General features: G+C 52.1%; 44 protein-coding genes and 1 riboswitch. Of the genes, 15 read left to right on the top strand and 29 right to left on the bottom strand.

The window, feature by feature from the left end; translation table 11 throughout:
* Positions 1-280: 280 nt before the first annotated feature.
* Positions 281-763, top strand: a complete 483-nt coding sequence (locus tag BZG14_RS06110; RefSeq protein WP_077608243.1) for an RNA recognition motif domain-containing protein — start codon at positions 281-283, stop codon at positions 761-763.
* Here BZG14_RS06110 and murI read toward each other — a convergent pair.
* Positions 717-1,538 carry a glutamate racemase gene (gene murI, locus BZG14_RS06115; protein WP_077608244.1) on the bottom strand — a complete coding sequence of 274 codons (822 nt, stop codon included), beginning with the start codon at positions 1,536-1,538 and terminating at the stop codon, positions 717-719. The genes BZG14_RS06110 and murI overlap by 47 nt on opposite strands.
* A gap of 80 nt (positions 1,539-1,618) precedes the next feature.
* A complete protein-coding gene (locus BZG14_RS06120) occupies positions 1,619-3,421 on the bottom strand; it encodes a TonB-dependent receptor domain-containing protein (RefSeq protein WP_077608245.1) in 1,803 nt (600 codons plus the stop codon).
* Positions 3,422-3,454: 33 nt separating this feature from the next.
* A riboswitch (cobalamin riboswitch) is annotated at positions 3,455-3,683 on the bottom strand.
* Positions 3,684-3,809: 126 nt separating this feature from the next.
* On the opposite strand from BZG14_RS06120, the gene trmA reads away from it, so the two are divergent.
* Positions 3,810-4,916: a tRNA (uridine(54)-C5)-methyltransferase TrmA gene (gene trmA / locus BZG14_RS06125; protein WP_077608246.1), complete on the top strand. Its 1,107-nt coding sequence runs from the start codon at positions 3,810-3,812 to the stop codon at positions 4,914-4,916.
* A 119-nt stretch (positions 4,917-5,035) separates the two neighbouring features.
* On the opposite strand, the gene darG is transcribed toward trmA, so the two are convergent.
* The 4 genes from darG to fabR form a co-directional block, all read right to left on the bottom strand.
* Positions 5,036-6,076 carry a type II toxin-antitoxin system antitoxin DNA ADP-ribosyl glycohydrolase DarG gene (darG, locus tag BZG14_RS06130; protein WP_077608247.1) on the bottom strand — a complete coding sequence of 347 codons (1,041 nt, stop codon included), beginning with the start codon at positions 6,074-6,076 and terminating at the stop codon, positions 5,036-5,038.
* 13 nt (positions 6,077-6,089) lie between these two features.
* The gene (gene darT / locus BZG14_RS06135; RefSeq protein WP_077486673.1) at positions 6,090-6,731 is read right to left on the bottom strand and encodes a type II toxin-antitoxin system toxin DNA ADP-ribosyl transferase DarT; all 642 of its coding nucleotides are present in this window, start codon (positions 6,729-6,731) and stop codon (positions 6,090-6,092) included.
* A gap of 82 nt (positions 6,732-6,813) precedes the next feature.
* On the bottom strand, positions 6,814-7,197 hold the full coding sequence (locus tag BZG14_RS06140) for a YijD family membrane protein (RefSeq protein WP_077486672.1): 384 nt from the start codon (positions 7,195-7,197) through the stop codon (positions 6,814-6,816).
* A gap of 13 nt (positions 7,198-7,210) precedes the next feature.
* A complete protein-coding gene (gene fabR, locus BZG14_RS06145) occupies positions 7,211-7,846 on the bottom strand; it encodes an HTH-type transcriptional repressor FabR (protein WP_046074425.1) in 636 nt (211 codons plus the stop codon).
* A 195-nt stretch (positions 7,847-8,041) separates the two neighbouring features.
* On the opposite strand from fabR, the gene sthA reads away from it, so the two are divergent.
* On the top strand, positions 8,042-9,460 hold the full coding sequence (gene sthA / locus BZG14_RS06150) for a Si-specific NAD(P)(+) transhydrogenase (protein WP_077608248.1): 1,419 nt from the start codon (positions 8,042-8,044) through the stop codon (positions 9,458-9,460).
* A gap of 41 nt (positions 9,461-9,501) precedes the next feature.
* Here sthA and cysQ read toward each other — a convergent pair whose 3' ends face one another.
* The 14 genes from cysQ to gspC are packed head-to-tail and all read right to left on the bottom strand — an operon-like array spanning position 9,502 to position 22,114.
* Complete coding sequence (gene cysQ, locus BZG14_RS06155; RefSeq protein WP_077608249.1) at positions 9,502-10,314, bottom strand: 3'(2'),5'-bisphosphate nucleotidase CysQ; 813 nt, start codon at positions 10,312-10,314, stop codon at positions 9,502-9,504.
* A gap of 3 nt (positions 10,315-10,317) precedes the next feature.
* Positions 10,318-10,872: an ADP compounds hydrolase NudE gene (gene nudE / locus BZG14_RS06160; protein WP_069360813.1), complete on the bottom strand. Its 555-nt coding sequence runs from the start codon at positions 10,870-10,872 to the stop codon at positions 10,318-10,320.
* Between the two features lie 42 nt (positions 10,873-10,914).
* Entirely contained in the window at positions 10,915-11,661 is a 747-nt protein-coding gene (locus BZG14_RS06165; RefSeq protein WP_077486670.1) for a type II secretion system protein N, read from the bottom strand.
* A 3-nt stretch (positions 11,662-11,664) separates the two neighbouring features.
* Positions 11,665-12,159, bottom strand: a complete 495-nt coding sequence (locus tag BZG14_RS06170; RefSeq protein WP_077608250.1) for a type II secretion system protein M — start codon at positions 12,157-12,159, stop codon at positions 11,665-11,667.
* On the bottom strand, positions 12,156-13,400 hold the full coding sequence (gene gspL / locus BZG14_RS06175; RefSeq protein WP_158011732.1) for a type II secretion system protein GspL: 1,245 nt from the start codon (positions 13,398-13,400) through the stop codon (positions 12,156-12,158). Before gspL ends, BZG14_RS06170 begins: the two co-directional genes overlap by 4 nt.
* A complete protein-coding gene (gene gspK, locus BZG14_RS06180) occupies positions 13,369-14,373 on the bottom strand; it encodes a type II secretion system minor pseudopilin GspK (RefSeq protein WP_077608252.1) in 1,005 nt (334 codons plus the stop codon). The genes gspL and gspK overlap by 32 nt, the downstream gene beginning before the upstream one ends.
* Positions 14,370-15,008 (bottom strand): type II secretion system minor pseudopilin GspJ, encoded by a 639-nt coding sequence (gene gspJ / locus BZG14_RS06185; RefSeq protein ID WP_077608253.1) that lies wholly within the window; start codon positions 15,006-15,008, stop codon positions 14,370-14,372. The genes gspK and gspJ overlap by 4 nt, the downstream gene beginning before the upstream one ends.
* Positions 14,992-15,369: a type II secretion system minor pseudopilin GspI gene (gspI, locus tag BZG14_RS06190; RefSeq protein WP_077608254.1), complete on the bottom strand. Its 378-nt coding sequence runs from the start codon at positions 15,367-15,369 to the stop codon at positions 14,992-14,994. Before gspI ends, gspJ begins: the two co-directional genes overlap by 17 nt.
* Complete coding sequence (gene gspH / locus BZG14_RS06195; RefSeq protein ID WP_077486665.1) at positions 15,350-15,916, bottom strand: type II secretion system minor pseudopilin GspH; 567 nt, start codon at positions 15,914-15,916, stop codon at positions 15,350-15,352. The genes gspI and gspH overlap by 20 nt, the downstream gene beginning before the upstream one ends.
* 2 nt (positions 15,917-15,918) lie before the next feature.
* Positions 15,919-16,353, bottom strand: coding sequence for a type II secretion system major pseudopilin GspG (gene gspG / locus BZG14_RS06200; RefSeq protein WP_069360806.1), 435 nt, complete (start codon positions 16,351-16,353; stop codon positions 15,919-15,921).
* Between the two features lie 28 nt (positions 16,354-16,381).
* Positions 16,382-17,617, bottom strand: coding sequence for a type II secretion system inner membrane protein GspF (gene gspF / locus BZG14_RS06205; RefSeq protein WP_077608255.1), 1,236 nt, complete (start codon positions 17,615-17,617; stop codon positions 16,382-16,384).
* A complete protein-coding gene (gene gspE / locus BZG14_RS06210; RefSeq protein WP_077608256.1) occupies positions 17,617-19,152 on the bottom strand; it encodes a type II secretion system ATPase GspE in 1,536 nt (511 codons plus the stop codon). Before gspE ends, gspF begins: the two co-directional genes overlap by 1 nt.
* The gene (gene gspD, locus BZG14_RS06215; protein WP_198532026.1) at positions 19,149-21,131 is read right to left on the bottom strand and encodes a type II secretion system secretin GspD; all 1,983 of its coding nucleotides are present in this window, start codon (positions 21,129-21,131) and stop codon (positions 19,149-19,151) included. Before gspD ends, gspE begins: the two co-directional genes overlap by 4 nt.
* A 56-nt stretch (positions 21,132-21,187) precedes the next feature.
* The gene (gene gspC, locus BZG14_RS06220; protein WP_069360803.1) at positions 21,188-22,114 is read right to left on the bottom strand and encodes a type II secretion system protein GspC; all 927 of its coding nucleotides are present in this window, start codon (positions 22,112-22,114) and stop codon (positions 21,188-21,190) included.
* 226 nt (positions 22,115-22,340) lie between these two features.
* Here gspC and hslR point away from each other — a divergent pair, with 226 nt between their 5' ends.
* The 4 genes from hslR (at position 22,341) to BZG14_RS06240 (ending at position 27,574) form a co-directional block, all read left to right on the top strand.
* Positions 22,341-22,745 (top strand): ribosome-associated heat shock protein Hsp15, encoded by a 405-nt coding sequence (gene hslR / locus BZG14_RS06225; RefSeq protein ID WP_108743527.1) that lies wholly within the window; start codon positions 22,341-22,343, stop codon positions 22,743-22,745.
* 34 nt (positions 22,746-22,779) lie between these two features.
* Positions 22,780-23,655: an Hsp33 family molecular chaperone HslO gene (gene hslO, locus BZG14_RS06230; protein ID WP_077608259.1), complete on the top strand. Its 876-nt coding sequence runs from the start codon at positions 22,780-22,782 to the stop codon at positions 23,653-23,655.
* Positions 23,656-23,977: 322 nt separating this feature from the next.
* A complete protein-coding gene (gene pckA, locus BZG14_RS06235) occupies positions 23,978-25,606 on the top strand; it encodes a phosphoenolpyruvate carboxykinase (ATP) (protein WP_077457377.1) in 1,629 nt (542 codons plus the stop codon).
* 126 nt (positions 25,607-25,732) lie between these two features.
* A complete protein-coding gene (locus BZG14_RS06240; protein WP_077608260.1) occupies positions 25,733-27,574 on the top strand; it encodes an AsmA family protein in 1,842 nt (613 codons plus the stop codon).
* Here the strand turns inward: BZG14_RS06240 and BZG14_RS06245 are convergent.
* Genes BZG14_RS06245 through BZG14_RS06255 form a run of 3 tightly spaced genes read right to left on the bottom strand, consistent with a single transcriptional unit; the run spans position 27,571 to position 29,883 of the window.
* Positions 27,571-28,515: a bifunctional GNAT family N-acetyltransferase/hotdog fold thioesterase gene (locus tag BZG14_RS06245; protein ID WP_077608261.1), complete on the bottom strand. Its 945-nt coding sequence runs from the start codon at positions 28,513-28,515 to the stop codon at positions 27,571-27,573. The two genes, BZG14_RS06240 and BZG14_RS06245, sit on opposite strands and share 4 nt — an antisense overlap.
* Positions 28,516-28,541: 26 nt before the next feature.
* Complete coding sequence (dtd, locus tag BZG14_RS06250) at positions 28,542-28,976, bottom strand: D-aminoacyl-tRNA deacylase (protein ID WP_077608262.1); 435 nt, start codon at positions 28,974-28,976, stop codon at positions 28,542-28,544.
* Positions 28,948-29,883, bottom strand: a complete 936-nt coding sequence (locus BZG14_RS06255; RefSeq protein ID WP_069360796.1) for a virulence factor BrkB family protein — start codon at positions 29,881-29,883, stop codon at positions 28,948-28,950. The genes dtd and BZG14_RS06255 overlap by 29 nt, the downstream gene beginning before the upstream one ends.
* A 70-nt stretch (positions 29,884-29,953) precedes the next feature.
* Here BZG14_RS06255 and BZG14_RS06260 point away from each other — a divergent pair, with 70 nt between their 5' ends.
* Positions 29,954-30,589 carry a DUF2959 family protein gene (locus BZG14_RS06260; RefSeq protein WP_241824626.1) on the top strand — a complete coding sequence of 212 codons (636 nt, stop codon included), beginning with the start codon at positions 29,954-29,956 and terminating at the stop codon, positions 30,587-30,589.
* Between the two features lie 67 nt (positions 30,590-30,656).
* Here the strand turns inward: BZG14_RS06260 and typA are convergent, their stop codons facing one another.
* On the bottom strand, positions 30,657-32,483 hold the full coding sequence (gene typA / locus BZG14_RS06265) for a translational GTPase TypA (RefSeq protein WP_069360795.1): 1,827 nt from the start codon (positions 32,481-32,483) through the stop codon (positions 30,657-30,659).
* A gap of 517 nt (positions 32,484-33,000) precedes the next feature.
* Between typA and glnA the strand changes: the two genes are divergently transcribed.
* The 6 genes from glnA (at position 33,001) to add (ending at position 41,389) form a co-directional block, all read left to right on the top strand.
* Positions 33,001-34,410, top strand: a complete 1,410-nt coding sequence (gene glnA, locus BZG14_RS06270) for a glutamate--ammonia ligase (protein WP_069360794.1) — start codon at positions 33,001-33,003, stop codon at positions 34,408-34,410.
* Positions 34,411-34,489: 79 nt separating this feature from the next.
* Positions 34,490-35,062: a DUF4124 domain-containing protein gene (locus tag BZG14_RS06275; RefSeq protein WP_198532024.1), complete on the top strand. Its 573-nt coding sequence runs from the start codon at positions 34,490-34,492 to the stop codon at positions 35,060-35,062.
* A gap of 109 nt (positions 35,063-35,171) precedes the next feature.
* A complete protein-coding gene (glnL, locus tag BZG14_RS06280) occupies positions 35,172-36,236 on the top strand; it encodes a nitrogen regulation protein NR(II) (RefSeq protein ID WP_077457387.1) in 1,065 nt (354 codons plus the stop codon).
* Positions 36,229-37,638, top strand: a complete 1,410-nt coding sequence (gene glnG / locus BZG14_RS06285; RefSeq protein ID WP_077457389.1) for a nitrogen regulation protein NR(I) — start codon at positions 36,229-36,231, stop codon at positions 37,636-37,638. The genes glnL and glnG overlap by 8 nt, the downstream gene beginning before the upstream one ends.
* Positions 37,639-37,749: 111 nt before the next feature.
* Complete coding sequence (locus BZG14_RS06290) at positions 37,750-40,302, top strand: bifunctional diguanylate cyclase/phosphodiesterase (protein WP_077608265.1); 2,553 nt, start codon at positions 37,750-37,752, stop codon at positions 40,300-40,302.
* An 85-nt stretch (positions 40,303-40,387) separates the two neighbouring features.
* Positions 40,388-41,389 carry an adenosine deaminase gene (gene add / locus BZG14_RS06295; protein ID WP_077608266.1) on the top strand — a complete coding sequence of 334 codons (1,002 nt, stop codon included), beginning with the start codon at positions 40,388-40,390 and terminating at the stop codon, positions 41,387-41,389.
* Between the two features lie 67 nt (positions 41,390-41,456).
* Here the strand turns inward: add and hemN are convergent, their stop codons facing one another.
* The 5 genes from hemN to BZG14_RS06320 form a co-directional block, all read right to left on the bottom strand.
* Positions 41,457-42,830 (bottom strand): oxygen-independent coproporphyrinogen III oxidase, encoded by a 1,374-nt coding sequence (hemN, locus tag BZG14_RS06300; RefSeq protein ID WP_069360788.1) that lies wholly within the window; start codon positions 42,828-42,830, stop codon positions 41,457-41,459.
* 200 nt (positions 42,831-43,030) lie between these two features.
* Positions 43,031-43,525: a DUF2489 domain-containing protein gene (locus tag BZG14_RS06305; RefSeq protein WP_077457395.1), complete on the bottom strand. Its 495-nt coding sequence runs from the start codon at positions 43,523-43,525 to the stop codon at positions 43,031-43,033.
* A gap of 13 nt (positions 43,526-43,538) precedes the next feature.
* On the bottom strand, positions 43,539-44,024 hold the full coding sequence (yihI, locus tag BZG14_RS06310; RefSeq protein WP_069360786.1) for a Der GTPase-activating protein YihI: 486 nt from the start codon (positions 44,022-44,024) through the stop codon (positions 43,539-43,541).
* A complete protein-coding gene (locus BZG14_RS06315; RefSeq protein ID WP_077457397.1) occupies positions 44,021-44,662 on the bottom strand; it encodes a class I SAM-dependent methyltransferase in 642 nt (213 codons plus the stop codon). The genes yihI and BZG14_RS06315 overlap by 4 nt, the downstream gene beginning before the upstream one ends.
* 668 nt (positions 44,663-45,330) lie before the next feature.
* Positions 45,331-45,948 carry a c-type cytochrome gene (locus tag BZG14_RS06320; protein WP_077457399.1) on the bottom strand — a complete coding sequence of 206 codons (618 nt, stop codon included), beginning with the start codon at positions 45,946-45,948 and terminating at the stop codon, positions 45,331-45,333.
* Between the two features lie 149 nt (positions 45,949-46,097).
* Here BZG14_RS06320 and BZG14_RS06325 point away from each other — a divergent pair.
* The coding region (locus BZG14_RS06325) for a GTPase (protein WP_198532025.1) at positions 46,098-46,308 on the top strand (211 nt) is incomplete at its 3' end.

A 46,308-nucleotide genomic window follows, 5' to 3' on the forward strand; every position in this document is an offset into this window, starting at 1 on the left:
TTTTTGCCTCGACATGCTCGCTGAACGCTTGCCCTGCGTGCCGTGTCGATGTGGGGCGTAGTATAGCGACGCGGATCACACTGACAAGGGATTTTTACGTTTTTTATTTCGACTGAGCAATAATCCACCTAAAATGATGAATAACCAGCGTTTTGAAACATTATTGATACGAGACCTTTACCGCAAGGTAACGCTGGCTTGTTTTCTTGGTCTTTTTCACGACATGCATTGCCGAACTGTTGTCATGTCATCACTTTAATTGTTCTATTTAATGACGCTTATGAAATCACCAGTTAATTTTGCTTTAGTCATCTGCATCGCTGTCCTTGGCGCGATTATCGTCAGCCTCATGGACGTCAACTCACCCGCTCTTTCGTTTGCTGTGGGTGCAATACTTAGTGGTCTAGCTTGCCTATATCTTCCTTTACCCAATTTTATTCAGCCAGAGCAAAGGCCATCTACATCAACGTCATCAAGCGAAAAAGAAGAAGAGTCTCCGCAAAGCAAAACGCTATACGTCGGAAACTTACCTTATCGTGCGAATGAAAATGATGTGCGCACGCTGTTTAGCGAACATGGAGAAGTGTTTGCCGTTCGTCTTATGAAAGACAAGCGAACCGGCAAGCGACGAGGATTTGGTTTTGTGGTGATGGCCGCCGGGCATGCCGACGRCGCCATCAACGCACTCAATAACAATGTTTATGGCGAGCGGACACTTAAAGTCCGTGAAGCGAATGAGCCAAAAAAGCAGGCGAATAGCTGACATCCGTAAAACCTATCGATCGGATAAAGTCCGCTAAAGCATCGGCTTTAATAGGGGTTGCCGTCGCATAAGCATAATGCTTTGACGTCGCAACGGTAGCCCTTGCGTCGCTATGTAGACTGACCAGCGAAACCACGCGACGCGCAATCGCATCTCCCGAATCAATTAAACCGACTGAGTCACCCACTACTGATTGGATTTCATCACGCAGTAAAGGAAAGTGAGTGCAACCCAGTACGAGGGTATCGACGGTTCCTTTAAACGGGCGCAATATAGCCGCGAGATCTTGCTGATTCACCGCCTCACCCCGGAGTTTGCGTTCTGCCATATGCACGAGCGCCGTGGTACCGACTGAGACTACCTGGCACTCTTTGGCAAAGTCCGCCACTAATTGTTCGGTATAAGGGCGGGCGACGGTGGCTGGCGTAGCGAGTAAGCCAATGATTTTTTTCTGACTGATCGCTGCTGCAGGCTTGATCGCAGGCACAACCCCCACGACCGGAAGCGCTAGCTGCTGACGGAGCGTCGGTAATACCAACGTCGATGCTGTATTGCATGCAATGACCACGATATCAATATCATGGTGCGCACACACCGCTTGCACTTGAGCCGCCACCCGTGTGATCAAGCGCGTGTCCTCTAACTCGCCGTATGGAAAAGCTTCGTTATCGAACAAATAGGTGTAGTTAGCGTCAGGTAGCTGCTCTCGCACTGACTGATAAATCGATAAGCCACCCACACCGGAGTCGAAGATCAATATATTGGGCTGCGCCATGGGACACCCATTCAATAAAAAACGCCCTTATCATAACGATAAAGGCGTGATTAAAGCTAGTTTCACCATAAAAGCAAACGCTAGTACTGATAATCTAACGTCATAAAATAGGCGCGTTCGGCCGCAGGATAACCACCCGCGGTTTCGTAGTCTTTATCAAATACATTATCGACTTTACCTTTTACGGTCAGATTATCGGTCGCCTGATAGGACGCAGTGGCCGCCCATAAACTATAACTACCTAAGCGGCCATTCAGATCAGTTCGCTCGCTTTGATATTGCCACTGTGTGCCCAGTAGTATGCGCTCCCATTGGTACGATGCCTGCCATTTCGCCACCCGTTTGGCACGACGTTCGAGCTGCTCACCGGTTTTATCCTTTTTGGGATCTTTATACTCCAATGAGAGCTGGTTATGGAGTGATGCCACATCAAAGTTGGCGATGAGTTCAATCCCCTTAATCGTCACCTCACCAATATTACGGTTTTTCTTGGCTTCATCGTCCCAATCAATCATATTGTCGATATGGTTAATATAGCCGGTAAGCGACCAATCAATGCCTGTGGTTAAGCCATGCAGAGCAAGCTCGGTGTTCACCGACTCGTCCGGGTCCAGATTTCCATCTGAATAAGCAATATCAACAAAGCTAGGCGCCTTAAAAGCGGTGCCGTAACTAGCGATCAATTGATACCCTTCCGCTATCGCTAGACCCGCGCTTGCCTGCCACGTCGTATGCTGCCCGTATTGTTGGTTATCATCCGACCGTGCGCTTGCCTCTATAGATAGTGCCTCTACTGGGCTAAATTGCGTTAAAAGGTAAGTGCCCAGGTTATCGCGCGGATTGATTGCAATATCATCGGGGTTGGTAATCAAGCTTCCTTCATTAAAGGTATCGTGTCGATAATCCACGCCACCACCAAGCAGCCAATCCTCCGTAGCTTGATACTGGAGTCCCAACGAGGTAGAGACTTGCTCCACATCAGAATTTTTATTCTCCTTACGCGCACTGCCAGGAAAGTAGTCATACTTATCTCGCTGAGAAAACTCCCCGCTCAGGGTTGCACTCCAGACCCCTGAGCGATAATTCAGATTGCCAGCCAGTGCTTGGCTTTCTAACCAACTGTGCTTTATTTGGTTAGATTCGTTGTCATTGTAATCGTATTCATTCTGATACCAACGCCCGGTGATATCGGCCGACCAAGATGCATTCCAACGATGACTGTAGCCAAGTTGTGCATTGCGGCCGGTAAAACCATGCTGATCACCCAAGTTACTTGTCGTTGGATGAACATTGTATCCATCATTCGACTCATACCCAGCCATGCCWGAAAAGTGACCCTTATCGCCCAATTTTGTTGCCCATGCGCCACTAACAGCATGATGATCCAAACTGCCCATGGTCGCGGAAACAATGGCTCGCTCTTTATTGCTTTTGGTGATGATATTGATCACACCGCCGATCGCGCTCGACCCATAGAGTGTGGCGCGTGCGCCGCGAATAACCTCAATACGCTCGATACTGTTTACTGGGATCTGATTAAAATCCACCGAGCCTGTGATAGACGAGGCCATACGCACCCCATCAATCAAGACTAAAGAGTGGTCTGATTCTGTGCCGCGCATAAAAATAGAGGCAAGTTGTCCACGGCCTCCGCTTTGAGCAATCTCGATGCTCGGTACCGTGCGCAATACATCGACAAGGCTTCGCGCCTGCAAACGCGCAATGTCTTGACGCGTCAAAATGGTTGCTGATTGCAATACCGAGGCATCGGACTGCGCAAACCGACTGGCGGTCACCACCACCGTTTCGGTGTTTGGCTCGGCCCACGTGCTCACAGGGAAAAATGACGCTGCCACCAGGCTCGCCACTATCTGTTTGTTCATTGGTTGTTCCTTCCTATCGCGAGAATGTGCAGCGACGTGCTGCGTCTGTGGGCTGTATTCGGACTTAAGAGCATGGCTTTCGCCGCCTACTGCTAACGACTTCCCATCGCATACTATTTATCAGCATTGGCGACAGTGTCTGACCTTGGGTCGGGTTAGGGTCGTTCTCTTACACCGCTGCGCGTCAGTTGCGGACTCTCACCGCATTCCTGTGATCCGTCCTATTGGGTATAGACAGAGCACTGACCCACGCAGGGATAGTAGCCGTCTAGATGGATATTTTCCATTGATAACCTTATTGAATAAGGGAGAATCGTGAGCAAGGGTGGACATAGCTGGGGATTTGTCTAAAATCTGCGCTCATTTTCCAATCGCTGAGGCAGCCATCATGACCAAGGCTCACACCGCCGTTGACTACGACACACAGCTTGCTGAGAAAGTCCAACGACTCAATGCACAACTCGCGCCGTTTCACGCACCTGAGCTAGAAGTTTTTCGCTCACCGGAAACCCACTATCGGATGCGCGCAGAGTTTCGGGTATGGCATGAAGGCGACGACTTGTATTACATCATGTTTGATCCTGCGACCAAGCAAAAATATCGCGTCGATACCTTTCCTGCCGCGAGCCGCTTGATCAATGACCTCATGCCGCTATTAATGGAGGCGATCAAGCCCAACGACGCCTTGCGACGTAAACTGTTTCAGGTTGATTTCCTCTCCACCTTAAGCGGTGAGATCTTGGTGTCTTTGCTTTATCATCGCCAGTTAGATGAAGAGTGGGAAAAGGCCGCGCAAGCGCTTAAACAACGTTTGAACGATGAGGGCTTTAATCTCAACCTGATTGGCCGTGCGCGCAAGCAAAAGAAAGTGCTAGACCGCGACTACGTTTTGGAAAAGCTCAATGCCGATGGTCAGACATTGATCTACCAGCAAATTGAAAACAGCTTTACCCAACCCAACGGACCCGTAGCGGAGAAAATGCTGGAATGGGCCATTGATTGCACTCGCGATAGCCAAGGTGATTTGCTGGAGCTGTATTGCGGGAACGGCAACTTTTCCCTCGCCTTGGCGAAAAACTTTCGCCGCGTCCTCGCCACCGAGCTGGCAAAACCCTCAGTGCAATCGGCGCAGTACAATATTGCCGCCAACAACATCGACAATGTGCAGATTATTCGCATGTCTGCCGAAGAATTCACCCAAGCAATCAATGGCGAGCGCGAGTTCCGCCGCTTAAAAGATCAAGGGGTGACGCTGAGCGACTATCAGTGCAATACTATTTTTGTCGATCCCCCTCGTGCGGGCATGGATGATGAAACCTGCAAAATGGTGCAAGGTTACGATAGGATTTTATATATCTCCTGTAACCCTGAAACTTTGGCCGAAAACCTAGAACGCCTCAGCCAAACACACCGCATTAGTCGCTGTGCGCTGTTTGATCAATTCCCGTTCACCCACCATACCGAAGCCGGGGTGTGGTTAGAGCGCATCGAATAAGGGTTTTACGCTCATTTTTATAAACTAAAAATCGCTCTGGGTACGGCGAGGGATCCGAAAGCGATAAAAAATGGGCATACTGGACATGCCCGTTTTTATTYGCATTAATTAAGGGGACATTACCCACTAAACCAGCACTGACTATCAAGTACTTTTTCCGCAATTGTGATTTGCCTTGGTGTAAATTGCTGCTTTCTTGCGTTCCAAGAATGGACACCTTGAATAATCTTTTCGGTATCTGTTGCTTGTTCATACCGGTTAAGCCAGTGCACTGTAGCAAGAAGCTCTAAGCCCTGTGATGATTCAAAGCCTGCTACTAGTCGAGATACCTTTTCAAACCTMTCCCGCGTATCAGGGTGTTGGTCCAAGAACTTTTGTGCTTCTTCTACCGCTCCGGGTACTAGCTGAAGGACTTTCTCTGGCGCATCGCCACCGTCTGAATAACCAGAGACAAAATGACCTTCAATTGCATTCAACACATGACGCAAATTCTGCGCATAAGGTCCATAGTGCGCCTTTTGATATTGTAAGCGCAGAGGCTCACCGGCTTCTTGCATGAAATACAAAAGCTTGTGCACCTCAAGCAATGAAACCGATGGATCAAGCAAGCCTTTCAGGTAACGCTGCATGAGTTCTATCAATACCGCTCTACCTGCAGTCATCTTTGGCACTTCTTTATGCTTTACCATTCTGTCATTTTGAGGGGCACCTGATGGTTCATAAAGATAAACTTGAACGTCAGTTAGCGGCTTCATCGCTGTTTCGATTTTTTTACGCACTACCAACCAATCCAGTCCACCTAAGCCAGCCCCTAATGGAGGGATGGCAATAGATTTAATGCCTAAACGCTGAATATCTTCAACTAATGCTGCTAAGCCAGATTCGATATCTTCAATTCGGCTTGCGCCGCGCCAATGGCGCTTAGTTGGGAAGTTCACGATAAAGCGAGGGTTTGCCAATTGCCCAGTTTCAAAGATAAACATTTTCCCAGGCTGAACGTATTTGTTTTTACATGCCGCAGAATAAGCTTTGAAGTTATCAGGCCACGCTTTCTTAAACTGCAAAGCAATACCACGCCCCATAACACCGACGCAGTTGACTGTATTGACAATAGCTTCTGCATCAGCGCGCAGTATGTCACCTCGAGTAATTTCGAGCATCTCTACGGCCTCCTCAGTAATACCAGTTAGGGTTAATTGTAACAGGTGGTCTGTGAGCTGCCATTTGCAACATGTTGACTACCTGCTGATGAATGCTTGGTGATTGTACAACAATCGCCTCAACCAAATGCCAAGGAAAACTTCGCTCAATCAAAAACTCGGCTTGCTTCCCTTCTTTACAACCTTGCCACTGTCTCGCATAAATTGCAGGCCAATCCAAGTTATGTAACTGAGCCAAATCGTTTCTATCTTCGAAGTAGTACGAACCTGCATTTGAAAGTGTGAATGCCCAGCGATGACCTTGCTGCTGAGCCCATTGAACGGTTGTGTTTAGATCGGCTTGAAGGTGAATAATCGGCCCCTGCCCACCTTTATAAACCAGTTCATCACTATCTGCTCGATGAATTACATACAACATGATTGAACGAGGACAAAAATAAAACGGTACACATTGTCCGACGTACAAATTCGGATGACTATCCAACGTCAGCTCCGTCAAACGACGCTGTTTAATCGTATTCATACCAATAGTGGTTCCCGCTGTATTTTGAGCAATGATCTGGGCATCGCACAGCAGTCCGTTAGAAACCAGGATAGATTCCAATCGATCCACATGGACAATATGAAAAATTTTAGGCTGTACTGGCACGGGCATTTATCATCCTTTTCAGCTAAACGTAAAAAGGCGTCTTCTCGACGCCTTTTTTGGGTTTCAATCACAGCTGTTTTAGAGGCAATTAGACGTCAGACGCAGTATCGTTTTTCGCTTTGCGGCTGAAAAAGCCCAGTTTGTGGCCGACCCAGAACGATAATGCCATGGCAACCAAAATCGAGAAGAAGTTACCGCCCAGCTCTGGCATTTGCATACGAATAAACGCTGAATAGCCAAATGCCCCCACCAAGAAGCAGGCAAACGCAATCAGCGGCGTGCCTTCAGTCAGCGGCTGGCGTTCGTGAAGTTGGTAGCAAGCGTGCACGGCCAGTACAAACGCAAGAATGGGAAAAATAGAAAACGCCACACCACTGACGAACAGTGTCGCGAGTGTTGCACTTCCACAAATGCCGGTAACCAGTGCCAGCAGCAAAAATTTACGTTCTGATTTCACTTGCTCGTGTTCCATGTCTTCACCTGTTTTATGACAGTTTTTCCTGTAAGGCTCGCCGCTCACGGTCTTTTCGATACCAGTAAGCTCCCTTGGCTATCATGCGCAATTGTAACACCATTCGCTCTGCCAATTCTGCGCGGGCGTGAGGGTCAAGATCAAGCGCTTCCGCACCCATATTGAAGACCAAAATCACACACGCTTCTGACTGATTGTACGCTTCTTCATAGGTGAGCTGCGTACGAGATTGTAAATACTCGGTCAACTCAGCAACAAAATGTTGGATTTCTCGAGCCACGGCAGCACGGAATGCCGAAGAGGTGCCTGATCGCTCGCGCAAAAGTAGCCGAAACACATTGGGGCTGCTTTCGATAAATTCCATAAAGGTTTCTACCGAGGTACGTACCACACTGCCTTCCGCGGCGATCCGCTGACGCGCCTGACGCATCAGTTGTCGGAGCAATAGTCCGCCCTCGTCGACCATGGTCAACCCCAGCTCATCCATATCTTTGAAGTGACGATAGAAAGAAGTAGGGGCGATTCCCGCCTCGCGCGCCACTTCGCGTAGACTGAGGCTAGAAAAACTGCGTTCAGCACTGAGCTGGCTGAACGCCGCATCAATGACAGAACGGCGCGTTTTTTCTTTTTGTTGTGCTCGAATACCCATCGCACTCTACTCATGGTCACCATGGTGTCACTATACGCAATTTTAGCGTTTAAATCAGCCAATCCAGGCAGTGCTCCCCATCGCTATCACGCGGATTGGAACACAGATTTGGCTGCGAAAGTTAACCTTACGGGTAATAAGCGTTAAACTGGTCATAAACAGATGTTGCAATAATGAAAATAAGGTCTGATCCCTATGAGCAAGTCAAGCCCTCGCCCGCAAGATCATTTTGACGCTATCGTAATAGGCAGCGGCCCCGGCGGAGAAGGGGCCGCTATGGGCTTATCCAAAGCCGGTAAGCGAGTCGCAGTGATTGAGCGAGAAAGCACCGTTGGCGGTGGTTGTACCCATTGGGGCACCATCCCGTCTAAAGCACTACGCCACACTGTCAGCCGGATCATTGAATTCAATCAAAGCCCTATCTACACCCAAAACAGTAAGAGTATCCACAGTACCTTTTCTCAAATACTCAGCCATGCCGAGTCTGTGATAGGTAAACAAACCCGCATGCGCCAAGGGTTCTATGACCGCAACCAGTGTACCCTGCTCCATGGCAACGCTGAGTTTGTCAATGCGCATACCTTAACCGTGCATCATAGTGATGGCAGCGCTGATACTTACACCGCCGATCACTTTGTGATTGCCACCGGCTCTCGCCCTTATCAGCCTGCCGATGTGGATTTTTCTCACCCACGCATCTACGACAGTGACTCCATTTTGTCGTTAGCCCATGATCCGCGCCATGTGATGATTTATGGGGCAGGCGTGATTGGCAGTGAATATGCGTCTATCTTCCGCGGGCTCGGGGTCAAAGTGGATTTAATCAATACCCGTGACCGCTTGCTGTCATTTTTGGACAATGAAATCTCTGATGCTTTGTCTTATCACTTTGGCAGTAGCGGTGTCATGATCCGCAATGATGAGACCTATGAGCGCATTGAGGGCACGGACGATGGTGTGATTGTGCATCTCGAGTCAGGCAAAAAAATGAAAGCAGATTGTCTGCTCTATGCCAATGGCCGCGCAGGCAATACCGATAAACTCAATTTGTCCTCAGTCGGCCTGACGCCTAACTCGCGTGGGCAGCTCGACGTTGATAGCGAAAGCTATGCAACAGACGTGGGCCATATTTATGCGGTCGGTGATGTGATTGGCTATCCAAGCCTGGCCAGCGCAGCGTATGATCAAGGCCGTGTGGTGGCGGAAGCCATTTGCCAAGGCAACGCCAATGTGCGCTTGATTGAACACATCCCCACCGGTATTTATACCATTCCTGAAATCAGTTCAGTGGGTAAAACCGAGCAAGAACTCACCGCGGAAAAAGTGCCCTATGAGGTCGGACGGTCTTTGTTCCAACATCTCGCACGCGCGCAAATTGCGGGGATGGATGTCGGTAGTTTAAAAATCCTTTTCCACCGCGATACCCGCGAGATATTAGGCATTCACTGCTTTGGTGAACGCGCCTCGGAAATCATTCATATCGGCCAAGCGATTTTTGAGCAAAAAGGCGAAGGGAATACCATCGACTATTTTGTGAATACCACCTTCAACTACCCGACCATGGCCGAAGCTTACCGGGTGGCGGCGCTTAATGGCTTAAATCGCTTGTTCTGAACGGTAATCAAGAAAACGGCACCTGACGGTGCCGTCAATCATTACGATGCCTGCAGTATCGACGACCACGCGAGCGACTCATCCCCTAACACAATAAAGTTAGGGTTCTGTAATGAGTCCCGTTCGTTGTATGACAAGGCCCCTAGCTCGGTGCTCAGAATACGTCCACCCGCTTGCTCGACAATGCACTGCGTCGCCGCCGTGTCCCACTCCCCCGTGGGGCCTAAGCGCAGATAACAATCGACTGCGCCTTCTGCGACCAAGCAGGCTTTCAGCGCCGCGGATCCTAATGGCACCAAATCATAATTAATTTCAGGTGCCAGCTTTTCGGTGACCGCATGAATATCTTGGCGACGGCTAATAGCAATTGAGATTGATGTGAGCGTCTCTTCTCGCTTCATTGTCGAGATGCGATGCATTTCGCCATCTGGGGTTATTTTCCAGGCCCCTTTGTCTTGGCAAGCATAATAGGTCACCCCGGAGACGGGCGCATACACCACGCCCATCACGGGATGGTTGTCCTCCACCAGCGCGATAATAGTGGCAAAGTCACCGCTGCCCGCAATGAACTCTTGGGTACCGTCTAGCGGGTCAATCAACCAATAGCGCTGCCATTGCTGACGGTCGCTTAATGGCACACCACAGTCTTCTTCCGATAACACGGGGATGTCTGGCGTCAACGCGGTGAGCTTTTCCGTGATCAGCTTATGTGCCGCTAAATCAGCACTGGTCACTGGGGTTTGGTCACTTTTGGTGATCGCTTCAAAATCACCGTCTTGGTAAATATCTAAAATAACCTGACCCGCAGAGCGAGCAATCTCAATTACCTCGGGCAACAACTCAGGCAGTGCCATGCCTCACCTCTCAGATTGTAAGTACTTCAGCGCCATCATTAATGCGGTGATACTGCGCGCTTCACAGAAATCACCGTGGGTGAGTAACTCTTCCGCTTGGGCAAGTGGCCAACGAATGATTTCAAGCGGTTCAGGCTCATCCCCTTCCAGGCTTTCTGGATACAAATCACGTGCCAACATCAGTGTCATGCGGCTGGAAAAGTACGACGGTGCCAGAACAACCTCTTTCAGTGGCACTAGCTCACGGGCACCTTGGCCGATTTCCTCTTTCAGCTCCCGCACCGCGGCTTGCTCGGGCGCTTCACCCGGGTCAATCAGTCCTTTGGGAAAGCCCAGCTCATACTGCTCTGTCCCTGCGGCATATTCGCGTACCAGTAAGAGATCGCCCGATTCGGTCACCGGCACCATCATCACGGCATTACGCCCCGACGGTTTCATCCGCTCATAGGTACGCTCGACGCCATTGCTAAAAATCAGCTCTAGCGACTCCACTTTAAACAAGCGAGAAGCGGCGACCACCTGCTTAGACTGAATGTGAGGAAATTTACGCTGCGTCATATCGTGATTTGCCACCCTTTTTGATAAGCCTATCAGGCCTTGTTAGCCGCGAAAAGAAAAGCGATAGCGTCCTTGATTATCCGGTGCGCCTAACCAAGAGAGAGGTGCTTTCATTGGCTCAGGATAGGCTGGCCCCGGCTTCAGCCATCCTGACACAGAGTATCGCCCAGACGGTGTAATTGACAATGAAAACTTATTACTCAACGACGGGGAATCACCTTGTCCCCGCGCCGCGACACCTTGGCCGTCACAGGCGAGAGAAGCACGCAATGGGATATCATTGAGCCGCCCCGAGGGCAGGGTTAGCCCGGCCTGCTGCCACTGAATCCGTCCCGCTAACTGCTGACACCCTGACTCTGCCAACACCGCCTCGCGCACAATCACATCCAGTCGGCCATCAATAGACACACTCGGCGGCAAGGCCACCGAACGAGTCAGCAGGTGCGCCGGGGCAGAGAGCAAGGTTTGAGAAAGCGTTAGCTCGGTGCCATTAAAGCCCACCACGCCTTTTCCGCTGAGACCTTGCGGGCCTTTAACCTTGATGGCCGTTTCCAGTGTGGCGCGGGTCAATAACCGATGCCAATGGAGATCCCATTGTACTGGGCCGACAGCCTGGTCTTGCCAACGAACTTGCCTGACTTGGCCCTGCCAGACAGTGCCATGGATACCGCTAAGCTGTAGCTCGGCCGGCAAAGGCGCTAAGCGTAGCAGGGTTGCTGGGGCGTGCACTATCGCACTCACAACAAAAACCAACAGACATCCTACTCCTATCAGTACTTTTTTCGCCATGGTTTAACGCTCCAGCTGCAGTCGGTTGACTTTCACCACACCGGCCGTATCGGTCGCTTCAGTGCTTAAGCGAACGACTTGAATCCCGTGTCGCTGCGCCAGTTGCTCTAGCCACCGTAGTAATTGATTAAACGGTAGAGGTTCGAGACCCAATTGCACACTGTCTTCCCCAGGCTGTAACCGTGTAATGGTCAGATTGAACTCACCCGCACTGGCCGCGATCACTTGGTTAAGCGGTTGGTTTCGACTGGCCACCACTTGGCGACTGTGTCCAGACTGTGAGCGCAGTTGCATAATATGATTGCGTTTTTGTTGCAGCTCACGGTAAATCTTTCGCTCACTGATCACGGCAGTCCGTGCCTGATCAGCTTGTGTCTGTATCGGCACCACAATGCCCCAATAAAGCACACTTAACAGCAACACACCGCCGGCAACCAACAAAAGCCGCTGCTCGCGCACGCTGAACGACTGCCACTGTGCCTGAATACGTGCGATCATGATTGGCTCCTTAGGGTAAATTCACCGCTGACCGTCTCACCACTGCGATTAAGCTGCCCCAAGTCTGTCGCATAATGCTCACTCAAGGCAGCACGTAAGCGTTCAAATTGGGCGAAATCATTGCCGGTTGCCCGCAGTATCAAGGCGTCGCGACTGGCTTGATAACGCAGTGCCTGAAGCTCGATACCGGGCACCTCTGTGATTAGGGGGGCTAACTGCGCCAACCAAGGTAAAAGCGCCGCATCATGTTGTTGGTTTTCCAACCGCGCGATCTCTGCATCCATTTGCCGCACCATGTATGAGCGCGTTGGGATCCGCTCATATTGCGGCAAGGTTWGACGAAACAGGGCTTCGCTTTGCGTCCGTAGGGCCTGCGCTTGCTGTTGGGTATCACGAATCGACAGCCATTGCTCGACACCAAGCAAACCAGCGATAGCGACCAATAGACACGCGGCAGGTAAAAAGGGTTTAAGTGTCTGCTTGGTTTGACTTTGCGGTCGATAATCTCCGGTTAGTATATTGGCCGTCACCGAGTGGCTGTGCGTGGCCAATACGTGCAGCGCCACCTCTGTATGCCACTCACATTGAAACGGTAAGGCATGAAAGGGATTGGACGCTTGCCGATCACTTTCACCGTAAGCGTCAATGCTAAGAGCACGAGTCTGCTCAGGCGTGTTACTGTCCGCCTGCGCTTGCTGCTGTCGCCACCAAGTCTGTCCCCAAAAGGTGAGCCAGTCGGCCGAGCCTACCACGCCTTGATTGGCACCCAAACGGCACAACCACTGTTCACCCAATGCCAACAGTGATAATGACTCGGGTTGCCAAGGTATACACAGCACATCGGGGATCCACTGCCGTGCACTTATCCCAGCTTCGTCCAACGCTTGTTGCCAAGCTTGCATTTGCTGATGCGCCACCACGGCCACCTGTGCCGTGTCTGCCTGGGTGTCAACAATACTCACGTGTACCGCTTCCACCTCTTCCGCCAAGGCTTCCTCGAGTAAGTAAGGCACCACCTTGTCGCGCTGGCGCCGAGATCCAGGGGGCAATGTCACCGAAGTTAATGTTAACCAAGTGCTGTCCACCAACACCACCACGGGTCGTGTTTGTGCTTGCTCGGTTAACGCTGACAGTTGCTGACAACAGCCGCTATCCACCACCTGGTTATCACTGGCACGAACCTGCGCCCAATAAACGGGCTGGCTGGCATCACTGATCCTTATTATCAGTCGCTCGCTCACGCATTCCTCCGAACCGACGGCGTACAATGGAAACCTCGCCATCGTCTTGATAGTGCAATAGTGCCTGGATGTGACGTTGGGCAGAGGCCACCTGCACATCGGCTTGTAATAAAAAGAACTCGCTGGTCACGCTGAGATGGGACACGACTCGCTCTCGCTCGGCGTCATCAAACTCGGGGAGACTCAAGGTGTCGATAAACGCGGCGACACTTTTCCACCCTGCCTCAGGCCGCTGCGCAATCGCCTGCTGGGCTTGCTCCACCGGTAACGCGGAGGTATATAGTGCAGAAAGCAAAGGCGCTTGTTTCTCGGTTAAGGTATTCACATTGACCTTAAGCTCAGCGCTCGGCAACGCGCAAAGCTGAGGCGAGGCGCGCCGAAACACGTCACCATTCACCCCACGCACCGCACGCCACTCACTCACATCGGCCAGCAACGCATCCGCCGTCACATACGCTGGCTGGACGCTTTCATAGTGCGCGTCTTCTGCCCCGAGCGACTGATCCAGCTGATTGTTTTCATCAATAAAATCACGGCTTGCTTGCGCGATGACATCCGCTTGATAGCTATCTTCCACATACTGTCCCACCAGCGCCCGCAACACAGTGACCTCATAGGGTGTCGCCCCACCCACTTTGACGCCGCGCAACTGTAAACTATTAAGGTTAAAACAGGCGCTTGCATCTTGTAAGTGCCCACTTACTTTCCCGCCATCCAGCGGAAAGGTTCGAGATGGCTCTGCCCAGGCCTGACTTAAATTCACCGTCTCACTGCCTGCTAAGCTCTCACGCAATACCGATGCCGCCAACCCCTCAACCGCATTGCCAAACCAGTAGGCTTGCTGAAAATGCAGCTGGTTTTCAGCGCGATGATAGTTGGTGTATAACCGCGACGCCATGCTCCCAGCAATCGCGGTCATCAGCGCCATGATCATCATCACCACTAAAAGGGCCGCGCCTCGCTGCCGACTCATTGCGCCTCCCGCTGCAAGGGAGCCGGCAAGGTTTGCCCAGCCACGAGATAAGTGCGTACTAACTGGCCATAGCGTGGGTGGGTAAAGCGCACTTGAACCGCTTTCGGTAATGCGTGTTTGGTATCGAAACCGTCTTGCCAACCCTGTTTGACGTAGAAGCGAAAGGTCAAATCATCAATATCACTGAGCAGCGTCGCCACCGCGGGCTCATCGCTCGCCGCCTGGTCTGGGTAACGCCAGCGCAAGCGCTCAAGCTTGCCCTCGCGCTGACGGTACCCGACCGCCACCACTTCACCACGCGGAAAGCGCATTTGTGGGTTAATCCAGCCGGTGCGGGTAAAGCGCACGCCCATTGCGTCACTTTGTAGCACGTCAGAGCCAGCCATTAGCAGCTGCTCTGTTGGCGCTTGTCCTTCGACCCGCTGACGTCTTGCCGCCATTTGCCGAAAGTCACTGTCCATGATCACCAACGCGCGCTGCAGTTGCTGTAAGGTCTCCCCCACCTGCTGAGACTGCTCATCACTGCGCTGCACAGTTTGCAGCACCTGGTAGGCGGTCAAACTAATGCTGGCGAATACCACCAACGCCAACAGCACTTCCAATAAGGTAAATCCTCGTTCAACGCGTGGCGACATAGGTCCTCACGGTCACTAACGGGTGATCGGTCTCTGCGGCGGCAGCCACTGACATATCAACCGCACGCAACTGGCCGGTTTCTGTGGCGACTGGCGCCAACTGCCATTGCCATTGTTGCCCCGCCATCTCAGTCGTGCCTTGCGTGGCTTTACCTGGCACTTTAGCGCTGAGCACCACCTCGGCCAGCTGGTTATCCGCCACCATAGCGGCTAGAGTTTTTTGTTCTAAGCGACTCAGTGAGCGGGTGTGTTGCCCCGTGGCTTTCATCACACTCAGCGCCGCCACGGCAAAGATCGCTACCGCGACTAAGACCTCAAGCAAAGTCATTCCCTGTTGCGAGTTAGCGCGCACTAACATCATCACCCTCTCCTGCACGCTGCCAGGTAAACTGCGCCAGTTCATTCGCTTTGAGCTGCCAGACCGCACGGCCATCTGTTTCAATCATCAGGGTAAACGGTGTCAGCTCACCATTGGGCAGTAGCCAGATTTGCGGTGGCGCCACTGCCTGCTCATCGTCCTCGTCAAACAAATCCTCAAACAGCGGCTTATCCTCGAACAACCTGTCTTGTTGCTGCCAACCAAAGCCATCCATGGTTAAGACAAAGCGGCTTTGCTCGGGCAAGCGCCCTTGGGTCGCCCAGCGGTCACTGCTGACAGGTTGCCATTGTTCTTGTCCCAACACTAAAAGTTGATAGCGCTGTTGCTCGATACGCACGCCATAGGTGCGCCCTTCCAACCAGCTTTGCTCTGCCCACAGCTTCATCCGCTGATACAGTGCTTGACCGGCTTCTTGGGTACGGGTGTCGGCCGGTTCAGGCCACACCATGATCACGCCCGAGGCGCTCACCGCAACGATGACCACCACCAGCAAGATCTCGAGTAACGTAAAGCCGGCTGCTTGGCGCATGTTTATTGCAGCTCGTTGAGGTTCCAGTTACCAATGTCTTGGTTAACCCCTTCCCCGCCTTCTTGACCATCAGCGCCTAGAGAAAAGATATCAACCACCCCGTGCTCACCTGGGCTGACATAGCGATAATCGTTATTCCATGGGTCTTGCGGTAAACGCTTGATGTAGCCTTGTGCCGGATAATTACGGGGCACCGGCTCACTTTGCGGCTGGGTCACTAGCGCGTCTAAGCCTTGGTCGGTAGTGGGATACTGGTTGTTATCCAGCTTGTACATATCCAGCGCATTTTCGAGCGCGCTGACATCCGCCACCGCTTTTTTCACCGCGGCTTTGTCTTTGTTGCCCAGTAAGTTAGGGGCAACAAAACTGGCGAGTAACCCAATAATCACCACCACCACCATGATCTCGAGCAGGGTGAAACCTTGTTGACGACGCATCGCTTTCTCCTTGTTTAAATTATTCAAATCACAAACCCACCATGTCATTCATGGCAATGATTGGCATCAAGGTGGCCACCACAATAAAAAGCACTAATCCGGCCATCAGTACAATCATTAACGGGCCAAATATCCCTAAGGCAACATTCACTTGCGCCTCAAAATCTTTGTCTTGGTTGTCGGCTGCGCGTGAGAGCATCGGCTCCAATTCTCCACTGCGCTCGCCGCTAGCAATCATATGCAGCATCATCGGCGGAAACAGCCCGGATTGGTCAAGCGAAACACGTAAGCTGGCCCCCTCACGCACTTTATCGGCGGCCTCTAATACCCGTTTGCGCACATACTGGTTAGTGATCACTTGCGCGGCAACCTTCATTCCGTCCAACAAGGGGATCGCACTGGCGGTGCAAATCGCTAAGGTACGGGCGAAACGCGATGTATTGAGGCCGCGTGCAACACGGCCAAGAATGGGCAGAGAAAGCTTTTGCTTATCCCAAGCCAAGCGCCTTTGCGTGTCTTTCAGTAACCAACGAATCCCCATACTGACAAGGGCTAGCCCACTGACTACCCACACGCCCCAATGGGTAATAAAGTCACTGGCGCTTAAGAGAAACTGGGTTGATGCGGGCAGTGATTGCCCGGTTTGGACAAATTGACCGACGATATCAGGCACCACGGTGGCCAACAGGAAGGCGACAATCAACACCGAAAAAAAGGTCAAAATCGCCGGATACAGCATGGCTTGCAGCAAGGTCGCTTGAATGCGTTGACGGTTTTCCACATAGTCAGCCAGCCGCTCAAGCACAGTGCCCAAATGGCCCGCTTTTTCACCCGCCGAAATCATCGCCCGGTAGAGTTCATCGAACACATGCGGGTAGTCCGCCAGGGCATCGGCGAGTGTATACCCTTCCATCACTCGCGCGCGCACACTGGTCATCATGCTGCCAATTCGCGGTTTCTCGGCCTGCTCTGCCACCGCTTTTAAGCACTCCTCCAGAGGCATCGCCGCCTCAATCAAGGTCGCCAACTGACGGGTGATTAGCGATAGCTCCTGGGTGCTAATACCGCGTCCGCGCTGACGAAAAAGTGGTTGAGAGGCCGTGCTTTTTTGTGTCGCACGCTGACGGGTCGTGGCCTGGACCTCGAGAGGAGTAAAGCCCTTATCGCGCAATTGCTGTCGCGCTTGACGTGCCGTATCGGCTTCAATCACGCCCTTGCGTTTACGTCCTCGCGCGTCCAGTGCTTGGTAGTCAAAGGCAGCCATTAACTCTCCTTGGTCACTCGCATCACTTCTTCCAGGGTGGTTTCCCCGTTCAGCACTTTGGCCAAGCCGTCATAGCGAATGCTGGGGCTTTGCGCTCGCACGGCTTCCTCGATGGCATACTCACCGGCATCATGATGAATCAGCGCTTGTACCTTCTCATCCACGGTCAACAGTTCATGGATCCCGGTGCGGCCGCGATAGCCTTTTTGGTGGCAATGCTCACAACCACTGGGTTTATACAAGGTGATGGGATCGCCTTGATCAGCAAGCCCCACATCCACAAACAATTGTTGCTGCGTGTCGTCGGCTTGATAGGGCACACGGCAGTGTTCACACAGCGTACGAACCAAGCGCTGTGCTAATACCCCGAGTAACGATGATGAAAGCAAGAAAGGCTCAATCCCCATATCGCGCAAGCGGGTCACCGCCCCTATCGCGGTGTTGGTATGTAATGTGGACATCACCAAATGGCCGGTCAGGGAGGCTTGAACTGCAATTTGAGCGGTTTCTAAGTCGCGAATTTCCCCCACCATCACCACGTCAGGATCTTGGCGCAACATCGCACGCAGCCCTCTCGCGAAGGTCATATCGACTTTGGGGTTTACCTGAGTTTGCCCGATCCCGGCCAGATCGAACTCGATCGGATCTTCAACGGTGAGAATATTACGATCCTCACTGTTAATGGTTTGTAACCCAGCATATAGGGTGGTGGATTTCCCCGACCCGGTCGGCCCGGTGACCAACAAAATACCATGAGGCTTGTGAATAAGCGCTCGGAACCCTTGGTGAAGGTCAGGCGCCATACCTAGCTGGGCTAAGTCAAGCTGGACCGCATGCTTATCGAGTAAACGCATGACCACGCGCTCGCCATGGGAGGAGGGCATGGTCGACACCCTGACATCCACCGCACGACCACCAATACGGACTGAAATACGGCCATCTTGCGGTACGCGTTTTTCGGCAATATCCAGCTTGGCCATCACTTTCACTCGAGAGACCAACAGCGGTGCCAGTTTGCGACTCGGCGAGAGCACTTCTCGTAACACCCCATCGACGCGGAAGCGAATCGATAACGCATGCTCAAAGGTTTCAATATGGATATCAGACGCGCTTTCTTTGATCGCTTCCCCCATCATTGCGTTGATGAGCTTGATAATCGGCGCATCATCTTCCGATTCCAGCAGGTCTTCGCTTTGTGGCAATTCCTCCGCGAGAGAGAAAAAATCATCACTATCTGCATCAGCGCCAATATCCGCCATTAACTGTTGGGCATCGGCGCTATCACGTTGATACAAACGGGTGAGGTGTTGGTCAAAGTCACTGTCCGAGACGATTTCAGGTGCTAAGCTACCCCCTAACACCCGTTGTACTTCTGCTAAGGTCTCTGGCGTTACGGAGGACAAGCACAGCAAGCGCGTGCGCTCGCTACCCTCAGTGTCATTGAGTAATATCACCCCATGACGACGGGCAAAGCCAAACGGTAATTGCCAGGCAGCGTTTGGATCTCGGCTGAGCTCTGTCGCGCGCTCGCTCATCCTGCTAGCTCCGCTTTTAGCGCGCGTACCTCGGCAGGCATCACCGCCTCACTGTTGTAGTCCGGCAGCACCGGTTTCTCAGCGTCGGGCATCAGCTTCACACCCTCTTGGGCGCGCTGTAATTGCTCGGCGCGGATATAATTGTATTTACGCTGCGTCACACCATCCGCGGTCAAACCAGTACGGATAATGGTCGGCTTAATAAACAGCATCAGGTTTTTCTTTTCGGTTTCGGTCGAGGTCGACTTAAACAAATGCCCTAACACGGGAATATCCCCTAACAGTGGCACCTTGGATTCACTTTCGACCGTACGTTCGTCAATCAAACCACTTAGCACAATCATCTGTTGGTCACCCACCATCACAGAGGTGGTCAACTGGCGCTTACCAAAACGCACATCCACTGCGCCACTGGCACCCAATACATTGGACACTTCCTGCTCAATATCCAATAGCACCGCCGAGCCTTCATTGATTTGCGGGGTCACTTTCAGTTTGATGCCCACATCTTTACGCTCAACGGTTTGGAACGGGTTATCGTTATTCGAGCCCGTTTGCGAGCCGGTGATGACGGGCACTTCTTCCCCTACCACAAATGAGGCTTCTTGGTTATCCAGTACCATCAGATTGGGCGAAGACAGAATATTGGATTCATTGTTCGAGGCCACTGCCGTCACCAAAGCGGTCCAATCGCCCATGACCACGCCAGCCGCCAAGCCATTTAAGCCACCTAAGACTTCATTAAGCGCCGAGTAATCGCCCGATTCAGTGATCTCAACGGTGTCGCCATCAGGCGTTTCCGTGCGCGTTCTATCTTTAGTGGCTTCTTGGCCGCCGAGGTAACTCGAAATGCCGACACCTGTGTTATTAAACTGAATGCCGCCGTTTTCCAGCGAGCCCCACTGTACGCCGAGGTTCGCCCCATCGGATTCCGACATTTCCACAATCAGCGCTTCAATCAACACTTGTGCGCGGCGAATATCGAGCTGGGAAATCACGCTTTCAAGGGTTTTTAAAATATCAGGCGGGGCGGTAATCACCAGCGAGTTGGTCCCTTGATGCGAGGAGATTTGTACCGTTTGATCATTCACACTCGGCTTGGCGTTTTTCTCTTTTTCTTTCAGAAGATTATCCGAAACGCCCTGTAATACATCTACCACGTCTTCCGCTTTGGCGTAGCGAAGATAAATCACGCGACTATTGCCCGTGGTCGCCATTTCTTGGTCGAGTTGTTTGATAAGTTCAATCACCCGTTCACGGACTTTGGGCTCACCAGAAACCAACACCGCATTCAGCCGTTCATCGGCGACAATGCGTGGTTCTAATAGCTCAGGGCGAGTGTTAGCGTTGTCTCGCTTATTGAGGGTGTCGACAATCCGCACCATTTCCGCGGCTGACGCGTGATCAAGGCGCACGACTTCGACTTTTTTATCACCAGCCTGATCGACGCGCTGAATAATATCGGTTAAGCGATTCACCACCGCGGCACGTCCGGTAATCATGATCACATTGGCCGGATCGTAGTGCACCACATTTCCCGCCCCCGCATTATTGATAAGCTGACGTAACAGCGGCGACAACTCACGTACCGAGACGTTTTTCACCGCCACCACTCGCGTGACTACCTCATCGCCCACCACGTTTTCAGCTTCACCGACCACAGGCACGGGCGAGGTTTTGGCATCTTTGTCACGTACCACCTTGACGACGCCGTTATCCATTTCCACCACCGCAAAGCCATACACTTCTAGGACATTGAGGAAAAACTGATAGTACTGCTCCTCAGTCAGGGTGTTATAGCTGCGGACGTTGACCGTGCCTCTTACGGAGGGATCGACAATGATGGTCTTTTCTAGGTTACGGCCCACAATTTCAATAAATTCCTGAATGTCAGTGCCTTTAAATGATGCACTGAATTCCGCCGCGCTCGCCGACAGCCCAGAGAAAAGAAAAGTCACAGCGATGAAATAGGGGATCAGTCGTTGCCTTAAATTCACGTCACGCTCCTACTGCCGCGCGCAGCGGTGGTTGTAATTTATAATTGAATCGAGATGTCATGTTGCTGTCCTTGCCGCTCGACCACCAGATCAAGCGTGCCCTGTTGTTGAATGCGACTGAGAATGTCAGGCAGTGCCACCGAACGACTGAGCTTGAGGCCATTGATCGCAATCGCGATGTCTCCTGGTTGCAACCCAGATTGTTCAAACAACACCGGGTTTTTCCCAGGGGTGAGACGAAAGCCTTTCAGCGCCTTGGCATCCCCCACTTGCGCGAGCTGCACATAATCAAATAGACGCTGAGGATTTTGATTGAGCTGCTGCGCAAGATTGACCGGCCAGTCAGTGCTGGCTCCCTCATGGGGCGTGGGCTTTGGGGGCGCTACCTCCCCTTTTGACGGTGAAAAGACGGTTTGCGGCGTGCTATCCGCCTCTACTCCTGGCATCAACAATGCCTCTCGCCGTGTTCCCTGGCGTAAGATCACCCGATCTGACAACACCTGGTCAATACTGACTTGGGTACCGTTCACCTGCTCACCCACCCCATAGGTGGCCTGCTGGCCGCGATTGGCGATCACCGCCAACGCGCGGGATGGTTGGTCACTGGCCACCACCCCTACCAAGGTTAATTGCAAGCGTGTTTCCGGCACCTCGCTCACTGCTTGTCGACGCTGCGCCTTTGAGGCTTGATAACGCCCGAAAAGCTGGGCATTGATCACAGGTGCAAGAGACAGCCTGTTCCCGGGTGATTGAGAGGTGGACGCTTCGTGCACCACAGGCGACTGCGTAGGAGGCGCAGGCTGATAAAAAGCCCACACCAGACGACCTGCCAACCATGCGAGCACGCAGACTAGGCCAATATTGAGCCAAGGGGCAGCGCGACGCAGTGTTTGTGGCGACAAAGAGAAGCGATTATGTTGGCGTCCTGCCTGAGAGATCATGCCTTTTAAACCAATTTGGGTCACCGTTTATCCATTGATGGCTTTTTTTGCCAGCAAGTTCCATCATTAGATTACGAAAAGCTGGGCATGCTAGCAAAAGCGCATTGTGATAGTGAGACTTTTTCAGTCATAGACCGGTATTTTATCGAAGTCATCGACTGGACGGGCAGCGAAACCGCGATGCTGTGATACTGCTCTAAAGTAAATTTTGTGCTAATGTCGCCGATCCAGATTGCGCAGGAGTTGGATGATGAAAAACCACACATCAACGCCTWTGACGGCGGTCAGGTTGGACAAGTGGCTGTGGGCCGCCCGCTTTTACAAAACGCGCTCCGTTGCGCGCAACATGATAGATGGCGGCAAAGTGCAGTACAATGGCCAGCGTGCTAAGCCGAGTAAAATGGTAGAGGTTGGGGCAGAAATCCGCCTTCGCCAAGGCCATGATGAAAAAACCGTCACGGTTATGGCACTTTCAGAGCAGCGACAGGGAGCGCCGATCGCGCAAACCCTGTACCAAGAAACCGAGAGCAGCCTCGCCAAGCGCGAGCACGAGTCAGAAATGCGTCGCTTAAACGCACACAATCCGCGTCCCGATGGGCGACCGGATAAAAAGCAACGCCGAGATATTCGTAAGTTTAAACAAGGCATAGACTAAGGCCGCGATCGCGCCATTGCCGGAGAGAAATTGCATGTCAAACGATCAACTACACCGTTACCTATTTGAAGATGTGTCTGTGCGTGGTGAGCTGGTTAAGCTCGATGATACCTATCAGCGCATACTGGAAAACCAAGATTTCCCGGCACCGGTCAATGCCTTGCTGGGAGAGATGCTTGCCGCGACTAGCTTATTGACCGCGACACTCAAGTTTAACGGCTCAATCACAGTGCAACTGCAAGGCGATGGCCCTGTCTCTCTCGCGGTGATTAATGGGGATCATCACCAACAGCTGCGTGGTACCGCGCGCGTCAAAGGCGACATCAAAGACGATGCGACCTTGCCGGAGATGATGGGGAAAGGCCAACTCATCATCACCATCGAGCCTGTCGACGGTGAACGCTATCAAGGTATTGTCGGTCTGGAATCTGACAGCTTACAAGCCTGTCTTGAAGATTACTTCGCCCGTTCAGAGCAACTGATGACGCGCCTTTGGTTGCGTACGGGTGAGCATGAAGGTAAACCGCATGCGGCGGGGATGATGCTACAGGTGCTCCCCGACGGCAAAGGCGACGAGGGCGATTTTGAACACCTTGCTCAGCTTACCGACACCATCAAAAACGAAGAGCTATTTAGCTTGCCTGCTAAAGATGTGCTGCATCGTTTGTACCACCAGGAAAAAGTCACGCTGTATCCCGCACAAGAGGTGGTATTCAAATGCAGCTGCTCACGTGAGCGCAGTGCCAGCGCCATCGCCGCCATTGAGCGCAGCGAAGTGGATAAAATGGTGGCAGAAATGGGAACCATTCATTTGCATTGCGATTATTGTGGCACAGACTACGCTTTCGATAGTGTTGATGTGGCAGCCATTTTCGAGCAAAACGCAGGCTCTTCCTCACAAATGCAATAACAGCGTGCTACATATTTAGCGCTCCGAAGCAAATCCAGCTGACGGAGTTCAAAAGCCAGCATTATGCTGGCTTTTTTCTTATACCTACCCGACTTAACTCACATTTTTTCTCGCATTATTTTTGTACAAACAATAATAGGTCTTTGGGTAGCGCAAACGATTAACTAAGCGTTACCATGTCTATGACATGGCACCTGGTGGTCCGTACCCTACAATCAAAATAACCCCAGTGTGCCGTCTTGTATGGAGTCAGTCCCTGAAGTCACATTTTCAGGTTGCTAGCACAAAGACAGTTAACAACATCTTACCCCAAGGAGCACCTATGACTGTCCTGAACGTCGAACCCGAGGTCGCTGACATCGATCTTTCCTGTCATGGTCTGGAAAATGTCAAAGAAGTCATCCGTAACCCCTCTTATGAGCAACTGTTCGAGGAAGAAACCAAACCTGGGCTGGAAGGCTATGAAAAAGGCGTGGTGACCGAGCTCGGCGCGGTGGCGGTAGATACGGGTATTTTTACCGGCCGCTCACCAAAAGATAAATATATCGTCCGCGACGATACCACGCGCGATACCGTCTGGTGGTCTGATCAAGGCAAAAACGACAACAAGCCGATTGACCAAGCAGTATGGAAGGATCTTAAAGCCCTCGTCACTGATCAGTTATCAGGCAAACGCCTGTTTGTGATTGATGGCTATTGCGGTGCCAACCCGAACACTCGTCTGCGTATTCGCGTGATCACCGAGGTAGCCTGGCAAGCGCACTTCGTCAAAAACATGTTTATCCGCCCAACCGAGGAAGAGCTGAAAGACTTTGAGCCCGACTTTGTGGTGATGAACGGTGCCAAATGCGTCAATACCAAATGGCGCGAGCAGGGTCTGAACTCGGAAAACTTTACCGTTTTCAATCTCACCGAACGCATGCAGCTCATCGGCGGCACCTGGTACGGCGGCGAGATGAAAAAAGGCATGTTCGCGATGATGAATTACTTCTTGCCACTGCAAGATATCGCGTCGATGCACTGCTCGGCCAACATGGGTAAAGACGGCGACGTCGCCATCTTCTTTGGTTTATCCGGCACCGGGAAAACCACCCTCTCTACGGATCCCAAACGCCAGCTGATTGGTGATGATGAACACGGCTGGGACGACCATGGTGTGTTTAACTTCGAAGGCGGGTGCTACGCGAAAACCATCAAGCTATCGAAAGAGGCAGAGCCTGATATTTACAACGCCATTCGCCGGGATGCGTTGCTGGAAAACGTCACCGTTCGCGGCAATGGCGCCATCGACTTTGACGATAACACCAAAACAGAAAATACCCGTGTGTCGTATCCGATTTATCACATCGACAATATCGTTAAGCCGGTGTCGAAAGGCGGCCATGCAAACAAGGTGATTTTCTTGTCGGCGGATGCGTTTGGTGTGCTGCCCCCCGTGTCTAAGCTGACCCCAGAGCAAACCAAGTACCACTTCTTGTCGGGGTTTACGGCGAAGCTTGCAGGCACGGAGCGTGGCATTACCGAGCCGACACCTGCGTTTTCTGCCGCCTTTGGTGCCGCCTTCTTGACCTTACACCCCACCAAGTATGCCGAGGTGTTGGTCAAACGTATGGAAGCCGCCGGCGCGGAAGCCTATTTGGTCAACACGGGCTGGAACGGCTCAGGCAAGCGGATCTCCATCAAAGATACGCGGGCGATCATTGACGCGATTTTAGATGGCTCCATCGAAAAAGCGGAGACCAAGTCAATTCCAATCTTTAATTTGGAAGTGCCCACCTCACTCGACGAAGTGAGCGACGGCATTCTTGACCCGCGTGATACCTATGTTGATCCCCTTCAGTGGGAGAGCAAAGCCAACGATCTGGCACAGCGCTTTATCGATAACTTTGAAAAATATACCGATACCCCCGAAGGGGCCGCACTGGTCTCAGCGGGTCCCAAGCTAGACTAACCCCCTGCCCCGTATCGTGCGTGCGATACGGGGCCACCTCCCCCACGGTTATACTGGCTAATAGTTGAAGTTACGGCACTTTTGCGCCAGTCTTATTGCTACTGATTGCCTTGATAGGGTTGGTTCATGCGCATCCTGGCCAAACTGTTCGCCAGCTTTTTCATTCTCTGTGTCACCGCATTATTGGTGTTAGCAGTTCTCTTTCACACGCGTTATAGCACCGCGCTGCTTCATCATGTTGTCTCGCCTTGGCTGCCAGGCGATCTCTCCGCCAAACAGGTGGTCTATCATTGGCGTCAACCACTGAGTTTGACCCTCACCAAGCCTAGCTATCGCGTCGGTCCCCAACATTGGCAAGCCGACCGCCTGCGCGTGCAGCTCGATGCCACGCGATTGCCACGCATTCATTGGCTGCGTATTGATGGTCTGGCTATCGATCTGACTGAGAGCACGCCGCCTAGCCTAGAGATGTTGCCTGCGTCTGTGCAAATCGGCCGTGTCTTGTTCAACGACTTAGATCTCATTGGGCAAGGTTGGCAAGCGCGCCACGTGAGTGCCCAGCTTGATGAATGGCAAAAGGGCGACTCACCATGGGGGTCGGTCCGTGGTCGCGCACAATGGGAAGCCAAACATATCGATTGGCACGGCCTCACGCTCTCTCATGCGCTTCTGGATGCCACTCCCTCCCCTAAAGGGTGGCAACTGAATGGGCTCTCATTTCAATGGCAACGTGCGGCCTTTAGCGCCCAAGGGCAATGGCAACCTGGTGTACTCGCCTTGAGCCAATTGACCATTAGCAATGCCATCGTAGACAGTGAGCAAACACAACAGCAGCTTCGCGAGGCCTTGTCACATTGGCCGTCCGACGCCCAACTCACCATCGATCGTGCCGACGTTCGTCAACTCAGTGCCGAAACAGATCGGCTATCGGTTAATGCCCTGACCTTGTCAGCGGAACAATTAGTGTTTTCGCCTCAATCGCCTTGGTGGCATCAGCCTCAGCTACGCGCTTCGTTTAATGCCGACTATATCCGTTGGCAAGGACACACGTGGGAGCAGCCTCTAGGGGAGCTGGAACGTCGCGGTGACAATTGGATAGTCAACCAACTCACTAGCCAGTGGCACGAAGGGTTTATCGCGATTTCCGGCCAATTTTCTCCCCAGACTTGGCAAATAGATAGGCTACGCGCGAATGGCCTCACTCTCAGCCGCGAACGGCTTAGCCCGCTGATAAGCGCATTGCCAGATTGGCCGCACTATATCGTCGTGACCGATCTGTCGCTCAAACACAATGAGTGGTTGGCGTTATCGCCGCAGTTTCCCGTCAAAGTGGATGGCATTGATATTGACGGTCGCGACCTGCGTGTCAGTCGCGACCAACAGTGGCAACTGCGTGATGGCACGCTCACCGCAAGCGCCAGCTATGCCAGCATCAACCAACAATGGCTAGCAGAGCCTTATTTGCGGTTAGAAGCGAACGACGGTCACGTCAACTTACGTCAATTACTATTGGGCTTTCCTGACGGGCAATTGGCGGCCTCTGGCCAGTGGAACTACAACACACCGAGCCTACCGTGGTCATTCCAGGTTGACGGCCTCAACGTCCCCTTATCCCTTTATCAATCATGGTTCAACTGGCCGCTGCCTTTAAGCGGATTTCACGATCTTCAAGGGCAATGGTCTGGGCTGGCGTCTGATACTGAAAGTTTCAACGTAGGCTTAAGTGGCACACTCGCTGCCACCCTATTAGATGGCCACGCGGATGTCATGCCAGATAAAGGCTGGCCAGCGCGAATTTCTGGGTGGTTTCAAAAAACGCCGGCCAAACAGCGTCAGTCGCAGTCGTTCCCATTTGCTCAACTTTCTCTAAAAGCCGATCGTGGCGATATCACGGGCATTCTTCAGGGGGATACATCCGTGTCGATTGATTGGCCGATTTATCAAACCGCCACCCCAAGGGTGCGTTAACGCAGTAGTGCCAACTGAGGCGCAGGCTGTGCGGTGGCGCCATCGTCTGATGGCAGCAATACGTAGGTGCCGGTAAACACGCCGGCCTTATCGTCGCCACTAAAAAACTCAACGTCGAGCGTGACACGCGCGCGGCGACCATTTTCCAGCCTATCCAGCTCACCGCTCAAGTTATCCAGCGAGACACTCGCCCTTGGCCGTTCTGCCACTGGGCTGCGGTAGCGAATATGGCTGTCTGCGAGGACGATATCCGCGCTGAGTTGGCGCTCTTTCATCAACAGCCATACCATCCCCCACCCCGCGAGCGTGGCAAGACTAAAAATACTGCCCGCAAACATGGTATGACGCGGATTCAGGTTGGCATTTAAATTGGCACACACTTCAAAGTGATAGCCGGTGAATTGGCTGATCTGTACCCCCATTTTATCACTGATGGGGATTTGCTCTTGCCAGCGCTGCTGTAGTTCGGTACACCACTCAGGATGACGCACTACATCAGACAAAGGGTCTAAAGGTTTCACCATCTGTTGATGACGGATCGGCCCGCGTTCATCACTGAGATCTCCCTGACGCATAAAGTCGTGTTGTGCATAAAAGCTCACCGCCTCTTCTCGGGCACGACACACAAGACGCTTGGCTCCCTCTTGCCGCGCCAACGACTCCAGCGCCATTAATATGAGCGCCCCGAGGCCACGATTACGAAAATCGGGAGAGACAGCCATATAGCGGATCTGTCCATCATTGTCTGGGGTTAAGTAAAGACGCCCGATGGCGACGGGATCATCGTCACTGTCGACAATCATTCGATGACAGGCATTGCTATCATAGGCATCGCGCTCTGAGCCGCGCGGCGCATGCCAAGGCTCTCGCAACATGCGATAGCGAAAGTCATAATAACGCTCAAGCTCTTGCTCTGTGCGTGGCGTGACGATTTTAAACATGCCTATCTCTCCCTGTTAGGCGCACATTATACCTGAAGCCAGAAAGTCACCGGCCCATCATTGACCAAGCTGACTTTCATATCCGCGGCAAACTGACCGGTTTGCGTCTTCACACCGGCCTGCTGACAATCGTGACAAAACACCTTATACAGGCGTTCAGCGTCGGCGGGTGATGCGCCTGAAAAACTTGGACGCATTCCTTTTTTCGTGTCAGCCGCGAGGGTGAACTGAGAGACCACCAGTAACTCGCCTCCCGCCTGTGACACATTGAGGTTCATTTTTCCTTCGTCGTCTTCAAAGACACGATAACCGCGCACTTTATGCGCCAGTTTGGCTGCCTGAGTCTCGGTGTCGCCTTTTTCGACCCCTAGCAGCACCACCAAGCCTTTTCCTATACAGCCCAGCGTCGTACCTTCTACGGTCACACTGGCTTCACTCACGCGTTGAATGAGGGCGATCATGGGTTTCCTCTTTTTCCATGGTTAAAGGGACAGATGACGCATCTTGAGCGCGCGACCACCAGCGTTCAGATTCTCTCAGCGTCGCCGTCACTTGGGCACCAAACAATACGATACACCAACTAAAATACACCCAGACAAAGAGAATCGGGATCACTGCCAGGGCCCCATAAATCAGTTGATACGAYGGAAAATGGGTGACATACAAGGCGAAGACTTTCTTGCTTAATTCAAACAGGATACTCGCCACCGCCGCTCCCACAAAGGCATGACGCAGACGCACGCGCGTATTGGGCACCAAGGTATAAAGCCCCGTGAAGGTCAATGTGGTCAGGATAAAGGGCAAAATGCGTAGTAAGGTGGTAAATAAATCGTTGGCAATCCCACTTTGTAATAACGACAGCGAGGTAAGATAGGAGCTCAACGCAATACTGGTGCCAATAAGAATCGGCCCTAAGGTCAGCACCATCCAATAGATGGAAAAGGCGATCATTGTGGGTCGCTTGGTCTGAATCTTAAAGGTGTGGTTCAAGCTCTTATCGATCGCCGAAATAAGCATAATGGCCACCACAAACAAAAAGCTCACCCCCACTGCCGTCATTTTACCGGCATTGGCCACAAACTCATTAAGGTAGCGTGCAACCACCTCGCCAGCCGCCGGCACAAAGTTGTTGATCACAAACTGCTGTAAGGTGTCTCCCACCTCGGAAAAGCCAGGGAAACTCGAAAAGGCGGATAACACCACCGTCACTAACGGCACAAGGGATAGCAGCGTGACATACGCCATATGGCCCGCACTCACCGTGAGCCGATCTTCGCCCATACGCCGCCATAAATGGGCCAGCATCGCCATCAACCAATCACGGTGATGACACCACGTCTTCTCATCCAGGATCCCAATTTTGCGCATCCTTCCACCTTAACCTTGTGTTAGCCTTAAGCGTAATGAGTGTACATGATTTATGATTAAGGAGTTGCCTGTGCGGGTTATCTTTCTGTTTGCTATCGGCTTAACCCTACTCACCGGCTGTCAGTCTGCCTATTACTCAGCCATGGAGCAAGTGGGCATCCATAAACGCGATATCATGGTCGACAGAGTCGAAGACGCGGCTGATGCGCAGCAAGCGGCGCAATCTCAGTTTAAAAATGCACGGCAAGCTTTGAGCCAGCTCACCCAGTTTGACGGTGGGGAGCTACAAGCCGCCTACGACGCAGTGGATAGCCAGTATCAAACAAGCCACGAAGCCGTCACCCACGTGCGTGAACGCATCGATGCCCTTGAGTCTGTCTCTGAAGCGCTGTTTGATGAGTGGGAAGACGAATTAGACTTGTACACCAACCGACGCCTGCAGCGTGATAGTGAGCAGCGCTTACGCCAGACTCGTGAGGAATACGAGCGACTGCGTGATGCCATGCGTCGTGCCGAACAAACCATGACACCGGTACTGAACACGCTGCAAGATAACCGGCTTTATCTCAAACACAACCTCAATGCCCGCGCAATTGGTGCGTTACAAGGTGAGCTGGATGCCCTTTCGGGCGAGATAGATCGCGCAGTCGCTGACATGCAACGCGCCATCCAAGCGTCAAATCGCTTTATCCAAACCCTCAATTAAACGCTAGCCAATAAAAAAGGCACCCGAGGGTGCCCTTTGTCCATATCGCGCGGTGATGCCCGCGTGATTAACCTTTACGACCTGCGCGCTTACGCTCGGTTTCGGTCAATAGCTTCTTACGGATACGAATGCTCTCCGGCGTCGCTTCAACCAGTTCATCATCATCGATAAACTCAAGCGCCTGCTCCAAGGTGTACTTGATCGCTGGGCTTAATACCTGCGCGTCATCGGTCCCTGAGGCACGAACGTTGGTCAGCTGCTTACCTTTCAAACAGTTAACTGTCAGATCGTTGGCACGATTATGAATACCAATCACCTGACCTTCGTATACTTCGTCACCGTGCTCGGCAAACAAGCGTCCGCGGTCTTGCAAGTTAAATAGGGCGTAAGTCAGTGCTTTACCCGCTGCGTTTGAGATCAACACACCATTAATGCGCTGGCCAATATCTCCACCTTTGTACTTACCGTAGTGGTCAAAGGTATGATAAATCAGGCCTGAGCCCGAGGTCAGCGTTAAGAACTCTGTTTGGAAACCAATCAGGCCACGAGATGGCATCACAAAGTCCATGCGCACACGGCCTTTGCCGTCTGGCAGCATGTTCGTCAGCTCACCTTTACGCAGGCCGATACTTTCCATCACGCCACCTTGATGCTCTTCCAGTACGTCAATGGTCACCGTCTCAAACGGTTCGAGCTTCTCGCCGTTTTCTTCTTTGATGATCACTTCTGGGCGCGATACCGCCAGCTCAAAGCCTTCACGGCGCATGTTCTCGATCAAAATCGATAAGTGCAATTCACCACGGCCAGAGACACGGAATTTATCCGGGTTATCTGTCTCTTCGACGCGCAGTGCCACGTTGTGAACCAACTCTTTTTGCAGACGCTCGAGAATGTTACGTGAAGTGACGTATTTACCTTCCAGCCCTGCAAACGGTGAGGTATTGACCTGGAAAGTCATGGTCACAGTGGGCTCATCCACAGTCAGTGCAGGCAGCGCTTCCACATTGCTTGGATCGCAAATCGTGTCTGAGATTTTCAGCTCACCCAAACCGGTAATCGCAATAATGTCGCCGGCAGAGGCTTCATCAACGTCATGACGCTCAAGGCCCATGTAGCCTAAAACACTGCCCACTTTGCCATTACGCTTGCTGCCATCGGCGCTTACAATCGTCACTTGCTGATTCGGCTTAACCGAACCACGTGTGATACGACCCACGCCGATCACACCCACATAAGAGTTATAATCCAGCTGAGACACCTGCATTTGCAGCGGCGTGGTGATATCAACGTCAGGCGCGTCAACGTTATCAACGATCGCGTTGAACAGCGGCTCCATATCCTCGCCTTCTGTGGTTTCTTCTAGACTCGCCCAGCCATTAAGGGCTGACGCATAAACCACTTGGAAATCCAATTGCTCATCGGATGCACCTAATGTGTCAAACAAATCAAACACTTGATCCATCACCCAATCCGGGCGCGCACCTGGGCGGTCAATCTTGTTGATAACCACAATCGGCTTTAGGCCATGAGAGAAGGCTTTTTGGGTCACAAAACGGGTTTGCGGCATTGGACCGTCTACTGCGTCCACCACCAGCAATACCGAATCAACCATCGACATGATGCGCTCAACTTCACCACCAAAGTCGGCGTGTCCCGGCGTATCAACGATGTTAATGCGGTAGTCATTCCAGTTAATGGCCGTGTTCTTGGCCAAGATGGTAATGCCACGCTCTTTCTCAATGTCGTTTGAGTCCATGACACGCTCTTCCACCTCACCGCGGGAAGCCAGCGTACCGGATTGCTGCAGCAGCTTATCCACTAGCGTGGTTTTACCGTGGTCAACGTGGGCAATAATGGCGATATTTCTTAATTTATCTGTCTGTATGTTGGTCATGGACTCTCTTTTTCACTCGATAGACGGGGCGCGCGCCGAAGTTGGCAAGCTATGCTAACACGACGGCACCGCCACCTGATTAAAAAAACGGCCGTAATGTACCAGATTTTGTCGCAAAACCCACCTTATTATGTGAATTGGCTCACCGTCCCCCGGGTTTCACCCGGGCACAACTGGTTATTTATTGTGCAAATACAAGGATTCATCGTGATTGGGGAAAAAATGAATTTTTAAAGACCGCCCACACTCTTGTCATGCAATGTCTGCTACAAAGAGGGGGGCGACGCATGCACGCATCTCGTGCAAAGCGACGCACCGTCTTTGCCCCTTGCACCAGATGCGATCAAAGGCGCACCATAATGGTGCAAACTGCACGCTTTTGAACAAGGCTGCACACGATTTTATCGCGTTAAACGCCGTTTGGCGCGGTTTAAAATTGTTGGCACGGTTTTCGCTTTGTCATGCAGCAAGGAGCCAACGCGCTATTTACTCAATTTGACACCGGAGGTTATTTCACATGTCAGTAGAAAACGTGCTCGCACTGATCCAAGAAAACGAGGTGAAATTCATCGACCTGCGCTTTACCGATACCAAAGGTAAAGAGCAACATGTTTCTATTCCCTCGCATCAAATTGATGATGACTTCTTTGAAGAAGGCAAAATGTTTGATGGCTCATCGGTTGCGGGCTGGAAAGGCATTAATGAATCAGACATGGTGATGATGCCAGACGCCAGTTCGGCCGTGCTTGACCCCTTTACCGAGGAAAGCACCCTGAATATCCGTTGTGACATTCTCGAGCCCTCAACCATGCAAGGCTACGACCGCGATCCTCGCTCGATTGCTAAACGTGCAGAAGATTACATGCGCGCATCTGGCATCGCCGACACCGTATTGATCGGTCCTGAACCAGAGTTCTTCTTATTCGATGACGTTAAATTTGCCACCGATATGGCCGGCTCGTTCTATAAAATTGACGACGTCGAGGCAAGCTGGAACTCAGGTACCGCCCTCGAAGGGGGAAACAAAGGTCACCGTCCAGGCGTAAAAGGCGGCTACTTCCCGGTTGCCCCCGTTGACTCATCACAAGACATCCGCTCTGCCATGTCATTAGTGATGGAAGAAATGGGCCTAGTGGTTGAAGCGCACCACCACGAGGTGGCGACAGCAGGTCAGAATGAAATTGCTACCCGTTTCAACACCTTGACCACCAAAGCCGACGAAATCCAAATCTACAAATACGTGGTGCATAACGTTGCGCACGCCTTTGGTAAAACGGCAACCTTTATGCCTAAGCCACTGGTTGGTGACAACGGCTCAGGGATGCACGTCCACCAGTCGCTTGCCAAAGATGGGCAAAACCTGTTTGCCGGTGATAAATATGGCGGCTTGTCTGAAACCGCGCTGTATTATATTGGCGGTGTCATCAAACACGCACGTGCGATCAACGCCTTCGCCAACGCCTCAACCAACTCGTATAAGCGTCTGGTCCCAGGCTTTGAAGCACCGGTTATGTTGGCTTACTCGGCACGTAACCGCTCAGCATCAATCCGTATCCCAGTGGTGCCGAGCCCGAAAGCTCGCCGTATTGAGCTGCGCTTTGCCGATCCAACGGCCAACCCGTATCTCTGCTTCGCCGCCATGCTAATGGCTGGCCTCGACGGGATTAAAAACAAGATCCACCCTGGCGATGCCATGGATAAAGACTTGTACGACTTGCCTGCAGAAGAAGCAGCGGAAATCCCAACCGTCGCTGAGTCCCTTAAAGAGGCACTACAGGCCCTTGACGATGACCGCGAGTTCCTAACCGCTGGTGGTGTGTTCTCGGATGACTTCATTGACTCTTACATCGCGCTGAAGGGCGAAGATGTTGAGCGTATCCAAATGACCACTCATCCCGTGGAATTCGAGCTGTACTACTCGGTATAAGCGCGCAAACAACCCAAATTGTAGCCCACCTCGCAGGTGGGCTTTTTTGTGCTTTTTACCCGCGCCATCTCGCTTATCATTGCCACTATCTGCAGATAAAAAAGGGGAAGCGATGCGCTGGCTAACCATTATCGTGCTCGGCCTCACTGTCACCTGCCAGGCTGGCACGGTTTACCAATGGCAGGATCAAAACGGACAATGGCATATTAGTGATCAGCCTCCCAACGCGCCCCACCAAGTGCGCCATTACGCGCCCTCGCCGGTATCGCCACCGTTAACGCAACCGCCGCAGACACCCCCCACGCCCACACATCAATCAAAGGTGACGATCACACTGGTTCACCCCAGTGATGGCGCGACGTTGCGCAGCAACCCCGGCAAGGTTTCCGTAAAAGCCATTCTGGCCCCGGCGGCTTCCCCAAGCGATCGCGTGCAGCTGGTGATGGACGGTCAACCCGTTCAGGCTCACCCTGAGCAGACGCGCAGCGCCTCACAGCTCACACTGCAATGGCACCTCGGCCCGGTAGACAGAGGCACCCATCGCTTTAAAGTGCGCGTTTTAGAAAACGGCAAGATAATTGCATCGTCCTCTGAACATCAGGTGTATTTGCATCGCGCCCACGTGAATCAGCCACATCGCGCGCATGATTAACCCACGACAACGCCGATGCATTCACAAACCCAGCAGTGCAAGCTGCATCAAGCAAGGATCTCGATTACACTCAATGCACCAAATCAGTGCAAACAAGGACGCAACACGGATGGCACCCGCTCAACTGTTCGACCACCTCCTCACCGCCATTATTGTGGTGGATAGCCAATGGCGTATTCAGTACGTCAACGCGGCCGCCGAGCAGCTGATGCATCAAAGTGCCAGGCGCTTGCTGACGCGGCCGCTCACCGAGCAAATTCAGCACGCCAGCGTCGACTGGGCACAAATTGCCAACACCACACGGGCGGGGCAGAGCTTGACGGACAGTGATGTGACCTGGGTGGTGGACGGTCAGCCACAAAAGGTGCAACTCAGTGCCAGTCCGCTATTTGATCAAGAGGACGAAGGGCGGCTGCTACTGGAAGTGAATGTGGTCAGCCAACAGCAAAGGATCAGTAAGGAGCTGACCCAAAAAGCACAACAACAAGCGGCAAAAGAGTTGGTACGCGGCTTGGCGCATGAAATAAAAAACCCTCTTGGCGGCTTACGCGGCGCGGCACAGCTGCTAGAAAAGATGCTGCCTGATGCGAGCTTAGCGGAATATACCCAGATTATTATCGAGCAAGCCGACCGATTGCGAAACTTAGTCGACCGTTTACTGGGACCACAGCGTCCTGGGTTGCGCCAACGACAAAATATTCACGTGGTATTGGAAAAAGTCCGCCAATTGATCAGCCTCGATAACCACGAAGGCATCCAGATCATTCGCGATTATGATCCCAGCTTACCTGATTTTGAGATGGATCCTGAGCAGCTGGAGCAAGCGATTCTCAACGTCGCCACTAATGCGGCGGATGCGATAAGTGGTCAGCCAAACGCGCGGCTCACCTTGCGCACGCGCACAGGCTTTCAAACCGTGATCCATGGCGAGCGTCACCGGGTGGTCGCGCAAATTGAAATCATCGACAATGGGCCCGGGATCGCGCCGCATCTGCAAGACACCTTGTTCTACCCCATGGTCACCAGCAAGGCTGACGGCAATGGGCTTGGACTCGCCATCACTCATCATTTAATCGATCAGCATCAAGGGAAAATTGACGTGAATAGCTGGCCAGGCCATACCTGCTTCACCATCCAATTGCCAATCATAGAAAAGGACACGCCACATGAGTAAAGGGACCATTTGGATTGTTGATGATGACAGCTCCATTCGTTGGGTGATGGAACGCACCCTCAGTGCTGCCGGCCTCACCTGCGATACGTTTAGCAATGCTGAAAATGTACTCAGTGCCCTGCATGAACGTCGCCCTGATGTGTTGGTCTCCGATATTCGCATGCCAGGTAGCGATGGGCTGGCGCTGCTAAAAGCGGTACATGAGCAGCACCCTGACTTACCCGTGATCATCATGACCGCGCACTCGGATTTAGATGCCGCGGTCAACGCCTATCAAAAAGGCGCGTTTGAATACCTGCCCAAGCCGTTCGATATTGATGAAGCGCTGGCCCTGGTTGAGCGCGCGCTGGCCCACTATAAAGAGCAGCAAAAGCAACAAACGTCACGACAGCCGCAAACACAGACACCCGAGATCATCGGCGAGGCTCCCGCGATGCAAGAAGTGTTTCGCGCCATTGGCCGGCTGTCACGCTCCTCGATTTCGGTATTAATCAATGGTGAGTCGGGTACAGGTAAGGAGCTGGTCGCCCAAGCGCTACATCGTCATAGTCCGCGGACCAATCAAGCCTTTATCGCTCTGAATATGGCCGCCATTCCCAAAGATTTGATTGAATCTGAGCTGTTTGGTCATGAAAAAGGGGCGTTTACGGGGGCCAATGCGGTCAGGCAAGGACGCTTTGAGCAAGCCAATGGCGGCACCCTCTTTTTGGATGAAATTGGCGATATGCCATTGGATGTGCAAACGCGTTTACTGCGTGTGCTGGCGGATGGTCAATTCTATCGGGTCGGCGGTCACGCGGCGGTCGATGTGGATGTGCGCATTATCGCGGCGACCCACCAAGATCTTGAACGCTTGGTGACAGAAGGCAGTTTCCGAGACGACTTGTTTCACCGCTTGAACGTGATCCGCGTTCATCTCCCCTCACTCAAAGACAGGCGCCAAGATATTCCCCAGCTGTGTCAGCATTTTCTTGCCCGCGCGGCCAAAGAGCTAGATGTCGAAGCCAAGCAACTCCACCCAGACACAGAAACCATGATGAGCCAGTTACCTTGGCCGGGTAACGTCCGCCAGCTAGAAAACACCTGCCGCTGGCTGACCGTGATGGCCAGCAGTAAGGAGGTGCTGCCCTCCGATCTCCCAAGGGAGCTGCTCAACCAGCCCAGCGCTATGACCGACAATGAAGCCCATGATTGGCAGCAGGCTCTCACGCATTGGGCGCAAGATGCGATAACACAAGGACAACATGGTATTTTGCAACAAGCGCTCCCCAGTGTTGAACGCATCTTGTTGCAATCGGCGCTCAAGCACACGCATGGCCACAAACAAGAGGCAGCTAAAATTTTAGGATGGGGGCGTAATACCCTGACACGTAAACTCAAAGAGCTAAATATTGAGTCTTAACTCATTATTGAAACTGACACTCTTTGAACCTCTGCTAAATTTAAGTAAAGAGATTGAGGTAAAATCTAACAATCATGTTGTTTTTTTTATAAGAGTAAAGTTGCTGTCCTGATGAGAAACTTACGCCCATTGTCGATACGCGCTGCCGTGATGCTCCCCGTGTTTCTCGTCCTAACACTCACGCTGGTCGTGATCATTATTACCATCAACAACCACTATCGCGCCAGCTCGCAATTTGTCGGCAAGTTATTACTCGAGGATTACTCCGTCGGTATTGAGCGAGACTTGCGCCAGTATCTTGCTCACCCCTTTAATGCCAACATTTTTGTCGCCGACAGCCTAGCCGCCCGGCTTGGCGATGCGCCAATAACTGACGCAGGGCTGCGTGATTATCTTCTCAATAGCTACACCTCCCTCTACCAAGCCATGCCTTACATGCAGGTATTAAGCATTGGCGTCGATGCCGAGGGCGAATATTTCGGCTACCGTAAAAGCCAAGCCGGTCAATATATTTTGATGGAGCAAAGTGACGCGACCCAGGGTACGCYGCGTATTTTTGATGGCCGCACGCCAAACGCTAACGTCATTTATCAAGACAACTACTACGATCCACGCATCCGACCATGGTACATTCCTGCTTTCAATCGCGAGCAGCCGCGCTGGACCGACATTTACCGTGATGCCGATGAGGTCGGCGAAGTCTCCTTATCGGCGATTGCCCCGGTGATGGTCAATGATAATGTGTGGGGCGTGGTCGCCAGCGACATCAAGCTCAATGCGTTTAATCGCTTCTTAAGTGAGCGTCAACAAAAACTTGGGGGGGCATTATTTATTGTCGACGATGAGGGTCGGATGATCGCCCACAGTGGCCAAGAGAGCCCCAGCAATATCTTGCATTTTCCCGATATTAGCCATAACCCAGTCCTCGATAATACCATTAGTCAGGTCGCAAACGCGTGGCCGCCCGAACCCGGCCGTTTAGGCAAGCCCTTTAGTTTCAATATTGCCGACAAGGGCCATTTTTATGGCACCATTAAACAAGTGGCGATGCCCGCTCCCTTTCAGCATCAATGGTATGTAGTGGTCGCACTGCCCGACCAGCTACTGTTAAAAAACCTGCTAAGCCAGCAAGAGATCAGCATTTATCTGGTGATGACCATGGCACTGATCGGGCTTGCGGTGGTGTATTTCATTATACGCCAACTGACTCGCCCATTGAGAGACACCGCTGAAGCGGCAGCCAAACTGGCATCGGGCAACTTGACTTACCGCATCAACACGCCCGCAAGCCTGCGGGAAATCTCGATACTCAAAGAAGCATTTAACAATATGTCGGTCAAGTTACAGCAGTCGTTCAATGCACTGCGCCAACAAGTCCGCCAAGATAACCTCACGCAACTCTATACGCGTGAAGGCTTGATTGAACAGGCTGCTGGCTTGCGCTATCACGCCCCCAATACCTTGGTGATTTTGGGGATCAACGGCTTTCGCAACATTAATGATAGCCTTGGACAAGAAGGCGGGGACACGCTTTTATGCGCGATCGCCGATCGACTCAGCGCCCTCTCCGATGGCTCTGGGATGCTACTGGCACGCGTGCGTGGCGATGAGTTCGCCGTTCTCGCGCCCAATACCACCAACCGCACGCAATCAGAGGCATTGGTCGATCAGTTACTGAGTTTGTTTAAGCGCCCTGTCACCATTGGCAACGATGATGTTTTGGTCGACGCGTGTGCGGGGGTAGTCTTTGGCTACACCTTTGGCGATGCCATTTATGAAGGCCTTGATCACGCCGGTCTCGCATTGAGCGAAGCCAAACGCAGTGAAACAGCGATGTATGTGTACTTTGAAGCCAATATGCAGGCACGGATTCAAGAGCAATCAAGGCTCCTCCTCGAGCTTCATCACGCCGTACAGCATCATCAATTTGAGGTGTATTACCAACCCTTTGTCCGCTTGCTTGATGGMCGCTTCTGCGGCGCGGAAGCCTTGGTGCGCTGGCGCCACCCTACGCGTGGCATGGTCTCCCCGGCTGATTTTATTCCCGTCGCCGAGCAAAGTGGCTTGATCAATCAAATCGGCATGCAGGTACTCGAGCAAGCCGCTTATGACACCGTGGCGCAGATTCAAAAAGGCTTGTGGCCAGCCAATTATCAGCTGCACGTGAATTTATCCGCACGTCAGCTACTGTCGGCCGACTTTATCGACAAACTGCAAAGCGTGCTGGATCGTACCCAACTGCCAGCGGAGAATTTAACCTTGGAGATCACTGAGTCACAGCTGATGAGTCATGAGCACTTGGCGACCTCAGGGTTAACCAAAATCCGCGCGCTGGGAATTAAAATTGCTATCGATGACTTTGGCACCGGCTATTCATCGCTGGCATACCTTCACCAAATGGCGTTTGACAGCCTTAAGATTGATCGCAGCTTCGTTCACTCGATGACCGAAAACAGCACTAACCAGCGCATCATTGAAGCCGTGGTTGCCATGACACGCGGTATGGATGTGCACCTGGTGGCCGAGGGCATAGAAACCCAGGAAGAAGCCGAACGGCTGCGTGACATTGGTTGCCACTTTGCACAAGGCTTCTTGTTTGCTAAACCCCTCCCCTTGGCGGAACAACCAACAGAACGGGTAACGGATAAGCTCCCCACGCGATAGCTGTCACGTCATCGACACACTGACTACTGACGATAAGAGAGTCACTCGCTATACTGAGCCCCAACTCACCTGCTGGGAACCGATGATGATAACAAAAGACTTACCCGTGACAGATTTGCACCGTCACTTGGACGGCAATATTCGTATCGAGACCATTTTGGCGCTAGGGCAAAAATTTGCGATGCCACTACCCGCTACCGATATCGAGTCACTGCGCCCACATGTGCAGGTGGTCAAGAACGAACCCGATTTAGTGGCGTTCCTGTCTAAGCTCGATTGGGGCGTAGCCGTATTAGGGGATTTAGATGCCGTTCGCCGCGTCGCCTACGAAAACGTAGAAGATGCCTTAAACGCGCAAATTGATTATGCCGAGCTGCGCTTTTCGCCCTACTACATGGCGCTGAAGCACCAATTACCACTAGAAGGCGTGGTCGAAGCCGTGGTCGATGGTGTACAGGCGGGTAGCCGCGACTTTGGCGTGAAAACCAACTTGATTGGCATCATGAGCCGTACCTTCGGCACAAAAGCCTGTATGGCCGAGCTGGATGCACTACTGACACAGAAATCACACTTAGTGGCCATCGATCTGGCCGGTGATGAGCTGGGCCAACCGGGCGACCAATTCACCGAGCACTTTGCCAAAGTGCGGGCCAGCGACCTGCAAGTGACCGTGCACGCTGGCGAAGCCGCTGGCGCCGCCAGTATGTGGCAAGCAATCAACGAACTCGGCGCCACCCGAATCGGACACGGTGTGAAAGCCATTGAGGATCCAGCGCTGATGGATTACTTGGCGAAACACCAGATAGGTATCGAAACTTGCCTGACGTCAAACATCCAAACCAGCACCATTGCTGATCTCGCGCAGCACCCGGTGCGTCAATTCCTCGACCATGACATTCTGGCCTCGTTAAATACTGACGATCCAGCCGTGGAAGGGATTGAATTACCCTATGAATATGAAGTGGCTGCCCCTGCCGTGGGCTTAACGCCGGCGCAAATCACCGCATTGCAAGAAAATGGCCTTTCGATTGCTTTCTTGTCTGATAGTGAGAAAGCCGCACTGAAAGCCCACGCGGCAACACGCTAGGTCTTCGTCGCGCGTTCCCTGGAGAACGTCATCCATAAAAAAACCGCCAACGGGCGGTTTTTTTTGCTTATATCACACGAGAGAACTGTTGCTGACGCGCTCTATCTCGCAAATAAACATCAAAGCTCATACAGATATTGCGGATCAGCATACGGCCCGTTTTGGTCACTGAAATCGTTTTATCAGTCACCCGGACCAAGTCATCATCGATAAAGCACTGCAGTAACGCCAGATCCTCAGCAAAATACTGATCAAAATCTATCTGGTAACGTGTCGCAATGTCCGCTTTCTCTAGGGTGAAATTACACATCAGCGCTTTAATCACATCACGACGAATGCGGTCATCCGGCTCAAGCATCACGCCTTTGAATAGGGCATGGCGCTCGGCATCCACTTGCTGATAATACGCTTTCATCTCTTTTTGATTCTGCGCGTAACAATCACCAATCATCGAAATCGCCGACACCCCGAGCCCGAGCAGATCACAGTCACCTTGGGTGGTATAGCCTTGGAAGTTGCGATGTAAACGCCCTTCACGCTGCGCCACCGCCAGCTCATCATCAGGCAGAGCAAAATGATCCATGCCGATAAACTGATAGCCAGCCCCCGTCAACGTATTGATGGTGTCTTGCAACATGGTGAGCTTGGCGTCCGGTGAGGGTAAATCCTCTTCTTTGATTTTGCGCTGCGCCGCGAACAAGTTGGGCAAATGCGCGTAATTAAACACTGAGAGTCGACCCGGACGCATGGTAAGGACTTGCTCAAGCGTATTGGCAAACCCCTCTGGCGATTGGCTGGGCAAGCCATAAATCAAATCGAGATTGGTGGAGCGGAAGCCCAGTTCGCGGGCACGTTCAACCAAGGCGTGAATAAAGTCTTCATCTTGCTCTCGGTTCACCAGCTGTTGCACTTTTTTATCAAAGTCCTGCACCCCAATACTGATACGATTGAAGCCTTCATCGCGGAGATGATCGAGCATATCGAGTGGAATTTCGCGCGGATCGACCTCGATGCTGATCTCAGCCTCGTCTTCAAAGTCGAACTCTTGGCGTAGCAAGTGCATTAAGCGAGAAATTTGCGCTTTAGTGAGAAACGTCGGGGTGCCTCCGCCCCAATGCAGTTGCGTCACACGACGTGAGCCAAGTAAAAATGCACGCTGACGGATCTCGTGCTCAAGCGCATCCAGATACTCATCCGCCTTATGCTGGTGCCGTGTCACCACTTTATTGCAGCCACAGTAATAGCAAAGTTTGTGGCAAAACGGGATATGCACATACAACGACAACGGGCGCTCAGGATACTGGCTACACGCCATATCAAATTCCGCGGGCGCAAACGCCTCATGAAATTCGAGTGCCGTCGGGTACGACGTATAACGGGGCCCTGAATAGTTGTACTTATTGATAAGGGCTTGATCCCAAATGATTTGTGGTGATGACATGGCTTACATTCCGCAAAAGCGCTTAGGAAAGGAGTAACAGCGTCTAGTGTGCCACAGCCTTAAGTCAGGTGTTTAGCACTACCCGCACTGATGTTGCGAAAGTGTCGGCGAGATCGATTTTCGCCTAATAATTATAAGGGTATTGGGACAAAATGACAGTGGAAAGCAGCTGTTATCGGCTGCTTTCCAGGCAGTCACACTCAGTGTGTCAGGATATGATCAGGGATGTGGCGACCCCCAGTAAAGGCAAGAATATCTGAGAGCTCCACTTTTATTGCCTCTTCTAGACGCGCTTCATGTTTGGCTCGGTCTAAGTCGAGTCGCATGCGCTCATTCTTTTTCAGCCCCTTTCTTGCCTCACCACGAGGGGTATCTTTTACCGCCTCATACAATTCAAACAAGGCCGGATAGCGGCTATCAAACTCAACCCGCTTATCGCCTTGTAGGTGATCCATGATCATGTAAAGACGGATCGCGGCCTCCGACAAATCGCATTGATCCTGCAGTGCGGCAAACGCAATCACATCAACGCTCTCAATGATTTTATCATTGCGTTGGTTGATCGCTGCCTCTTTCATCTCGGCTTGCCATTTGGTTTGTCGCTTTAGCTTCGCCAGCAATACGCCTGCGTACACCGACAACGCCAAAATAATCAGCGCCCCAAGTCCTGCCAATATCCAGATCCACTCCTGCACCGGTTACTCCTTGTTAATCATCCTGTTGCTCAAATTTAGCCAGCAGGTCATCGTCATCATTCAACTCATTGTCGTCGGTCAGCAGGCCCAGTTTATCCATCAGCACTTCAATCCGATCCAGCTTTTCATCCACGTAAGCTTGCAAGCCCGCGCCCAACTTCTCACCATTTTCGATGCGATCCAGCAACACGTTCAGTTGTGGGTCTTGCTCAAGCTTTGCAAGCTCTTGCTCTGGCGTGAGTTTGGGTTGCTTCGGTTTTTCTGCATCCGTACCCAATGGGATCGGCTTTTTACTGCCAATGCGCGGGTCTTTTTTACCACCGCTGCGACGCACTTGCTTGTTGTCTTCTTCTGAATGACGCGAGCCGGCTTTCTTGCCCTTACGCTTTTTCTGCTTTTTCAGCATTCGCGCAATGCGGTCTTGCTCGTTCTGGTTTTTATCTACGTATTGCGCCGGGCCTTCCGATCCTACGCGGCGCGTTTTCTTTTTACGCGTCATGTCTGTGGTTTCCTCATTAAAATTACGTCGTTGCCAATAAACGTGAGCGCCAAGCCAGCTTGGTGAGCTAAAAACTGGAACGTATGGCGACTAAAAAAGCTAACGTGAGTCAGATCGTTCTTATAGTGCCAGCGTGAAAAAGCATCTGGATCCTTAACCAGTTTGGTCATAATCCCCAAATAGCCGCCCGGTTTAAGCATTGAGAGCCATTGATGCCACTGCGCCTTCGGCCAATAAAAATGCTCGATCGCCTCCGTACAGGTAATAAAGTCATAGCATTCATCCAGTACGTCGGTTTGTGGCGCATAGAAGGGATCATAGCAGGCCACATCATGCCCTGCGTCTCGCAACATACTCGCCAACACGGGCCCTGGACCACAGCCAAAGTCTAGCCCGCTCGCAGGCACCGCCAATCGCGCCAGCAAGGGTGTGGCTAAACGCGATAAAAAGCGCTGGTAGCCTTGGTCCTCCGGGTGATTTTGGTGCAAATCATAAATGGCCTTTTCGTCCTCGGGCGCAAGCAGCGTTTGGCGATCAACAAATACCAACGCGCAATCCGTGCATTGAAAGTACGCACGGCGTTTGTCGGTATGATAAAGATGGGTTGTTGTGTGCTCACATAAAGGGCAGTGCTGCATATCATTCATCTATGCCAAAGGCTGGCGCGAATGTAGCAGAAAGTGGGTCAATAAAAAAGCGACAGGCATAAAGCCTGTCGCGTATCGCGCTTGCGATAATAAGCGGATCGTGTCCGTCCTGGTACTGGGTTCATCCCTGATAAATGGCGCTTAGCGTCTTAGTATCAACATCCTGTCATTGTGGGTAGCATGCCTGCCTATCCGTCGCTTCCTGCGCCCTTGTCGCTCGACACCCACTACACATCCTGTGTCACGTCATCCTTGTGCGCCAACCTTGGCAACATCCACATCCTGTGGTTAGACCGTCCTGGTGCTCATCTGCCTTGCTTGGCTCAGTCTCTTGTCCTTAAGACCAACGTCCTGTTGATAGTGATAGCGTATCGCAGTGACCGCGCTTGCCTAGAATGACCGCCAAATAAAATAAGAAGCGAAAATGGATAATGAAGGTAAAGCACTGATTTTAAGAAGATAAAAAATATATCTTTCAAAAAGTAACGTGTTTTTCTTGCTAGCAAATAGCCAATCTCTCACACACGAGGTCGCTGTTATCGCTATCGGCGTGGTGTGATGTCAAAGCACGAGCCTAGTGAGATGGTAGGGCGAATAAACGGGAGGGATAAAAACGGCGGCGTTTATCACACCACCGTTTTCACAGAGCGGCTCGGTTATTAGTGTAGCCCGCCTAAGTAGTTAGACAGCGCGTCAATTTCCTTGTCCGTCAGCTTCGCCGCGACCGACCGCATCATTTTGTTCATATCATTATGACGCTCTCCGGCGCGGAACATTTTCAACTGACTGGCTAGGTACTTCGCAGGCTGGCCAGAAATTTTCGGGAAACCAGAAGAAGGGGTGCCGTTCCCGCGAGGACCGTGACAGGCTGTACAGGCTGCAATACCGCGCTCAGGATCACCGGCCATGTAGAGCTGGCGACCTACCTCGATAGCGCCTTCAGGCGTGGTACCAGGCTTGGGTGTTAAGGTTGCATAATACGCCGCTAAGTCTGCCATGTCCTGCTCAGAAAGCGGCGCGACCATGCCAGCCATTACAGCGTTATATCGTCCTTGCTCACCGCCGCTTTGCGCGCCGAGCTTAAATTCTTTCAGTTGTTTCTCTAGATAGTTGGCGTGCTGACCCGCCAAGTTTGGGTAATCAGGCAAAACACTGTTACCGTCAGCACCGTGACAGGCGACACAGGTATTGGATTTTGCTTTGCCCGCTTCAGCATCTCCTTGGGCCCAGACTGAAGTGCTGGCGAGGAGAGTCAATATTAGCGCTAATTTCTTCATGACATTCCGTTTATAATTATCAAGCTTCCAGTACCACTACTTAGTTACCGTCATGGTACAATTACCGATCAAAAACCGAGCACGGTTATTTTACACAAATTCACACAAAAGTAATCAGTCTACTACACCAAGACGAGACGGAGTTAACAGTGGAGCAATCACTTAATTACCGTAACACCCAGTTTGTTACCAGCGCACCCGACATTCGCCATCTTCCTGATAATACGGGGATCGAGATTGCGTTTGCTGGCCGTTCCAACGCCGGTAAGTCTAGCTCCCTTAACCGTCTTTGTGACCAAAAGAGCCTAGCAAAGACCAGTAAGACACCCGGGCGCACACAATTAATTAACCTCTTTAAGG

This window comes from Salinivibrio sp. IB282 (assembly GCF_001995685.1).
GTDB classification, from domain to species: Bacteria; Pseudomonadota; Gammaproteobacteria; order Enterobacterales; family Vibrionaceae; genus Salinivibrio; species Salinivibrio kushneri.

Excerpts from the sequence above, each read along its gene's own strand:
- murI (WP_077608244.1), bottom strand. The coding sequence starts at position 1,538 with ATGGCGCAGCCCAATATATTGATCTTCGACTCCGGTGTGGGTGGCTTA.
- trmA (WP_077608246.1), top strand. The coding sequence starts at position 3,810 with ATGACCAAGGCTCACACCGCCGTTGACTACGACACACAGCTTGCTGAG.
- darT (WP_077486673.1), bottom strand. The coding sequence starts at position 6,731 with ATGCCCGTGCCAGTACAGCCTAAAATTTTTCATATTGTCCATGTGGAT.
- BZG14_RS06140 (WP_077486672.1), bottom strand. The coding sequence starts at position 7,197 with ATGGAACACGAGCAAGTGAAATCAGAACGTAAATTTTTGCTGCTGGCA.
- fabR (WP_046074425.1), bottom strand. The coding sequence starts at position 7,846 with ATGGGTATTCGAGCACAACAAAAAGAAAAAACGCGCCGTTCTGTCATT.
- sthA (WP_077608248.1), top strand. The coding sequence starts at position 8,042 with ATGAGCAAGTCAAGCCCTCGCCCGCAAGATCATTTTGACGCTATCGTA.
- cysQ (WP_077608249.1), bottom strand. The coding sequence starts at position 10,314 with ATGGCACTGCCTGAGTTGTTGCCCGAGGTAATTGAGATTGCTCGCTCT.
- nudE (WP_069360813.1), bottom strand. The coding sequence starts at position 10,872 with ATGACGCAGCGTAAATTTCCTCACATTCAGTCTAAGCAGGTGGTCGCC.
- BZG14_RS06165 (WP_077486670.1), bottom strand. The coding sequence starts at position 11,661 with ATGGCGAAAAAAGTACTGATAGGAGTAGGATGTCTGTTGGTTTTTGTT.
- BZG14_RS06170 (WP_077608250.1), bottom strand. The coding sequence starts at position 12,159 with ATGATCGCACGTATTCAGGCACAGTGGCAGTCGTTCAGCGTGCGCGAG.
- gspK (WP_077608252.1), bottom strand. The coding sequence starts at position 14,373 with ATGAGTCGGCAGCGAGGCGCGGCCCTTTTAGTGGTGATGATGATCATG.
- gspJ (WP_077608253.1), bottom strand. The coding sequence starts at position 15,008 with ATGTCGCCACGCGTTGAACGAGGATTTACCTTATTGGAAGTGCTGTTG.
- gspI (WP_077608254.1), bottom strand. The coding sequence starts at position 15,369 with ATGATGTTAGTGCGCGCTAACTCGCAACAGGGAATGACTTTGCTTGAG.
- gspH (WP_077486665.1), bottom strand. The coding sequence starts at position 15,916 with ATGCGCCAAGCAGCCGGCTTTACGTTACTCGAGATCTTGCTGGTGGTG.
- gspG (WP_069360806.1), bottom strand. The coding sequence starts at position 16,353 with ATGCGTCGTCAACAAGGTTTCACCCTGCTCGAGATCATGGTGGTGGTG.
- gspF (WP_077608255.1), bottom strand. The coding sequence starts at position 17,617 with ATGGCTGCCTTTGACTACCAAGCACTGGACGCGCGAGGACGTAAACGC.
- gspE (WP_077608256.1), bottom strand. The coding sequence starts at position 19,152 with ATGAGCGAGCGCGCGACAGAGCTCAGCCGAGATCCAAACGCTGCCTGG.
- hslO (WP_077608259.1), top strand. The coding sequence starts at position 22,780 with ATGTCAAACGATCAACTACACCGTTACCTATTTGAAGATGTGTCTGTG.
- pckA (WP_077457377.1), top strand. The coding sequence starts at position 23,978 with ATGACTGTCCTGAACGTCGAACCCGAGGTCGCTGACATCGATCTTTCC.
- BZG14_RS06240 (WP_077608260.1), top strand. The coding sequence starts at position 25,733 with ATGCGCATCCTGGCCAAACTGTTCGCCAGCTTTTTCATTCTCTGTGTC.
- BZG14_RS06245 (WP_077608261.1), bottom strand. The coding sequence starts at position 28,515 with ATGTTTAAAATCGTCACGCCACGCACAGAGCAAGAGCTTGAGCGTTAT.
- dtd (WP_077608262.1), bottom strand. The coding sequence starts at position 28,976 with ATGATCGCCCTCATTCAACGCGTGAGTGAAGCCAGTGTGACCGTAGAA.
- typA (WP_069360795.1), bottom strand. The coding sequence starts at position 32,483 with ATGACCAACATACAGACAGATAAATTAAGAAATATCGCCATTATTGCC.
- glnA (WP_069360794.1), top strand. The coding sequence starts at position 33,001 with ATGTCAGTAGAAAACGTGCTCGCACTGATCCAAGAAAACGAGGTGAAA.
- glnL (WP_077457387.1), top strand. The coding sequence starts at position 35,172 with ATGGCACCCGCTCAACTGTTCGACCACCTCCTCACCGCCATTATTGTG.
- glnG (WP_077457389.1), top strand. The coding sequence starts at position 36,229 with ATGAGTAAAGGGACCATTTGGATTGTTGATGATGACAGCTCCATTCGT.
- add (WP_077608266.1), top strand. The coding sequence starts at position 40,388 with ATGATAACAAAAGACTTACCCGTGACAGATTTGCACCGTCACTTGGAC.
- hemN (WP_069360788.1), bottom strand. The coding sequence starts at position 42,830 with ATGTCATCACCACAAATCATTTGGGATCAAGCCCTTATCAATAAGTAC.
- yihI (WP_069360786.1), bottom strand. The coding sequence starts at position 44,024 with ATGACGCGTAAAAAGAAAACGCGCCGCGTAGGATCGGAAGGCCCGGCG.
- BZG14_RS06315 (WP_077457397.1), bottom strand. The coding sequence starts at position 44,662 with ATGCAGCACTGCCCTTTATGTGAGCACACAACAACCCATCTTTATCAT.
- BZG14_RS06320 (WP_077457399.1), bottom strand. The coding sequence starts at position 45,948 with ATGAAGAAATTAGCGCTAATATTGACTCTCCTCGCCAGCACTTCAGTC.